The sequence below is a fragment of the Flavobacterium aquidurense genome (assembly GCF_002217195.1).
GTDB lineage: Bacteria > Bacteroidota > Bacteroidia > Flavobacteriales > Flavobacteriaceae > Flavobacterium > Flavobacterium frigidimaris.
The window spans coordinates 1-57,671 of the sequence record NZ_MUGR01000016.1 but is presented as its reverse complement, the minus strand read 5'-3'; the positions used below and the strand labels follow the sequence as shown (position 1 = coordinate 57,671).

The window sequence follows — 57,671 nt, the reverse complement described above, 5'->3', positions numbered from 1 at the left end:
TGTGGTAATCAGGATCACACCATTTGCCCCTCTCGAGCCATATATTGCGGCAGAGGATGCATCTTTAAGAATCTCCATTGATTCGATGTCATTAGAACTGATGTCGTTTAAGTTGCTGTTGACCAACGGAAAACCATCTACAACAATCAAAGGATCATTACCCGCACTGACAGAACCATTACCACGGATTCTTATTTTTGGAGAAGCGCCTGGCGAAGAATCGTTGTTAAGAACCGCAACCCCGGCGGCTCTGCCCTGAACAGCTTCAAGAGGATTCGAACTTGTGACAGTGTTCAGTACATCGCCTTTAATTTGAGTTATAGAACCCGTCAGGTCACTCTTTTTCATCGTTCCGTAACCAACGACGACAACTTCCTTAAGTTCTGAAATTTCGTCAGCCAGAATGATATCAATAGTAGAAGATTGAGCAACGGTTTTCTCGATAGTCTGTGAACCTGTAGAACTAAAAATTAAAATGCTTCCCGTATTGGCACTTATGGAATATTTTCCATCAAAATCTGAGATCGTACTTACTTGGGATCCCTTAATGATGATATTTGCTCCCGGAATTGGAACTCCGTTTGAATCGGTTATTGATCCCGTTACCATTTTGTTTTGCGCAAGACCAGTCCAGTGCATTAAAATGGAAAAGATCAAAATAATCAAATGATTAATTTTGGTTTTCATAAATATAATTTTGGTTAGTTATAGTGAACTAACTTATTTATATCCTGATCCCTTTGTATCCTGTTCTATCCTGCTAATTATGAAGTGTATAGCCGTTTTTTAGTGAGATTAAGCCAATAATTTTCTTTGAATGGTTGATTTACTGCTTTTTAAGTTCGTTATCGTTTACTCCTATTTTTTATAAAAAAAATGAGTAATTTGTATAAAAATGAGTTTTTATTATCAATATTAAATTTATTTAATACGCATTTAAAGTAGTTTTGTTTTGTAATTATAGTATATAAAGTATTAATATTTTGATTAATTTGTTGTAGGCCTGCTTTAAAATAGAGAAATATGATACTATAACTCATAAAAAAGGAGCCTGACTAGCTCCCTTTTTTTATAATTGATTCATGAATTTAATCATATTGTTCTAAGAAATATTTCAAAACATCTGTTGTCGTTACAATACCTTTAAGTTCTCCATTATCAACTACCGGAAGCGCATGAAATTCTTCTTTCGCAAAAATTTCTGCAAGGTCCCTTATAATCGTATCAGAGGATACTGTTTTTGGTTTCGATGTCATTACCTGAGCAATGGTCAACATGTCGAGAATAGCTTCATCAGCTCCTTCCTGGCCTTCGAATAAAGCACCAAAAGTCAATCTGTTGATATCAGATCTGCTAATAATACCAACGACATCTTTACCCCGAACAATTGGAATGTGGCGAATGGTGTGTTTCTTCAACGTTTCGACTACTTTTCTTAAGTCGTCATTTTCATTTACAGTAACAACACCTTTAGTCATTATATGACTGATTGGTTCTCTTTTTTTCATAATAGATCAGGTTTTAAAGTTTAATCAAATATGTAAAATATTTCTCATAAAAAACATGATTTTTGTCATGTTGCGGATAGTGTTTGCTTCAGCTGTAAAAACCTTATTTTTTATGTTTTTACCCAAATAAAGTCTCAAAATTGTAACTTTATAAAAGATAAAACAGATAAGAATATAAAAATCATTCTATTGTTCATTTGAAATTGTATCGATTGAAATTTAAAATAGTATTTTTGCAGTATGGAAACAAATAGACAGAAAAAAATAGGCGGTGTCATCCAGAAAGATTTGGTTGATATTTTGCAAGGTGAAGTGAGAAAAAATGGAATTAGTAATTTGGTAATTTCAGTATCCAAAGTTAGTGTTACTTCAGATTTATCTGTGGCAACAGTTTATTTAAGCATTTTTCCTCAGGACAAAGCCAAAGAAACTTTAGAAGGTATAAAATCAAATTCAACTCTAATTAAACACGATTTGTCACAACGTGTTCGTTTGCAATTGCGTCGTGTACCTAATTTGGTATTCTTTATCGACGACTCTTTAGATTATATCGAAAAAATTGATAATGCTTTATCAAACAGAGAAAACCCAATTGAAAACCGTGATCTTTTAGAAAAAAGAAGAAAATCATAAGTTGAATTTCCCCCTTTACATAGCCAAACGTTATATTTTTAGCAGAAGTAAAAACAACGCTATCAATATTATTAATCGCATTGCCAGCATTGGAATTATTGTTGGCACAATGGCTTTGTTTGTGGTTTTGTCGGTTTTTAGCGGACTAAAAGTATTTAGTCTTTCGTTTACAAACGAAATAGATCCCGATCTGAAAATTACCAGTACTTACGGAAAATCATTTTTGATTACGCCAGAGCAGGAAAATCAGATTAAAAAAATTGAAGGAGTTGTTTTATACACTAAAGTTATCGAAGAACGTGTTTTATTCGTCTTCAAAGACAAACAACAGGTAACCTACTTAAAAGGTGTTGACAAAAATTATCCGGTAGTTAATGATATAAAGAAAAGGCTTTTTAACGGAGATTGGCTGAAACCGGATACGTATCAGGTGGTTATTGGTTATGGAATTTCAAGAGATTTTTCTTTAGGGATATTAGATTTCGAAAATCCTTTACAGGTATTTGCGCCTAAACCCGGAAAAGGAGCAATCGAAAATCCCGAAGAAGCTTTTAATAAAACAGACGTTTTACCAGTTGGAACCTATTCGATCAGCGAAGATTTAGATTCAAAATTTGTGTTTGCAGATTTGGGTCTGGCGCAGGAATTACTGATGTACAAGCACAATCAAATCTCAGGACTTGAGTTTGATCTGAAAAATAACGCAGATGAAAATGCAATAGGTGCTAAACTAAAAACAATTTTCAATAATAAGATCACAATAAAAAACAGGGCACAACTTAATGAGTCCTTGTACAAAATGCTTAACACTGAAAATATAGTGGTTTACCTGATCTTTACTTTGGTCATTATTGTAGCCCTTTTTAATTTGGTTGGTGCTCTGATTATGATGATTCTGGAAAAGAAAGGAAACTTAAAAACTCTTTTTAATCTTGGAACTGAAATCAATAGTTTGCGAAAAATATTCCTGCTTCAGGGAACGATACTAAGTGTTTTTGGAGGTATAACAGGTCTTGTTCTCGGGATTATTCTAGTGCTGTTACAACAGCATTATGAATTTATTATGCTGACCCCAACCTTAGCATATCCCGTAGTTTTTACTCTTGAAAACGTAGTTATTGTTATGGGAACCATTGTATCACTTGGTTTTATGGCTTCTTTAATTGCCAGTAGCCGTGTTAGTAAAAAGTTGCTGGATTAATATTTTCTCTTAAAAAATATTACTTATATTTATCCTCTTAAAAAACTACAGTTTATGATTGTTTCTGCCTAATCCTATTTTATTTTTTTGAATAATTAGGATACTTACGTTTATTTTCTTGAGTCCAGATCTTTGCATCCGGACTAATTTTATCATTTATCCTAATACATCATGACAGAAACAACTATACAGAAAGGTTTATTTTCTAAAATTTTCACCACACTAAAACAAGCGATCAAAGGAGATGAATCTTTTGATTATACGGCAGGCAGTATCAAAAAAGCAGTTATTCTATTAGCCATTCCGATGGTTTTAGAAATGATGATGGAATCTGTTTTTGCGTTGGTTGATTTGTATTTCGTCGGGCATTTAGAGCACAGTAGTTTTGCGATCCAAACAGTTGGTTTGACAGAATCTGTATTAGCCATTATATATTCAGTTGCCATTGGAATGAGTATGGCTGCGACAGCAGTTGTAGCAAGGCGTATTGGCGAAAAAGATCCTGTAGCTGCTGCAAAGGCAGGAATGCAGGCTATCATTATCGCATTTCTCATTATAAGCATAATTAGTATTTTGGGCGTTATTTATGCCAAAGAAATCCTGATTCTAATGGGAGCATCTGTAGCAGCCGCAGAACATGGATATATCTTTACACAGATTATGATTGGTTCTAGTTTGTGTATCATGCTTTTATTTTTGATCAACGGAATATTTCGTGGAGCCGGAAATGCAGCAATTGCTATGAAAAGTCTTTGGCTGGCAAATATCTGTAATATCATTTTATGTCCGGTATTAATCAACGGATTTGGACCAATTCCGGCTTTTGGATTAACCGGTGCTGCAATTGCGACTACTTTAGGAAGAAGCATTGGAGTATTATATCAGGTGTATCATTTGTTTTTTGGAAATGGTGTTTTGAAAATTAAAATTTCCTATTTCGTTCCCGATTTTGATCAGATAAAAGCATTAGTAAAAATTGCTGCTCCGGGGATTTTACAATTTGTAATCGCTTCCTGCAGCTGGATTTTTCTGGCGCAGCTAGTAGCAACAACCGGAGGCGATCACGGTTCTGCGGGTTATCAGACAGCACTTAGAATTATGATGTTTTTTATTCTTCCGGCTTGGGGATTAAGTAATGCAGCAGCAACTTTGGTAGGACAAAATCTGGGAGCCAAACAAATTGATCGTGCCGAAAAATCAGTGTATACCACTGCGAGATACAACGTCATTTTTATGGCCACCATTATGATAATCACATTATGTTTTGGTCAGTACATCATCTCGTTTTTTACTAATGATGAATTGGTAAAAACAATCGCGGTCGAAGCTTTACAAATCATGAGTATCGGATTCATCTTTTACGGAATCGGAATGGTTTTGATCAATACTTTTAATGGAGCAGGAGATACCTGGACACCAACCGGAATTAATTTCTTTGGTTTTTGGCTGTTCCAAATTCCGTTAGCGTATGTATTGGCGAAACATTTTAATATGGGACCAACGGGTGTTTTCATAGCAATTCCTGTTGCTGAAACAGCGATTACTCTGGCAGGTATTTTCTTTTACAAAAGAGGAAAATGGAAACGTATTGAAGTATAGTTTATAATAAAAATAAAGACCTTCAAAATTGAAGGTCTTTATTGTATCTCCTTGAGAAGCTCGACAAAGATTGGGGTTATTTTGTTTAAAACTAAAGATTCTTATATTCTAAACAAATTCATATCCTGCATAAACCTGTTCAATTTCTTTCATAATGGCAAACAAATTTTCAGGTTCATCAGTCGTAACCAGTTTTTGTTTGTATTCTTTAAACGAATGGATCCCTTTAAAATAATTGGTATAATGACGGCGCATTTCAACAATTCCCAAGCGTTCACCTTTCCATTCCATCGACCACATTAAATGGTTTCTCGCAGCTTCTACACGATCAGCAACTGTTGGAGCAGGCAAGTGTTCTCCGGTTTTAAAATAATGTTTGATTTCGTCAAAAATCCACGGATAACCAATTGCGGCACGACCAATCATGATACCGTCGATACCGTATTCGTTTTTATATTTTAATGCTTTTTCCGGACTGTCGATATCGCCATTTCCAAAAATAGGCATTGTGATTCTTGGATTGTTCTTTACACGTGCAATGTGCGACCAGTCGGCGTGGCCTTTGTACATTTGTGCGCGGGTTCTGGCGTGAATTGTCAAAGCCTGAACACCAATATCCTGAAGCCTTTCAGCCACTTCATCAATGTTGATTGAGTTATCATCCCAGCCCAAACGCGTTTTTACAGTAACCGGTAAATCTGTACTTCTGATAACCGCTTTTGTCAAACGTACCATCAAATCTACATCTTTCAAAACTCCGGCTCCGGCACCTTTACAAACTACTTTTTTTACCGGACAACCAAAATTAATATCCACTAAATCAGGTTTTACAGTAGAAACAATTTTAGACGAAAGCGCCATTGCCTCTTCATCACCACCAAAAATCTGAATTCCAACCGGACGTTCGTAATCAAAAATATCCAGCTTCATTCTGCTTTTGATCGCATCACGAATCAATCCTTCAGATGAAATAAATTCAGAATACATCATGTCAGCACCGTGCGTTTTGCATAATCTGCGAAACGGCGGATCGCTCACATCTTCCATTGGTGCGAGTAATAAAGGAAATTCGGGTAATTCTATGTTGCCAATCTTGACCATCTTCAATATTTTGTGCAAAATTACAACATTTAGTTTAATTTGCGCCAAATTGAGGTTCAAAGGTTCAAAGGGACAAAGCTGCAAAGGTTTTTAAACGATATAAGTTCATTTAATAAAGTGCGCGATTAATACCAACTTTAATATGAACTTATATCACTTATATGGTGAAAAAAAATATTATATAGTTGTTTTTCGGTAGTCAAAAAATCGAATTGGTTTTCGGCTCATTGGGTTAAAAACTAATGGATTCAACGTTTCTTTTGAGGCGAATTCAATCTTTGGCGTTACTCTTAATTTGGCTCTGAAGTGATCTTTGATTTCCTGTAAAAATTCAGCCGATTGATTTTTTGCGGCGATTTTTATCAGGATTTCATCCGTTCCCAAATCGTTGGTGGAAATCTCAATAATATGATTTTCGATATTATCAAAACCACTCAAAACATCGTTCATTGCTGGCGGATAAAGCGTTGTGCCTTTGTATTTGATCATTTGTTTTTTACGTCCCACAACAGGGCCAACACGCAGCGTATTTCTTCCGCAGGCGCAGGGACTGTTGTGTAACTGAACAATATCTCCGGTTTTGAAACGCAATAAAGGCATCGCTTCAATCCCCAAAGTGGTAAAAGTCAATTCGCCAATTTCTCCGTCCTTTACAGGAATATTATTTTCGTCCAGCACTTCAACAATAATCAATTCCGGATGATGATGACCGCCAACTCCATGTTCACATTCTGTAAAAGCAGTGCTCATTTCGGTAGAAGCATAAGTCGAATACAACTTAATATTCCATTTTTCAGTGATTTTATTGGATAAGATATTCATCGAAAAATCCTGATTTCTTAACGATTCCCCAATGCATATTGCACCTTTTATGCTTGAATTATTGTAATCAATTCCGTGTGCTTCAGCATATTCAATTAACTTTAACAAAAATGAAGGAACGGTAATTAAATAAGAAGGTTTGTATTTTAAAATAGAATCCCATTGCAATTCCGGAATTCCGGCTCCAACGCGAATTACGCCTACTTTTAGTTTTCTTAATCCCAGAAAATAAGCCAGTCCGGCCATGAATTTTCTGTCGATTGTAGTCATTAATTGCACTACATCGCCTTCTGCAATTCCGGCGCAGGCAAACGAAATAGCTTCATTATAAGCCAGTCGGTCCAGATCAGAATCCGTTAAGCCAAAAGTTACAGGATCGCCTAAAGTCCCTGAAGTAGAAGCATAGTCGATGATTTTGTTTTGCGGAACACATAAAAAATCATCGTTGTATTCTTGTAAATCTTCCTTCGTTGTTACCGGCAAATATTGTAAATCTTCGAGTGTTTTAATTTTCGAAATATCAATATTCTGTCCTGCAAAAAGACGTTTATAAAAAGGGGAGTTCTGACTGATGTATTGTAAAAGTTCCGCTAATTTCTGCTCTTGAAAATTTTTAATTTGTTCTAAAGAATCTTTTTCTATTAATGGAATCATTGTAATTTTCTTTTGATTTTTTTTAAATACTTTTCAATGGCTGTTTTATCAGGAACAGTTGTGATTTCTTTGGTTAATGCTTTCTCAAAATTAGCCTGAGAAAGCAGGTATTCTTTTTTTTGATAAAAGTACAACCCTGCTTTGTAATACACAACCCAATAATCAGGGTTTAAGGATTGATAGTGTTGAATAAATTCAGGACTAATAACGTCTTTATTTTTTAAATGCGAATCGATTTTATCATCTTCAATCCTAAATTTCTGATAGTTTTTATATTGTATGGTTTCCAGAAAAGGATCTTTGGCAATATTTAAATTTTCCTGTTGGAAAGAAACAATTGATTTCGCTTTCCTTTCTTTAAAAATAGCATCTAAATTATAGCAGACAAATTCGCCTAATTGATACGGATTTGCCGATACCCAAACTAGTTTTTCTTTGGGTTTAAAAATAACTCCGTGATGTGCCATCAATTGGTTCAATGCTTTTTCGTTGCCGTAACCCAGTGCCTTATTTTGTAAACCGTCTTTGTTTCTTAGAATTTCTGAGGCAATTTTAGGATTGATTTTCGGGTTTTCGGCAAAAAGTTCCTGCATTCTTTCAAAGCGATATTCAGAATGACTATTGGTGATTTGCGATTGATTTCGTTTTTCATTTTTTAAATCTTCTCCCTGAAAATGATTCGAACAAAATAACTCATCGCTATTGGGTACTTCATAAACGTCCATTTTTTTAGGGGAAACTTCGATCAGAATGGCCTTGTTATCGTTAGCGCTTCCAACCATAATAGATTCTGAAACAAAGACTTCACTTTTTTTTGCAATGGCAATCGCTTCATCAATGTTTTTAGCGTGTTGTAAAATTTCACGTGTCAGGATCGAAATAGGTGTTTTGGCGATCAACGGAATTTTAGATTTAGAAGCATTAATCGTAACCGTTAAACCTTCTTCATTCATACCGGAAACGGCACCAATCATTCCGGGCCAGGTAACCATCATAAATTGATGACCTTTTTTTGGATTTATAAACGCCACGATTTTATTTTCCGCGAAAGCGTCATTGACATAAAAATCAAAATTACGTCCGAGGATTAAATTTCCGTCTTCAGATTTTTGTCCCCAGGCAGCAAAAGAGGAGCAGCCAACCAAAGCCAGATCTTGCAAAGCATGACCAATATCGTGTGCGCCATGCAAGTATAAACTGCGCTGATATTGCGGTGCAATGTTGTCAAAATCGTGCGACGTATATTGCGAAACGCCAAAAATTTCAGATTGATATTCTTCCGGAACATTCAGGTATAATTTCCGATTGTACCATTTCAGAAAATTCCGAAGCAGCTTCTGTTGAAATTTAGAAGGAACGATATCCTTTATTTTAGAGAAAAAAATATGTTCCTGATTTTTCAAAAGAGAATCCGACAAAGCGCCGGAGTTGAGGCCAATTTCGAGAGGATCCCCTTCAACATACAATTCCCAAATACCTTGTTTGTTTTTTAAAAGTGAATTTTTTCCTGAAACAAAAACACTGTCAGATTGTTTTGTAACAACTGGTTTTGTTGCATTATATTGAGAAATCTCAGGCAGATGACGCATGGATTTTGATGTTCCGCAGGAGGCCAGCATCAATAAAAAACTAAAGAAAGATATTAATTTAATTAGGTTTTTCATATCTATACCTATCCAAGAATAATGGATTCATTCATTGTTATCTTTCTCATAACCTTCATAGTAGTATGACTGTTCGATTCCTTTAAAAATAACTTCTCTATTGTTAACTTCGTCAGTTAGATTTTCCTTTAATAAAGTTCTTAATTCCAAATCGTTAATAGGACTTCTTTCCATTGACTGCAAATAAAGAGTTTTGTCAACGAATTGCCAGTTGACAACTTTATTGAGTTGGTTTTTTAGAATCATATCCAGCCATATTCTCATAGATCTGCCATTACCTTCCATAAAAGGATGAGCAATATTCATCTCAACATATTTAGCGATAATTTCTTCAAAACTGTTTTCTGGCATTTGCTCAATCTTCACTAGAATTTCATTAAGATATAATGCATTTGCAAATCTAAAACCACCTTTTGAAATATTGAGTTTTCTTATTTCTCCGGCAAAATCATATAAAGGATGAAATAGATAATGGTGAATTGCCTTAAGACCTTTGGTTGTGCCAATTTCTATTTTGTCTATATCATTCGATTCAAATAATCGATATGCATTTTCTAAACTGTTCTTGTCAATATTTTTCATAGAGATTTTGTACCAAATTTAAGTCGAAATCAAAATTACAATTTAATTCCTAAAATTGGGAATTTAATGTTTTCGTTTCGGAGTCATGCTCTGATGAATTACATATCAGATGCTTTGTTGATTTTAGTCACTAAATATTCTTTTCCAACAATTTCTGAGCAGGTTACTACCGCTCCAATAGTTACACCCAAAACGCCGTGCATATTAATACTTTGTCCGGTAAGATATAAATTATCCAGTTTGGTCTTAGAAGGAATTAATGTTTTCATCGGATTATTAGAATCCTTAACATAACCATACATATTCCCGTTGTCTCCGCCAATATAATCACGATAGGAGAGTGGTGTCGAGGTATGAACAGATTTTATACAGTTTTTGATACCGGGAAATTTGATCTCAATTTCTTCTAAAAATTTCGCAGCTTTTCGCGATTTAAATTGTTCGTAGCTTTCTCCACGATCGTTTTCTTCAACAGTTGTATTAAAGGTGTCCATCCAGGGAGTAACATCATCATATTTCATGTAAGTTATAAAAGTCATTCCTTCTGCCCATTCTTCCTGTTTTTTTGAGGCATTCATTGACGCCATAAAAGCTTTTGGCCAGGAATTCTCGTCATAGTCGTGAGCGCTCCAGACTTCGCTGCTTTTCTTGAAATGATAATGATTATGATTGATGTATTTGAAAGTCTCCGGTTTGAAAACAACATATAAGCTAAAAGCCGAAATAACACCTTCGAGACTTTGGACCCTGCTGTAAAAGGATTTTCTGAAGTTTTCTTCCCCAGCCATTTTCAGCGTAGTTTTCGGTTCTATATTAGAGATAAAATAAGAACCGGAAACCTTTGTTCCGTCTTTCATATCAACCGAAGTTACTTTTTTGTTTTCAACATTAAAACGGATTACTTCCTTGTATTTATAAAATTCTCCACCGTGTTTTTTGAGCTGTTTCAACAGTTGTTTCGTAATCTGACTTCCGCCATTAATACATCGCCAGGAACTTTGAATATAAGAGTTTACAGAAAGCGCATGCACATAAAACGGTGATTTATCAGCAATACCGGCATACAAAAAATTAGAACCGGCCAATACTGCTTTCAACTTTTCATTCTCAGTGCATTCCTCAATTGTCTGTTTTGCATTGAGTGCCAGAATTTCGTTATCGTATTTTCCTTCCCATTCTAAATTATAGAGCGGAAAAGATTCACAAATTGTTTTTATTTTTTTGCAGTATTCCTCAATATTTGCTTTTTCATCCGGAAAAAAGTTGACTAACTGATTGGCAAAATTATCATAACCCTGTGCATGGGGATATTTGTTTTCATCGTCTTCAAAAGAGATAATATCGAAACCATTTTCATCTAATTTTTTCAGATTAAGATGGTCCATAATGCCCAGATATTTAAAATATTTGTATAAATTCTGCCCTTCTCCTAATCCTCCGATGTAATGAATTCCTGTATCAAAAATGGTTTTATCGCGCACAAAAGTTTGCAGATTCCCGCCATATTGATTGTTTTTTTCGAGCACACAAACGCTGTAGCCTTCTTTGGCCAGAATAATTGCCGAGACTAAACCGCCTAAACCGCTGCCTGTAATTACTACATCGTATTGCTCTTTCATGCTAATTTTTTTTTAATACGATTATAGAATTATCCTCTGAAACAGATTCAAAACCAAGGTTAATTATAGTGTTTTTTAAACCCGGACTATTTATTAAAATAACACAGAAAGTCATCGCAATAATTTTCTCAGGAGCATCTTTATAATTTTCATCAGAAATTAAAACAGCATCATATTGATTTTCTAACGTCAGTTCGAGATTATCCAGATAAGATATTTTTCTCTTTTTAAGGAAATAATTCGTTTTAGCGACTTCACGTTTTTCTTCATCAGAATTGTATGAAACTATTTTTCGCTGTGGTTCCTGCAAGGTCAATAAAACGTCTAATTGCCCGTAATCATTTGACAAGTGCATTATTTTAGCTTTTGCCGAAATATGCTTATTTAGCTGATAATAAGTTTCTAAGTTATGTTGCAAATCATTTTTGACACTATTAATAATCTCAATTTCTTTGTAATCGTAACTATGAATCAGCATTTTTTTGAAATATTCCGGGCCTTCTAATTCCTGACGCACTTTCTGGAATTCGGCTTTGAAATACGTACTTAACAGTTTTGTTCTTTCGGCATAATTTTTTCCGTAAGAAAGATTGTCCGGAGCAATTCTTTCTAAAATAGAAAGCGTAAGGTAACTGTGATGAATGACAAAATCGCCTTTCGGGATTGCTTCTGAAGCACCGTGAATCAAAACAGGAACAATGTCCAGATTAAATTCTTCCGCCAGATAAAAAGCACCTTTATGAAAACGCTTGATCTGATTACTCTCTGATCGTGTTCCTTCCGGAAAAATCATCAGCGAATAGCCTTCTTTTACTTTTTGGCGTAAATGTTCAACACCGCCTTCGATTCCTTCAGAAACCGGATAAAAACCAGCTTTTCTAACCGTACCGCCAAAAATAGGAGAGTTGTACACCCAGTCATTTACTAAAAATATAATTTTAGGACTCAACATTCCCATCGCCAGAATATCGATAAAGGAAGAATGATTGGCAATAATTATCGCAGGTTTTTCGAAATGTTCGTTAAAGTTATTGATGACTTTTTTATGAATAAACGGATTCGAATACAATACTGATTTCATGAATTTTGAAATGCAATAACGGAATGCTTTCATCTTTGTTTTCTCCTTTATCGGAAGAATGGGCATGATGGTGATGCTGAAAAGTGACATCAAAATACCGCCAAGTCCGTAATAGGTAAACGAAATAATACCGTGAATAAAAGTGCGCAGTACAAACGGCGCATTTCCTTTTTTAGCACGATTCGATATAAATAATTTAAACAGAATAGGGTAGAAGATAAACGTAATAATCAGCGCAGCAAAAACCCCAATTAGGGAAACAGAAGAAATAGATCTCAAGGCCGGATGACGTGCAAAAATCATGGCACCAATTCCTAAAATAGTCGTAATAACTGCCAGGATTATAGAAGTTCTGTAAATCGCGATTTCGTTTTTACCGGTGGTATATTCTTTTTGAAGTGCACTTGTCATGAAGATACTAAAATCGACACCATGACCAAAAATCAGTGTACAGACAATCATGCTGAAAATATTCATCTGAATGCCAAAAATCCCCATAATTCCAGCCGTTACAATTCCGGTTAGCGCAATTGGGATACAACTTACGATGACCAGTTCTAATCTTCTGAAAAAGAAAAATAAAATCAGAATTACAGCAACAAAAGAATAATTAACAAGCGAGTTAAAGTCGGTTTTCAGCGTACTGAAAAACGTTTCATTCATTTGCTGACGGTCAATTGCAATAACATTATTTTTTGCTGAAGCCGATTTGACAAAAGCATCTCTTTGTTCCGGTGTAACTTTTACCAAAGTTGAAATGGTGAAGAAACCATTTTTTTCGGTTACAAATTCTTTCAGTTGCAAAGCCTGAACTTTTAGAAAATCTTCTGCCGCAATAGGCTTGAATTTATAATCTAAATGATCATAGAAAGCCGAATATGTTGTGGGTTTAAATCCGAGTTTTGAACCTTCGGAAATTAATTCAGATTCTAAAAGTTGTTTTTTATTGGTGTCCCAAAACGAATTCCATTTGTCGATTTTTTGTTGTTGCTGTTTCTGCGAAAGCATAATTCCGCCAACAGAACTGAAATGTACTATTTTGTTCGTTTGTTTTTCTTTTGATAGATCAGCAAAAAGTTGAGAATTGTTTTGTAAAACTTCCTCCATACTTTTTCCGTATGACGCCACGTAAATGGTTTTCTCCGTGAGACTGGTGCTTTCTTCGAGATCTTTTTCGGCCGCTTTGATTTCCTTTGGAACAAAATTCAATTGCGATAAATCATTATTGAAGCCCACATTATTATAAGTAAAACAACAAATGATGGTGATTAAAACACAAAATCCAATCAGGAATTTATTGTTGTGAAACGAGAAATGAGCGAGTTTATCGATCCAGTTTTTCTTGTGATCAAAATTATTTTCTTTCGGTTTATACAAATGCGGTACAATCAAAAGAGAGAAAAATGCCGAAGCCATAACAATTACAGCGGCAAAAATTCCTAAGTCGTTCAATGCATCAGATTTTACAAAAAGCAGACATAAAAAGGCTACGGCAGTTGTTGAACTACTCATGATTACAGGCATTGTAATGTCTTTGTACAACGTTTTTACGTCGCTGTTGTGTTTGTAATGCGTGAGAATATGTATCGAATAATCGATTGTGATTCCTAATAAAATAGAACCAATTCCGAGAGAAATAGCAGAAATTTGCTCTTTGACAAAATATAAAAAGGCCACGGCAAATAAAGCGCCAAAAACCGTTGGAAGGAAAATGATTAACGGAATAAATATCTTTCGATAGAATAAAATCAAAATCAACATCAGCGTAATCATCGCAATTGTCGTGGTTAAGATAATGTCGCTTTTGATTTGACTCGCATTGGCAACCGCAATCAAAGCCGAACCAAAATAACTAATCGAGGTTTTGCCTTTGAATTTTGTATTTAAATTATCCTGAATCGATTTTAGATTATTGGCAAAAATGGTATTTTTCTCCGTTTCGCTAGAAGGAAGATTTGACGTAATAAAAAGCAACAGTTTCTTTTTGTCTTTGGTCATGACAAAACCATTGTTGAGCGTAAAATCGTCACCAATATTTAATTGCTGTAATTTTTTTAAAGCGATAAAAGAAATCCCTAACGGATCTTGCAGAATAAAATCTTTGGTTACAAATCCCGATGGAGAAATTATCGATTTGTAATTTCCCTGAACCGTTGCCGCAATACTGTCTTTTTGAAGCTTGTTCTGAATCGCAGCATAATCTTTATTCTCCAGAAAAAGCGGTAAATTATTGTAGACAAAATCTATGGTTTCCTGAATGTTTTCTTCATCAATTTTTCCCTGAATTCCGGTAACGTAAGGTTTACAGGATTTGGCCACACTGTCTGAAAAAATAGTGGCCATTTCTTTTAAATCTTCTTCCGTTCCGTTTTTATCCAATTTGAAAATAACGGTGATTTTATCAGCAAAGTTGAGCTGTTTCAACACTTTTGCCGTAACATCTGCCTTATCGTTTGTTGGAATCAATTTGGTAATGTCTTCCTCAAACTTAATTTGTGAAGCAAAATATCCAAAAGCGAATAGCATCAAAATAGCCAATACCACCGATAATTTTTTTCGTCGGTTTACAAACAAGTGAATGGCGTAGAAGTATTGATGCATGGTTATTTTTTAATTTTTGTTGCCACTCCCAATAGCTATCGGGATAAAGGATTAAAATGATTTTTTTTTAGCCACAAATTTCACAAATTAATTCGTGAAAATTTGTGAAATTCGTGGCGAACTGACTCAGGATTTAAAATCAGTTTAATCGTTTAATCTGTGGCAAACTTTTACGTAATTTTTTTATTATTGTTAGAACTAAAAGCGGTTAAAAGTAAATAACTTATTAAGCCAAAAGTCAGTGCCAAAACGGATGCTAAAATAAGACTTCCCACGATATATTGTGTAGCATTTTTTTGAATATCATTAAGCGTTACCGAACTGTCTAAAATTAGAGGCGCATCATTGGAAACAAAGTAACTTCCCATTTTTAAAGAACCGTAAATAACAAAAGGAATAAAAGGGGGAAAACTTACATTCGAGGCCAGATAAGCAATGACTTTATTGAGCCTAAACAAAGCTGCGAAAGTAAAAAGCAAAACAGTTTGAAATCCCCAAAACGGAGAAATTCCGATGAAAATACCCAAAGCAATTGCGGCTGATTTTTTAAAATTAGAATCAGAACTTTCTAAGATATCTTCAAGAAAGAATTTTTTAAAGCCTTTTTTTTTTGCTCTTCTAAAAAAATCTCTGGGTTTGATGTACAACAATGCATTGATAACCAAAACGGTGTTGAGAATGCTGATTCGGGTAAAATCCTTAAACGGTCGGAAATGCGAAACGCGTTCTGCAGGATCATAGAGAATCTGAATCGGAATGTTTTTTACCACAATTCCTTTCCAGGCAGAACGGACAATAACTTCAATTTCGAATTCAAATTTATTGGTATAAAACTGCTTCGGAATCAATTGTAAAGGATACAATCGAAATCCGGATTGGGTATCGTCCAGCTTAATTCCGGTTTCAAACTTAAACCAGAAATTCGAAAATTTATTCCCAAAACTACTTTTCTTAGGTATATTTTCCTGTGTCATATTCCGACTTCCAATCAATAAAGAATTGGGTTCTTTTTGAATCTCAGCAATAAAATTGGGAATATCATCAGCAAAATGCTGACCATCAGAATCGATCGTGATGGCATATTCAAAGTTCATTTCAATTGCTTTTCTAAAACCATTTCGGAGCGCCCTTCCTTTTCCTAAATTTGCAGGATGATGAATTTGGGTAAGCTCCGAATATTGCTTTAAAATTTCATTGGTTGTATCTGTTGAACCATCATTGACAATAATGATATTGTGAGTAAAGTCTAAAATAGAATCCAGCACTTTTTTCAACGTTTTGTGATTGTTGTACGTTGGTACAATAACACAAAAATGAGTTGAATTAAGTAATTCCTGCTGAGATAAAGTTGGTTGCATTTGGGATTTTTTTCTTGACCTACTTTACAAATTGTTTCTCTTTTTCAGAGAAGCTTTTCGATTGTAAAACAAAGTCTTTCAGGTATTCTTTTAAAACACCACTTTGTTCAGCGTAATGATCAGTAATAAACTTCTTGTCTTCTTTGATGTTCTTTTTATAACCGGTAATTCCGGGAACATCTTCCTGAATACTCAATCGAATCATTCTGATTTCAATATTTTTAGGATCACTTTTTAACGTCGCTTCAAGAAGTTTAGCACCTTCTTTAAAACGCGAAATTTTGCTTCCTATCAGGTTTTCAAATTTAGAATCTACCAAAATGGAAGCTGCTTTATAAGCCACTAAAATTTTCTCATCGTTGTTTGAAATTCCGGAAAGTTTCTCTGTAAACTCTTTGGCATTTGATTCTGATTTTGCAACATCAGGATAGATTTTTCGGATCGTAGCCAAATCTGGTGTGTTGGCAAAATTTATCCATAGAAATAATGATAATAGTAATTTCATAGTTATAGTTTTTTATACACATTGCTTAATTTTAAAGCAACGGTGTCGTTAAAATATGTGGTGTTTTTCACCTTTACCAAATCATCTTCTGTGGTTGTTATGTCAAGTTCTAAACGCAATTCCGGATTTGTTTCCGGATTAATCAATGCCATGAATTTTACATTTGTAAGCGTTTGAATCATCAGCGTACTTTTAGTAATTGATTCTGTAAGTTCTTTGATAATCTGAATCATGCAAACACCCGGCATGATTGGGTTTCCTGGAAAATGACCTTTAAAAACCTCATGATTGGCATTAACTAATATACGAATATTATATTTAGCATCTCCTGTTTTTTCTTCTGAAAGTACTTTATAAAAGTCTTTTAAAACCATATTTGTATTTTTTTATTTCGTTTCAAAAGAGTAAGAAATCCCTATTTGAAAATTGATATTAGTATTATAATCACCAAACAAGTAATGACTATTAGAATTATTATGATAGTAATCGCTGTCTAAAACATCTAAAAAACCTTTTTTAAATCTAAATTCAATTGCAAGACCTGAAGGCATTCGATAAGCAATACCTGTTGTCCGTTAGCAATAATTTGTTTTAGGATTTCAGGATGCGCTTCAATATTTTTTCCGATGCAAAAGAAAGTCGCTTTTACGTCGTGTTTTTTTAATAATTCTAAAACTTCTAAAGTAAAAACAGTTGGTCCGTCATCGAAAGTGATAGCGATTTTTTTCTCCGTTTCCAACGGATTATTACAAAATGCTTTGACATGATAATCAGAAGATATTCGGGAAGAACCAACAGCGTTTATTCCCAGCCAAATCAAAACAATTGCGATATACCATGCCCAGCTAATTGCTGTATAAAAGTTCAGAAGAACCAGTAAAAGCAATAAAAAGAGAAAGAATAACGAAATGTTTTTATGCGTTATCATTTTGTGATCAAAGTAAAACTATGATTTTTTCCATTCAATTGATTGTACAATAAAATGGTATTATAAGTTGGTTTTTCAACCGAATTTACTTTTATGATTTCGGGAAGTTCCTGTGTTTTAATAATTTTTGCTGCCATCCATAAAGCAAAAGCAGAAGCAGTATCGTACTCACCGCTCAAATGTTTGTAATACAATTGAGGTGTTGCTGCAAAAGCATTTTCAGCAAGATTTTTATAATAGTTTTCGAAATCTATATTTCCGTCAAAACCTAAAACTAAAGCATCAACATCGGAAATCTCTAAATTATTTGATTTCAGAAATGATTTAATTTCGGCTTCAATTTCGTTTTCTTCGAGGGTATTTATAATGGCAATATCCAGAACTTCGGCATAAGTTGTGTCTTTTCTTTCATTTTCTAAAACAAAAAAACTGGCTCCTTCGCCATAAACAGCACCGCTTGTAGTAGAAGTCAAAACATCATAAGGCGCTTTATCGTCTTCTTTTATACGACCGGAAAGTTTAAAAAGTGCGGTTGTATAATCACCATTTTCGTCAACTCCACCAATTAAAACTGATTGGGCTTCTTCTTCCTCGATTTGCATTTTAGCATCTAAAAGTGCCGATTCAAAAGAAACAGCGCCATTTACATACGTAAAATTATAACCTTTGCATTGCTGCAACAAGGCGATTTGCGCACCAACGGTATTGTGAGTCGACTGAATAAAAGAAGTTGGTGTTAAAAACTCTTCGTTATTATCCAGGATACTTTTCAGGAATTTTTCAGAATCTTCGATGCATCCTAAACCGGTTCCGGTAATGATAGCATCTACTTTTTCGACATTGGCATCTTTCATGGCTAAAGCCGAAGCAACGATTCCGTTTTTTACGCCTTTCGCCATTCTTCTGCTGGCGGCTGGTGAAATGTATTCTTTGTAAACGGGCGGAACGATTGCCAGTACATTTTGATCATGATTGACAATAGCTTCTTCTAAAAAAACAGTATCAAATGTTTTTTGAGTCGAAATACAGCCTACTCCATTTATATATGTTTTTTTCATGCGAAGATTAAATTTGTTGTTTTAAAGGAACATGGAATCGTCATTATTAATTTATTTTTTATTGGAATCATGACGATTTCATTAGCTTTTTGAAAATATAAGGGTGGAACAATTTCCTCCAAAACCAAAAGAGTTGGATAAAACGTGTTCGATATTTTTATTTTTTAACGAAGTCTGAGGCTGCAAATCAAATTCTTCCATTTGATTTTCGAAATTCAAATTCGGATACACCACATTATTCTGAATCGCCAAAACGCTGTAAACCGCTTCAATTGCTGCTGCCGCGGCCAAAGTATGTCCGGTAAAGGGTTTTGTAGAACTAAAATCAGGCACTTTTTCGTCCTGATAGATTCTCTTTAAAGCTCTTCCTTCAGATAAATCGTTGTTGGGAGTTGCTGTTCCGTGTACGTTGATATAATCGATTTCAGAAGGTTTTAAACCCGAAACTTCAAATGCTTTTTTCATTGCCAAATAAGCACCATCTCCATTTTCTGAAGAAGCAGTCTGGTGAAAAGCGTCATTTGCATTTCCGTAACCCGAAACTCTTGCCAGCACTTTTTTGTTTTGTTTTGCCACAACTTCATCTGATTCTAAAACCAAATATGCTGCAGCTTCGCCCAGGTTTAAGCCTTTTCGTTCATTGTCAAAAGGTTTGTTGTAATCGTCTGATAAAATCATCAAAGTCTTGAATCCGTTAATCGTAAATTTTGCCAAACCATCGGCTCCGCCCACAATAACACGATCTAATTTTCCGGTTTTTATCAGTCTTGCACCCAGCATAATCGCGTTTGCTGCAGACGAACAAGCCGTACTAATAGTCGTAACGATTCCTTTTAGTCCCAGTTCTTCTGCAATTTTCTCCGCCACATCACCGCCATCATGGCAAGTAATGTATTTAACCAATTCAGGATGTGTGAAATAATCGTAATAATGTCTTTCAGTCATGTCCATTCCGCCCACGCTTGTAGCCGAAATAAGTCCGGTTCTGAATTCGTTTATCGATGTAATTCCGGCATTTTCAACAGCTTGTTTTGCTGCCAAAGTACCGATCATTGCTGTTCTCGAAAAGTTATTATCTTCAGTAAGGTTCAATTCTTTAACTAATTCTTCATTGGTTTTTTTGATTTCTCCCACCTTAATAACATCCGCATGAACTGTCGAAATATTTGTGATACGGGAAATGCCAATTTTATTTTCGATCAACGAAATATAATTTTCTTCGACTGAATTTCCAATCGAAGAGATAATTCCCATTCCGGTTATTGCAACACCTTTCATTGTAGACTTGCTTAGATTATTAGATTTTTAGACTTGCTTAGATTATTAGATAGTAGACTTCTTAGATTTTGTAATTTCCAGATTTAGACATTTTTGTCTAAGTTGTCTAAAAATCTAAGCAAGTCTAAGCAGTCTTATTTTGTTCTGTTAGCGCTAATATAAGCAGCCATCGTTTCAATCGACTGGAAAATTGTTTTTCCTTCTTTTGGGTCAACCAATTTAATTCCGTAATCTTTATCTAAAATCACAATTAATTCAAGCGCATCAATGGAGTCTAAACCTAAACCATCTCCAAACAAAGGATCGTTATCAGCAATATCTTCAATTGCGATATCTTCAAGATTTAATGTAGTAATGATTTTATTTTTTAATTCTTCTTTTAATGCTTCCATGATTATTTATTATATAATGTATTGATATTTTCGTTTGTATATTTTGTGCTTTCTTCTTTACTAATCGTGCAAAGAAACGCTTTGTAATCGTTATTAAAAAATTCTACCCATCCACAAAGAACCTTATCTGCCTTATTCGTATTCAACAGAATATCCGAGTAGTTCGACATAAATTCAGTGTTAAAGGCGTCAAATATAAAGAAAGAATTTTCACTTTTCAGCTGATGACGTATACTTATTTCGCCCAAACAAATATTTGGCAGCGTATAAACGAAAACTGCAGGGCTTGGAAAGTAGTTTTCTTTGTCTGAAATCGATTTCTGGTATTTAACATCAGTATCCAAACTCGACGATTTATTGGCAAAAACCAAAGCAATATTGTTTTCCTGATCTGCCGAAGTTATCGGACTCAAAAGCAATTCAGATCCTAAAAAAGCCAGCTTGCTCAAAGCATCCATTTTGAAAAACTTTGGATATTGAATGTCAAAGTTACGGTACGCTTGTTTAGAAAAATCACCAAAATCGGTTGGTTCTATTTTGAATACAGAAGTTCCGTTCAAAACAATTTCGTTGTTTTGGATGGTGATGTAGGATTGTATGTGAGTTTTTTGAGTCATTATTTTTTGTAACTTTGTCAAGTTATGAAATTCTACGAAAAATATCCACAGTTAAAACAGAAAAGCTTTTTGTCAAAAGTACTTACGGATACTGTATTTTCTACAATGTCTTTAGAAGACCAACAGGTTTCGAAGAGTAAAGTTGTTAAAATTGTCGATGCCATTTTAAAAGAGAAAGAATTAAAAGGAAACCAGTTCTTCACTAATTAATTGGGTTATTAATTTATAATCTCCATTTTCCAGCCCAATCGTAAAGTTGTTCAAATGCAATTTTATGAATTTCCAATACAAGCGATGTTGAAATCTCAACATCAGTTTCTAATTCAAAAGTATAAAGCTCAGCTTTTGCAATTCCGGACGCTTCAAACTCATTGATTTGATTTTTATCTGTTAAGCCAAGTAAATTATCGTCTGCGAACGGTGTCCAATTAGTTTGATTTTCCATTTCATTTTTTTAAAATCACCGGTGTATTACAAGTCTCACTTATGCCATTTTCATCAAAACCTGTTAAGAAAGACTTGCTTGTTTTCATTTTTTCTTTCCTATTTTTTTAATTTCCTTATCAAAATCTGAAATTATTTTTTGAGTTTTATTAAACTCATCATATTCTTTAATGGCTTTTTTATCAGCTTGAATTTTTGATATTTTGCCTTTTCCTTCTAAAATTTTATATTCATTGAATGAAAGAAATTTATTTACACTTGTAGCTAATTGCTCCATTGTAAAAGTATTTTCACGTTCGATCAAACCTTCAATATAATCAAAGTAACCTGTAACGGTTCTTTCAAGTTGACTTATTTCTTTTTCTTGTAAATAATTTTTAGCAACAATTACATCCGATTTTAATATTCTTCCGTCGGGAGCATTTTTCCAACTGCTAAGTCCCATGTTATCTTTCTTTTTATCTGCATTTTTATGGATAATTTCTGCAGCAGTATTTCCAGTTATAGCAAAGTGAAATTTATTTTGAACCATAGCATAAAAATTCTTCGTTACTTCTGAATTTTTATCATAATCGATACTACATTCTGCAAAAATGTCACTTACTTGCTGATAAATTCTACGTTCGCTGGCGCGGATAGAACGAACTCTGCGTAATAATTCTTTAAAGTAATCTTTGCCGAAAACAGTTTTTCCTTGTTTTAATCGTTCATCATCTAGAACAAACCCTTTTATAATATATTCTTTTAAGGTTTGGGTTGCCCATATTCTAAATTGCGTTGCTTTTGCAGAATTTACACGATAACCGACAGAAATTATGACATCAAGATTGTAATATTCAAGATCTCTATTAACTAATCTTTCACCTTCTTGTTGAACTGTTCGGAAATTCCGAACAGTTGCCTCTTTTTGTAGTTCGTTAGATTCGAATGTATTAGCTATATGCTCGCTAATTGTTGATTTTACTGCGCCAAAAAGCTCACTCATAGCTTTCTGTGTAAGCCAAATTGTTTCGTCTTGCACAAAAACATCTACTCTTACTTTTCCATTAGGATTGTCGTAAATTAGAAATTTAGTTTCGTTATTCTCCATTTCATTTCACTTTTTCAAAAACCACAGCCGTATTACAACCTCCAAATCCGGAAGCCGTCTTCAAAAAATACTCAATAGTTGTCTCTTCGTTTTTCTCAATAATATTTATCGATTCACTTACCCCCATTTCATCAAAACCTTTCGATTCAAAAAGCATATTTTGGTTTACAGATTCTATCGCGATTACGGTTTCTAATAATCCCGAAGCGCCTAAGGTATGACCGTAAAAACCTTTTAAACTATTTATAGAAACGTTTTGCAAACCCAAACGATTTAAGGCAATGGCTTCCATTTCGTCATTAAACGGAGTTGCTGTTCCGTGAGCTGAAATATAGTCGATTTTGTCCACTTCAATTTGGGCTTCTTTCAAAGCATTCTGAATACTTCTAAACAAACCTTCACCCGTTCTTGACGGACCCGAAATATGGTTGGCATCGTTTATCGAACTGTCTCCAATCACTTTTATTTTTGCGGTTGCCGGATTCGCCGAAATTAAAACAGCAGCCGTTGCTTCGCCTAAACTTACTCCGGTTCTGTTTTTAGAATACGGTTTACAAGGCAATTCGCTCATCGCCTGAAAAGAATTAAAACCGGACAAAACAAATTCTGAAACTTCATCTCCGGCTACAACAAAAACATTATCGTACAACTCAGACTGAATCATTCTTTTAGCAACCGAAACCGCTAAAATTCCGGAAACACAAGCATTCGAAACTACAATTGGTTGTGTTTGGAAGTTGAAGAAATCAGCAACATTTTTTGCCAAAATATCTAAATGTGCACTATTAAAACTTTCCTCTGAATTGTTTTTCAATGCTGTAACATTTCCTTTTGTGGTCGAAAGTATAAAAGCTGTTTTCGAATTTAATTCGATTCCGGATTTTTTGATAATCGGCTCTAAAGCCAAAATCATCATTTTTTCTAAGCGGGAATATTTGGTGTCAGTACTGATTTTCTCAAAAGCACTGTTTATTTTTTCATTACTAATAATCGAAGCATAAAACGGAATTGGCATTAAAGCAATATCCTGATGCAATTGAATACCGGAATCGCCGCGAACAATCGCTTCAATGTTTGATGCAACATCAAAACCTAAAGGCGTGATACAATTCGTTTCGTTGATATATACTTCTCTTATCATTTTATCTTAATTTCTGGCTGCTAAATGGGCCACAGATTGTACGGATTAAACGGATTAACGCGGATTTTTATTAATTTTAATTCGTGAAAATTAGTGTAATTCGTGTTTGTCTTTTATTTTAATAATCCCACTTTTCGTTTCCATTCTTCATAGAAAGGAGGATTTGTCAGCATTAGATTTCCGTCGCCGTCTAAAAATACCTGAACGGTTTCTCCAGTACAGGCCACTTCGCCTTTTGCATCTAATATTCTAAAACGATAGATCATTTTGGCAGCAGGAGTATCGACAACCGTTGTTTCTATGGTTACGACATCACCGTAGCGTAAAGACAATTTATGTTCGCATTTTGATTTTACGATTGGAGTCGTATAACCGGTATTGCCAATATCCAAATAGGTAAGTCCGTGTTGGCGGCCAAACGCTTCTCGTCCATCTTCAAAATAGGTAATATAATTGCCATGCCAAACGATTCCAAGCGGATCAGTTTCGTTAAAACGAATTCTGATTTCGTGAGAAACGGTTAGTTCAGTGGCTTCGTTATACTGTTCTTTTCTTTTTGTCATAAAATAAGGCTATAGATGTTGTGATAATAAAGAACAAAAATAACAAACTTATTTTTGGGATGATTTCGAGGAAAGAAACGTTGCGCAATAAAACATCGTAGAAAGCTTCTAATCCCCAATTCATAGGTGATGATTTAGCGATATATTGCATAATAGTTGGCATGGCAAAAACAGGCACCCAAACACCACCAACGGCAGCGAGAATAAGGACACTTGTCGCGCCAAACGGAGCTGATTGTTCTTGTGTATTGGCTACGGTTCCTAATAAAATACCGAAACCAATGGCAGCAAAACCGGAGAATAAAGCCACGACACTCATTAAAAATAAATGACCTTCAATATTTAAGGAAGGCAAACCAATATGCGGAAATAAAAAAACCGCCACAGCCACCATCATATAAAACTGAATCATACAAATGGCTGAATAGGTAATGGTTTTACCAATTATCACCACTAAATTAGAAACCGGATTGGTCAATAACCGAACAAAGGTTCCTTGTGATTTTTCTTTTACAATATTAATAGATAACGGAATCACGATAAAAAATATCGCAAAAAGTGTCCAGGCCGGAACGTTATGCTGTACCGAGTTTGGTCGAACTTCTTTGTTGTTTATTTTCGGAATTATTTCTTTGAAAGTAATGAAACTCTTTTGATCGAATTCAACAGTTCCTTCTCCCAATTGATTTTGGAACGTGGTGTAAATGGATTTGGTTTCGATTTGAGAAATCATCTTGTCAATCGAACTCATCACGGCATTTTTGAAACTCATCTGAACCGCCGGATCAAAATACAATTTTACTTCCTTTTCCCTGATTACTTTAGGTTTTTCTGTTTGTGCTGTAGAATCGGTTTCTGTTAAGCCCATTTTACTGATAATGTTCTCAACATTCTGATCGATTTTGGTTTGTAAGTCGATACTTAAATCTTTGGGAATCACAATCGCCAATTGGAATTTTCCTTTGTAAACGGCCTCTTTTGCCACTTCTTCGGTAATGGTTTTATTGTCGATTTGCGTGATAACACTAAACAAATTGCTTTTTTCAAGATTATCAAAAACGGTTTTAGACACAGAACCGTTGTCATTATCAACCAATAAAATTGGAATTTTATTGTCGCTAATGGTTTTAAAAGTACTGTCCTGAATTAAAGTTACCGTGATTACCAGTACCAACGGCATGATAAACAGAATAATCAATCCGCCTAAATCTCGTTTCAGTAAAAGGAATTCTTTTACGACTGACATCCAAATTTTATTGACCATCTCTAAAATCTTTACCGGTTAATGAAATAAAAACTTCTTCAAGATTGCGTGCTTCATCTGTCGAATCAATTAGACTTGATGGTGTTCCCTGCGCATAAATTCTGCCTCGGTCCAGAATGGCGATATTGGTACAAAAATCTTCGGCTTCAGCCAAATGATGCGACGTATATATAATCGTAGTTCCATTTTGATTGAGAACTTTCAAATAATCGATAATGGCATTTTTAGACTGAACATCAACACCAACAGTTGGTTCATCTAAAAACAGGACTTTAGGATTGTGCAAAATTCCGGCAATCAGATTCACTCTTCGTTTCATTCCGCCTGAGAAAGTTTCGATGCGTTTGTCGGCGAATTTTAACAGACCTAAAAGATCTAAAGTTTCAACGACTTTATCTTTAAGGTAGGAACCTTTTAAGCCGTACATACTTCCAAAATAATGGAGATTTTCTCTTGCTGTCAAAGTAGGATAGAGCGCATATTCCTGAGGAACAACTCCAATAATTTTTTTAATTTTAGAGGAATGATTCGTGTAGTTCAGGTTATCAATGGTAAAATGTCCGGAAGTGGGTTTGATCAATCCGCAAAGCATGGAGATTAAAGTGGTTTTCCCGGCACCATTTGGGCCAAGTAAACCAAAGATCTGTCCTTCGTTGATATCCAGAGAAACATCGTTCAAAGAATACTGGTCTGCATCTTTGTACTTTTTCGAAAGGGATTCTATTTTTATAATGGGTTTCAAAATATATCTAGCTAATCGCTTTTTTTAGTTTCTTGAAAAAGATTTCTTCTCTGTTGGCAATGCTCAAAAGTTCATCGGCAATGGCATTGTAAGCATCTTCTTTGGCACTTCTGTTTTTGTAAATTCTCGAAGCTTCTACAGCAAAATCTCGCCATGAATCTCCAATTAAGGTCATTTCTTTAGAAAGTACCTTTAATTCTTCATTGTTTAAAATAACGGAAGCTTCTTGTAAAAACGCAGCATAAATAAATCGAAAACCTCCGCCTCCGGTTCCAATTTCTTCCTGCATACGCACCATTTGTGCCAGGTAATGATTGGCTTTTTTGGTTCCGTGTTTTACGGGCCATTTACGGATTTGTTTTGATACGAATTTAATTCCGCGTACACCAACAATTGGCATTGGCGCCAACATATCACGACAAGTATTTTTGATTCCTTTGATGATGGCACTTTTTAGATCAACATTTGCGGGAATCTGAATCGGGTAATACATTTGTCCTCTTGGGGCAAAAGCGCCTTTGGCAAAACGTACTTTGTCTAGTTCGTCATGTGTCAGAGTGGTAACGGTTTCCATAACAGGATCGCTCACTAAATAATCAGTTTCAGTTTTTCCGTAAACGACTAAATTGTGTGCGTTGAAATGAAAGCGATATTCATCCGGAAAATAACTCAAATGATACACTCCAACTTGTAATCCGGTTGGGATATTGTTTTTTAAATTTTCATCCAAAGCTTTATTTGCATTTGCAGGAGAAGAAAATTTTTGTCTTTTTATTTTTAAATTTAAACGGCTGGCCAGTTTATTAAAAATTTGTCCCGGCAAAGTTCTGTAACTGATTGCAGGTGCATGATTTACTTTTAGAAAAGGCAAATACACAAAGAAAAGTCCGGAACCAATACCAAAAACCATAGGTTCGCTGATGTTGAGTCCGCTGTTTTTTAACAAATTCGAAGCAACTCCATTCTCACAATGTGCGGCTTGATGATGTGTAAAATTAGTTTGCATTAATCTGTTTTAATATTTTTTAATTCAGCTACCGAAATTTCGAAAGCATCGGCATATTTTTGTAAAATGGTATCGCTTAGTTTAGCAAAAACGGTTGGCTTAAAATGTCTTTTTACGCGCCATTTCCACATTCCAACATAACTTGCCAGAATAGTAAGATCCATTTTAGAGCGTTCCATATAATAGCAAATTGGGCTTACTTCGCCAATTTGAACTTGTAATTTTGCTTCGGCAATTCGTTCGTTTATTTCGTCTATTGAATTGGATAGTGCAATAGATTTAGGTTCCCAACCTGTACTTAGAGTAGTGGTATAATCGCCATTTTCATCGGTAGCATATAAAAGCTCTTTAACGTTGTTCGCGGTTAAGTTGCTTTTGTCTTGTGGTACTTTTTCTTTTTCCATTTCATTATTAATTTATCAGATACATAAGGCGAATGCGATACATACACTAATTATTAAAAACCCCAGATTTGCGAAAGCTAAATTTTGTTTTTTCTTCACAAATAAATAAATCATCTCTATCAGCATTCCCACGCAAAACGCCTGGATTGCCATAAGTTCTATAATAAAGAACCCTAAACCAGTATCAAAATGTTTGTGATCATCTCCATGACAATGTGAATGCCGATCAACGGTAAGATACCAAAGTAAAAAAAACGATCCAATTAATAATACTAAAATTCCAATCCGGATTAATAAATGCAGAATGATTTTTTTAGCATTCATTTACACCGAAACGATCTTTTGAATGAACAAATTAATTTCACATTCTAAAAGTAATTTATGTCCCCATATACTTTCGCAGCGCATGGTGCACAATGTATAATCGTCGCCTTCGAATTTTGAAACCAGGGTTGCTTTGGTAATAATTGTATCACCCACTTTTGGGAGTAAATGTATTTTAAGGTTTTTTATCGCACTGATAAAACCCAATACATTTACGTTTTCATTTTCTGTTCCGTCTTCGTCAAAAAAATACTTTTTGCCTACAATAGACGAACAGGTTTGTGCTGTATTTTCGATTAAACCGGCTTCGATAAAAATGTTATTGTCAATAAAAATATTGTCTTCTTTTATCAGGAAGATGGTCTCTACAAAATTAGAATCTATATCCAAAATTAAATCCACCATAAGCATTGGCGCTCGGTGCGGTAAGTAATTTTGTATATCAACTCCGGTTTTCATTGTTGCTGTCATTTCGCTAAAACAGTTTTCATTTGTCCGTTAGCAATTTCTTCATTATTCAGATATGTTACAATATCAACCAGTGTAATTCCGGCAAATTCCTGTAAAATTGTTACCGTTGATTGAATGGTATCATTAATTTTCGGCAATTTTTTAATCGCAATTTCTTTAATAGAACCAATATATCCCGTTGGGGCTATTTCGTTTTTTAAGAAAAATTGATATCCTGTATGCAAAGCTACAGATTGCGCCATATGTTCTATTAAACCTGCTTCCAGAAAAGTATCATTGTCAAAGAAAATATTATCATTTTGAATCTTAAACCCGGAAACCAATGAAGTTTCGGTATACGAATACATTTGATCGACCATAACAAAAGGGAATTTTTGCGGCAATAAATTTTCGACAGCCTCTTTTTCTAAAAGTAAAGTTGTTTCCATTAGCAAACTGTTAAATACGCATAAGCAAAAGAGAATCTTCCACTTTCAGGAACTGATAAAAGGATACGATCTCCTTTTTTTAAATTTCCTGAATTCATCAGTTCTTCTACAGCCAAATAGATAGAGGCAGAGCCTACATTTCCTACTCTCGAAAGGTTCATGAACCATTTTTCATCAGCCATTCCGATTCCTTTTTCAGTTAATCCTTTCTTTAAACCTTCAACAAAAAAGTTAGAAGAAACGTGTGGAATAAAATAATCGACCTGATCTGCTGTAATATTATTTTTAGACATGGCATCGCTCATACTTTCAGCTCCTTTAGAAAGTATAAATTCATCCAGTAATTTTACATCTTGTTTAATGGCAAAAACCGATTGGTTTAACCATTGCTCGGGAGGATAATCACTCCACGCTTTAATTTCGCCATTTTCTAATTTATCTCCTCCGGCATACATACAGGTTTCTAATTCGTACGCATACGAAAAAGCTTCCATCCATTCGATTTTTAGAGAAATAGGGCCACTTGGTTTATTTTCTAATAAAAAAGCACCGGCACCGTCAGATAACATCCAACGTAAAAAATCTTTTTTGAAGGCAATTATAGGCTGCTCTTCAAGACTTTTTAGATTGGCTGCTTCATGATTGTACATTTGAGCATTCAGCCAGGTTGAAACTCTTTCTGAGCCTGTGCAAATTGCATTTTTAGAGTTTCCTGATCTTACAGAAAGGAAACCAAATTTTAAAGAATTCATTCCGGCACAACAAACACCAGTTGACGAATTTAATTCTACCGATTTGTTTTTTAATAAACCATGAACCATCGCAGCGTGCGAAGGCAGGAAAATATCAGGTGTTGAGGTTCCGCATGAAAGCACTTCAAGATCTTGTGCTGTAAAATTTTCATCAAATAATTGTACAACAGCATTTCGGGTTAATTCAGCATTGTTATGTGTGCTTTTTCCCGTTTTATCTATGGCGTAATAACGACTTGTAATTTTATTATTGCGCAAAATAATGCGTCTTGCTTTAGAGGCAGCATCATTAATGAGTCCTAAATAATCTTCCATTTCTTCATTAGAAACAGGCTCATTTGGCAAATACTTTGCGGCTTTGGTAATATATACTTCAAACATAATCTAATTTCGTCTTCTAAACTCCTTGATAATATTGAGTTTCTTTTTTTATGGTTTTTAACTTAAAAGGGTAGGTAATAAGGTGCAATATATATACTATTGGTGAGATTAACCATATTGCGAGGAATAAATAAACATTAAATACTTTAAGAAGCTGTTTTCTGTTTTTTTGGTGCTTATATATCAGATTAGACCATTTATTGAAAATTTTATTCGCGGTTTTATCCACCGTAACTAAATACGGGCTAATTTTTACTGCGTCAATGGCTAATAATTTTGGCTGTAAATCTTCTAATTTACCTTCGTTTAATGCGGAAACAATGACATTTCCAAATTTATCCGACTCCTGAATGTCTTTGTCTGAAACTCCCGGTAACGGAAGAATTCCCAAATATTTTTTCTTTACTCCGGAGAACATCCATTCTACTATTGTGATAACGCTGATTAAATTTCCAACGCGATCTACCAAAGCAATATTCCCTACTAATTGAGCATTGGCTTCTTTTAGTAAAGTTTTGATTTTTTCCTGTGCCATAATCCACATATTACGAGAACCGCTTATGGTGACAACAGGCGTATTGTTCAGGATTTTTTTTGCATCGTCGCTTTTTAAAAATGAATTGACAGGAATCGAAGGCGACAAATACCACACCTGATAATGGAAAAGTATTAAGTCGAATTTCGCGTTTAAAATCTCTTCAGGAACAGGTTTTAATGCTGTAGGTATTTGAAGAAATGATTCAGGAAAGGCGTCAAAAAAAGAACTCTTATCCCATGGAAAGGGAAAAGGTTTCTGTAATTGTATTTCATGAAACGTTACATTTATTGCTTCTGAATTCAGGATAGGTTTTGCGATATTTCGCGCAATCTCTTCTAATTGTCCGGATTGAGAATAATAAATAACAAGAACATTTTTCATTTGGTTTGATGGCTTTGGTGGTTGCGCAAAAATAAGTATTTTTTTTAAACGAATTTCCTTATTTTATCTGTTCGTTTGGTATGTACCCAATCCGGCCATGTCGAAACATCTTCGGCATCGTAAATTCGGATTTTCTGGTTGTTATCTTCTATTAATAAATCATCAGATGTGCATCCCAAAATGGCCGCCGCAGCTGCCACGCCTGAGTATGTCGCGCCAGCAACACCATGAGACAGCGTACAGGCACCGCAAAGGAATAGGTTTTCGATTTCGGTTTTGTTTTTATACGAGAAAGGGCCTACCTGATTCAATGTTTTTTCGGTTCCGTAAACATTGCCTTTGGTTGAGTTAATATAGAATTCATTGGTTTTAGGAGTTCCTAATTCTGCCTGAATAATATGTTGTTTTGCGTTTGGAATTATTTTTTCGACATTATTCATCAGTTTATTGATGATTTTTTCTTTGAAAATTTTATACTCTTCAGTGTGATAATCGTCTAAACCATTAAAATCTTTTAAGTGATCATAATTCACATACGTTACAATTTCAAAATTATGATAACGTCCGTTGAAGCTTGCCGGATCTTTGAGTGTGGTGCAACTGATAAATACCGAAGGAAATGAATCTCCGGAATCAATGGTGTTGCTCATTAAATGTTCAAAGTTGGCATCGTCATTTTCATCTTTCATCATCCAAAAATTTCCGGAATCTATATTATATAAGGTAACATCAATGTCAAGTGTAAGGAATAAAATCAAAGAAGTAACCGAATATTTTGTCTTGTCGAGTTTTTTAAGAAGTGATTTACTGAGGTGTTCTTTGTCAATTAAATTGAGATAAGTAATAGAAGGATCTGCGTTTGAAACAATGTTTTTAGCTCTTATTTCTTCGCCATTTTTAAGCTGGATACCAATTGCTTTTTTATTTTCGATGATGATTTTACGAACGTTTTGTTTTACGCGAATTTCTCCGTGATGTCTTTTTACACCATTTGTCATGGCTTTTACAATTCCGCCTCCGCCACCCATTGGATAAAAACCGCCATCAAAATAATGACTCATTACAGAACAATGTACCGGAAAGCAAGCCCGGCTTGGTGGAAGTCCGTGATCGCCACATTGAATATTCAGTACCGCTTTTAGTTTCGGATCCTTGACGTGCCAGCCAATTACTTTTTTTAAAGGAAACAAAGCAAATTTCCCAAAATGTTTGGTGCGAAACGGAACGGTAATGTTTTGCCAGAAACCTTTCAGTTTTGGAATTAACTGCAATTCATAACTCACTTTTTCAACCAATGAAAGATATTCTTTGATGTTTTTTTCTTCGTGTGGAAAATGTGCAGAGAGTTTTTCTTTTAGATTTTCGACTCCTGCAGGAAGATCGAAAGTTTCCTCTCCAATCAGACAATGTTCGTAAGCATTGGTGTTCATTCGAAAAAAAACCATGTCGTTGGCAATTCCCAAACCTCTGTACAATTCATTGGTAGACTGTCCTTCTTCTAATTGTCCTACGTAATGTACACCCGGACTAAAACGTTGTCCTTTTAAAGTAAAACTATGACTCCAGCCACCGGGAACATAATGTTGTTCGAGTACCAAAACTTTTTGTCCGGCTCTTGCAAGACAAATTGCCGTTGATAATCCGCCAACTCCGGAACCAATAATAATGGTGTCAAATTCCTGCATACTTTACTTTAAGAATTGAAAAGTATAAAAGAACGATTTTTAATTAAATAATTTTTACGCTTTGACGGAATTTGTAAAAAAACTTAAAAGTATATTCTTTGTTAATTTTTTTTCACGCAGATTTTAAAAGATTTGAGCAGATTTCTATTTTTTATTGGAGTGTTTTTGATTTACAATAAATAGATTTGGAACAGTATAATTTATTCGTAAGACTATGTGATAAAATCTTGATTTTTTAGAACTATCTCAAACGGAGCATACAATCTATGTTTCTATGTGCTAAATTTTTTTTTCACGCAGATTTTAAAAGATTTGAGCAGATTTCTATTTTTTATTGGAGTGTTTTTGATTTGCAATAAATAGATTTAGAACAATATAGCTTATTCGTAAGACTATGTGATAAAATCTTGATTTTTTAGAACTACCTCAAACGCAGCATACAATCTATGTTTCTATGTGTTAATTTTTTTTTTTACGCAGATTTTTATTGGAGTGGTTTTAATTAAAAACACAAAAACACACATAGATTTAGAGAACACAAAGAGAGATTTTATTTTAACTTATTCCAAAAATCAAAGTAATTGAACCATTGCAGCGGGTATTTTGCCAGCATCGATTCTACGCTTTCGATATAGGCTTTTAGTAAACCTTTTTCGTCACGATGTTTGACTATAGCTTCTCTTGCATACAAGTGATAATGCAGGTTGGGCTCTTTCATTACGTAAACAAAAACGACTGGAACTTTTAATCTTGAAGCGATTAAAAACGGACCTGCAGGAAAGTTAGCTTCCTCTCCTAGGATTTTTTCAGAAAGTGATTTGGTGCCTTCAAAATAGCGATCTCCGGTAAAACAAACCAGTTCGTTTTTAGAAAGCGCGGCATTGATCTCAAAAATATGAGACAAGTCATCTCTGATAATGATAAACTTAACGGTAGGTTTTTGGGTGACGCTTTCGAGATAATTCTTAATAGCAGAATGTTCGAGATCTGTAGTCACCAGATTAATCTGAAAATCAATGTCGATATCGCCCAGAAAATGTTCGGCGATTTCAAAATTTCCAATATGGGCACTGATCAAAACACCTCCTTTTTTCTCTGCCAAAAGATTTTTCAGGATTTCGATCCCGTCAAACTCATAGGTGAATTTATTCCGCATTCCTGCCGAAATGGAAATTTTATCAATGATGGTCTGTCCAAAAGTGTAGTAACTTTTGAAAACCATTTTTTTAGATTTGAAACCTGAGTACCTGAGCCTTTCTCTGAAATAGTAAGAAATGGCTTTGTTGCTTTTTTTTAGAAATAAAAAATAGTAAGAAGCGACAAAGTAAAGTAAAACATAAGCAGCTTTAACACCCGCTTTTTTTATAAGAAAAACGAATATTCTATACCCTAAAACAGTTCCTTTTGATTTGCCATCCCATTCGCTCATTAAGCAGTTTTGGCTTTTAATTTGTTTTCAATAAGATCATAAAAACTTTGAAAAGAATCAATTCCTACGAAATCTACTTCTACCAGCTTTACACCAAAGTTAGCTTCTATCGAAACTACTAAATCAACATAGTCTAAACTATCTAACCCAAGTGTGTCTTTTAAATTAGCATCTGGTTCAATATCCTCATTATCTACTTCAAATTCATCAACTAAAAAACCATTTATTCTTGCTATAATCTCTTCTTTATTCATCGTTCAATTTAAACTTTTTAACCACCAACGCAGAGTTGGTTCCTCCGAACCCGAAGGAATTGGACAAAAATATGTCAAATTTTTTGTTTAAAGTAGTTTTGACTAAATTTAATTTAGCGGCATCTTCATCAGGATTGTCCAAATTGATGTTTGGCGCAATGAAATCGTGCTGCATCATTAAGATTGAATAAATTACTTCGCTGGCTCCTGCCATCCAGCATTCATGACCGGTCATTGATTTTGTAGAACTTACGTACGGATTTTTCTCACCAAAAACTTCAAAAATAGCTTTGGCTTCATTGCCGTCTCCAACCGGAGTTGAGGTGGCATGTGCATTTATATAATCAATGTCTGTTGCTTTTAATTGGGCATCATCAAGCGCTCGTTGCATGGCTATAGACGGGCCTTCGACATTTGGGGTCGAGATGTGTCCGCCGTTCGAAGAGAATCCGTAACCTGCGACTTCGGCAATAATGGTGGCACCTCTTGCAACGGCAGATTCGTAGCTTTCGAGTATTAAAGTAGCGCCGCCGCCACTCGGAATTAATCCGTCGCGATCAGCATCAAAAGGGCGGGAAGCTTTTTGAGGTTCATTTTCTCTATTCGAAAATACACCCAAACCATCAAAACTGCTCATGGCATATTTGTTGATTTCCTGAGCTCCTCCGGTGATGATGATATCCTGGAAACCGCTTTTTATTAGAAAATAAGCCAATCCAATAGAATGAGAACCACTTGCACAAGCGGCACTTATGGTAAGATTGATGCCACGGAGTTTAAAAATAGTAGATAAATTCATTGTTACCGTAGAATTCATCGATTTAAAAATGGCCCCGGAACCTATTAGTGCGGTGTCTTTTTTCTCTCTCACAATATCTGTTGCGTCAATAATTGCTTTTGATACGCTATCATTTCCGTACATAATTCCTACTTCGCGATTGTCAAAAAAAGCGTCGTCGATATTCGCATTTTTCAATGCTTCGATGGTGGCCATATAAGCATATTCGGTTTCTTCACCAATACTCATACGTTGTCTTCGGGTCAATAAGTTTTTCAGATCAGCTTTTGGAACCATTCCCGTAAGGGCAGATTGAAAACCAAATTCTTTTCTTTCGGAATCAAACTGAATACCGGATTTTCCGTTGTATAACGATTCCTTTACTTCTTCTAAAGAAGTTCCGATACAAGAATAAATTCCCATTCCAGTAATTACAACTCTCTTATTCATCGTCTTTTAAAGTAATTTATTTAAAGTGTAATTTTTTTAATCTCGCAAAGGCGCAGAGTCGCAAAGTTCTTCTTTTTAAATCTTTTTTTAATAAAACATTGTGAATCTGCGTCTTTGCTAACAATTTTAAAAAACTTAAAATAGTCTCGTAAACTTAGGAACTATTAAGAATATATTCCTCCGTTTATATTGATAATTTCTCCTGTAATGTAGCTCGATTTTTTAGAAATCAAAAAGCTTACCAAATCTGCTACTTCTTCGGCTTCGCCAAAACGATTTACCGGAATTAGTTTTAGTAATTCTTTTTCATCTAACTGACTTGTCATATCGGTTTTTATAAAACCCGGTGCAACAGCATTTACAGTAATATTTCGTTTCGCAACTTCCTGTGCTAATGCTTTTGTAGCAGCAACAATTGCGCCTTTTGCTGCGGAATAGTTGGTTTGTCCTGCGGTTCCTTTTACACCAGAAACCGAAACCATGTTTACGATTCGGCCATATTTATTGCGCAGCATTTTTTGAATGAAAAATTGCGTCACATTGAAAAAACCGTTCAGACTTGTATTCACAACACCGTTCCAGTCTTCGGGAGTCATCCACATAAAAAGACCATCTTTTGTAATTCCGGCGTTGTTTACAATTGCTTCTACAATCGCTTCAGGATTTGCTTCCTGCCATTGTGTTAATGTTTTTTGTACTTCTTCGAAATTAGAAACATCAAAACCTAAGATTTCTCCGGTTGCTCCTAATTTTTGAATTTCCTGAAGTGTTGCTTCGGCAGCTGTTTTATTGGAGTGATAGTTTATCAGAATGTGATAATTGGCATCAACGGCTAATTTTTTACAGATAGCACTTCCAATTCCTCTTGAACCGCCTGTTACTAATACACATTTCATATATGTTGTAGAATTTATTTTTTTTAATGTTACTTCTTCTTTTTAGCTGCTGATTTTACTGCTGGCTTAGCTGTAGGTTTTGTTGCAGTCTTTGTTTCTGTTTTTTGTTTATCAGAAACGGTTTCAGTTGTAACCTTTTTTTCTATTGCTTTTTCAGTTGATTTCGAAAACAGTTCAGCGTTTTCAAACCATTCATTAGCCAATACAGTTCCGTCCGGTTTAAGAAATCCCCATTTGCCTTCGTTTTTTACTCTTGCAAGACCATCAATAAAACCTTTGTCTTGTTGTACAAAAAGTGCAATGACGAATCCGTTTGCAGTGATGGTGTATTGAGTCGGGATAACTAATTTTCCGGATTCATTGATAAAACCCCAGTTTTTTTCTTTTACAGGAGCCAGTCCGTTTGAGCTAAAAACTTCTGCATCGCTATAGGTTGGCGGAATAATAAATTCTGCTTTTGGATTGATATACCCCCATTTAGATCCTACACAGACCGGAGCCAAATTTTTCGAGAATGCTTTTGCTTTGTCATATATAGGTAGAATCGCCCAGTTTCCTTTTAAGTCAATGAATCCAATTTTGCCGTTCTTTTTGGCATAAGTCAGATCCTGAGTTTCAAAATCCCAGATTTTTTCAGCACCATCTACCGGAATAAATTTTCCTGCACTAACGATTCCAAAAGTTTTGTCTTTTCTTGCCCAGGCTGTGTTTTTAGAGTAGTTTCCTATTTCGGCATAAGAAGGTTCTATCACTTCTTTTCCTTCAGTATTGATGATTCCCCAATTTTTGTTCAGTTCAACTCTTGCAAAACCATTTTCAAAAGATTTAATCTGATCGTATTTTGGTTCCAGGACAACGGCCATTTTTGAATTGATTAATCCAACTTTGGTATTTTGTCTGATAAAAGCAACCCCATTATTAAAATCAAATAATTTATCAGAGAAAGGTGCTTTCTGAATTTCTCCTTTAGTATCAATATAAACCCAGTCCTTATCTTTTTTTACAATTGCAATTCCGCTGTTAAAATCTTTCGCGTCACTAAACGTTGCCGGAATTACCCAGGTTCCTTTAGTATCTATAAAACCCCATTTTCCTCCGTTTTCTACGGCAGCTAAACCATCAGAAAAACTTTTGGCTAATTTGTATTGAGGTTCAATCTTAAAGTTTCCATCTTTAGAAATATATCCAATTTTGCCATTTTTTTTAACCAAAGCCAGTTCCTGACTATTAACAAATTGAATAAATAATACGAATAAAAAAATAAGTGGTTTTTTCATGATTTTAAGGTTCAATATTAATAATGTGAAAAAAGGTATTTCTTAACTGTTGATCAGATAATCTTTTACTTTTTGAACAAACGGATACATGACCTGATCTTCTGTAAATACAGGAATGATATTTCTAACGTCGTCATACCATTTTTTAGTAACGGATGAAATTTTATCTTTTTGTTCTAAATAATCAATTGCCTGAACGATTGTAATCAATTCGATTGCCAAAACTTCAAAAGAATTTTCGATAACTTTTGATGTGATAACGGCTGCATTTGTTCCCATACTTACAATGTCCTGATTGTCGTTGTTGTTTGGGATACTATGTACATACATCGGGTTAGATAACATCTGACTTTCGGCAGTTGTTGAGGTGGCTACAAACTGAACACCCTGCATTCCGAAATTAAATCCTAATGTTCCTAAGTTTACAAATGGAGGAAGGATTTCGTTGATTTTTGAATTCAGTAAATAATTCAGCTGGCGTTCTGCCAACATCGTTAATTTGGTAATAACAATTTTCAGCTTATCCATTTCAAGCGAGATATAATCGCCGTGAAAGTTTCCTCCGTGATAAACGTGTTTGTTTTTTACATCTATTATAGGATTGTCGTTTGCTGAGTTGAATTCGTCTTCAAGAATAGAAGCAACGTTATTGATTGTTTCTAAAACCGGACCTAAAATTTGAGGTACACAACGTAACGAATAATATTCCTGAACTTTTTCCTTGAAAATTTCTTCGGTGTTTTCACCAGAATATAAATGGTCTTCTCTTTTACGGATCAAAGTACTGTCAGAAAGATTTTGTCTCATTCTTAACGCCACTTCCTGTTGTCCTTTATGACGTTTGGTTTGGTTTAATTCTTCAGAGAAATGATCGTCATACGCCTGAACCAATTCGTTTATGGCGCAAGAAGCTTTTAATGACCAGTCTAATAATTTGTTAGCGTGGTGCACATTTACAACTCCAATTCCGGTCATTACAGAAGTTCCGTTGATTAGCGCCAGACCTTCTCTGATTTCTACCTGAATAGGTTTTAAGCCTTCGATCTCAAAAACTTCCTGAGTTGGTCTTCTGTCTCCTTTATAAAAAACTTCGCCTTCGCCAATTAAAACTAAAGCCAAGTGTGATAATTGTACTAAATCTCCGCTGGCACCAACACCACCGTGTTCAAAAATAAGAGGCGTAATATCTCTGTTGATCAATTCTGCCATCAGATGAATTACAGAAGGATGAACTCCTGAGTTGCCTAATGATAAAGTATTTAATCGCGCCAGAATTGCCGCTTTTGCACAAACAGGGCTCAATGGTTTTCCTGTTCCGGAAGAGTGGCTTCTGATTAAATTGTATTGTAACTGAATTTGGTCAGATTCTTTAATTCTATATTGAGCCATTGGTCCAAAGCCTGTATTTACTCCATATATTACTTTGTTTCCGGAGAATTCTTTCAGGAAATTGAAGCTTTCATTTACTCGGTTTAAAACAGCATCGCTGATAGAAACTTTGTTATTTCCAAAAATGATAGACTCGAATTCTGCTAAACTTAAATATTCATTAATTGTATTCATTAAACTGGTTTTGATTGTGCTAATTTAATTTTATTTATCAAAATAAATGTAGTTATTTTGATGATGGCAAATGTAGGTTAATAATTGATAATATTTTTAATATGATAAAGGAGTTTGTTGATGTTTTAGTGATTGGTGCGGGACCTTCAGGATGTGTGTCAGCATCTTATCTTCACAAAAACAATGTTAAGGTAAAAGTGGTCGAAAAAACAAAGTTTCCCAGACTGGTGGTTGGCGAAAGTCTTATACCCCGGGTAATGGATCATTTTGCTGAGGCTGAGCTTTTTGAAAGTCTTGACGCAATGAATTTTGAAAAAAAATTAGGCGCCCGATTTATCAGGGGAGAAGAGATATGTGTTTTTGATTTCAGTAAAAAATTTGGTGAAGGCTGGGATTGGACCTGGCAAGTGCCAAGAGCTGATTTTGACAATACAATGGCACAGGAAGTGATTCGAAAAGGGATTGATCTGGAATTTGAATCTGAGGTTTTGGAGGTTTCTTTTGAAGGTAAAAAATCAAAAACAATCGTAAAAGATAAGGACGGAAATCTTAAAGAAATCCATGCTAATTTTATTATAGATTCCAGCGGATACGGACGTGTTCTGCCAAGACTTTTAGATCTTGATACGCCATCGCAACTAGATCCCCATTCTTCGATTTTTACCCATGTAAAAGATATTAACAGAACCGAAGGCGAGGAAGGAACTCAGATTTCGTTTGATATTCTCGAAACCGAGGTTTGGTTGTGGGTAATTCCGTTTTCTAACGGCAACACCAGTTTGGGAGTTGTAGGGCCAACGGATTTTATCAATTCATTATCTGAAAATAAAAACAATGCCGAGGCTTTGCGCAATGCGATTCAAAAATCAGATTATTATATCAAAAGATTTAAAGGAACGGAGTTTTTATTCGAACCCGTAAAACTCGAGAATTATTCAAGAGCGGTAAAAAGAATGTACGGAGACGGTTTTGCCCTTACAGGAAACAGTTCTGAATTTTTAGATCCTGTTTTCTCTTCAGGAGTTGCCTTTGCGACAGAATCCGGAATGTTAGCTGCAAAATTATACCTTAAAGAATCACAAGGAATTGAAGTAGACTGGGAAGTTGAATTTACAGAATACATGAAAAAAGGAATTGCGGTTTTTACCACTTACGTGAAAGAATGGTATACCGGAAACCTTCAGACTTTATTCTTTCACCAACCGGAAAATCCGGAAGTAAAAGAAAAGATATGTGCAGTTCTGGCGGGTTATGTCTGGAACGAAGAAAATTCGTTTGTAAAAAAACACGATCATGTAATTAAGAATATGGCCTATTTACTGAATATGCAGAAAGAAGAAAAAGAAAATCAAGGTTCTTAATTAGCAAAATAAAAAAACGCAAATATCTTTTTAGATTTTGCGTTTTTTATAAAAATTATCTTCGTCTAAAGAATATTATTTTTCTTTTAGCATTTTTTCTAAAAATTCATTTTTCTCTTTTTCAACCTGAACCAAACGTTCGTAAAGTTCCACAACTTTATCAAGAGGATTGAAAGTACAATTATTATTAGTGTTATTTAAATAACCATTATTAGCACTATTATCGTAAAAGTTATTAAAGAAATTAAAAACAGATTCTTCTGTAAAATTTTCAATAGCTTCAATCGTAACGCCAAGTGCTTTTGCAATTTGTACCAATTTTTCGAAATCGACAGTTTCGCTGGTTTCAATACTGGAAACAGTTTGTTGACTTAAGCCAATTGCTTCTGCAAGTGCTTCTTGTTTCATACCGCGAAGTTCTCTGATTCGGCTGATATTTCTGCCAATGTGTTTTGGTTTAGTTGCTGTACTCATAATTCAAAGGTATTTAAAATTCTTTTACAAAATAGAAATTGGTAAAAAACAAGGTTTTTTGGTGAAATACCATTTTGTAAATAAAAGTGATTTTCGGTATAAATGTAAGTAAAATCTTTTTAAATAAAAAAGAGGATGCTGTTATAGCATCCTCTTTTAATCTTCAAAAAATAATATAGTAAAAAAATTATACTACCAGAATTTAACATACAAAGCCACAATAATCAATAATGTAATTACGATTAAGACTGTAGTTTGTGGTTTTACTTTAAACATTTCAGAGTCTATTTCAAACGCTTTTGAATTTACTTTTGGTCCTGCAAAACTGATTGCAATCATTGCCAGCATAGTAAAGAAGAATGATAATCCCATACAAATATGGAACGGGATTTCGAATGCACCTTTTCCGTTAGGATATGCTGTGTACAATAAAGTTTCGTTTCCGAATAAAGCCGGTGCATATTCGTTGAACACTACAGAAAGAACGAATCCTAAAATTACACCCACAATGGCTGCAGTTCCGGTTGTTCTTTTCCAGAACATACCAAGGAAGAACATGGCGAAAACTCCGGGGCTAATAAATCCGGTGTATTTTTGGATGTAAGTGAACCCACCAACTCCGCCAATTCCTAAAATATCATTCCACGTAAACAATACAGCTAAAAGCATTGCGGCAAAAACGGCAATTCTACCAATGTTTACCTGTTGTTTTTCGCCAGCATCTTTCTGGATGTATTTTTTATGAATATCTAATGTGTAAATTGTCGAGATACTGTTTACTTTTCCGGCCAATGAAGCCACAATTGCAGCAGTCAGGGCTGCTACAGAAAGTCCTTTTAATCCTGTTGGCAAGAAAGTCAATACAGCAGAGTATGCTCCGTCTTTTCCTCCAACCAATTGAGGTAAATGACCATTCGTATATAAAACATAAGCAGCAATACCCGGTAACATTACGATCAATGGCATTAATAATTTTAGCATACCTGCAAATAAAATACCGGTACGGGCTGTTTGCAAATCTGCTCCAAGTGCTCTTTGAGTAATGTATTGATTACAGCCCCAGTAGTTTAAGTTAATGATCCAGATACCGGCAAGGTAAGACATCAAACCAGGGAAAGTCAAATATTTATCGATATCAAGCTGAGACGATGTTGCAGTTGGTTTTGGGATGATCATTTTAAAATGCTCCGGAGCCTCTCTCATTAAAACTTTAAAACCTTCAATGGCATTTGCGCCCACTCCAAAATATTGTCCAACAGTTGTAAGAGCGATATAAGAAGTTACTAAACCTCCAATGATCAAAACAGCCACCTGAATAACATCAGTATAAGCGACTACTTTCATACCTCCTAAAGAGATAAATAAAGCGAATACCGCCAAACCTATCATGATAACGTGCAGGTATTCTCCTCCGGCCAAACCATTGATAGCAACAGCTCCTAAATATAAAATCGAAGTTAAGTTTACAAATACATATAAAAACAACCAGAAAACCGCCATGATTAACGCAGTAGATTCATTGTAACGTGTTTTTAAGAATTGTGGCATCGTATAAATCTTATTTTTAAGATATACCGGAATGAACCAAACTGCTACGATAATCAAAGCAATAGCGGCCAGCCACTCATAAGCAGCCACAGCGATTCCTAAAAAGAAACCTTCACCACTCATTCCGATGAATTGTTCAGCGGAGATGTTTGATGCGATTAATGAAGCTCCAATGGCCCACCAGGTTAAGTTTCCTTCAGCCAAAAAGTAAGCCTTAGCATCTTGTTCGTCTTGTTTACGCTTGCGGTAAACCGTGTAACCGTAGGCAGAAACTACGATAAAATAAATAATAAAAACCGCATAATCTGCGAAAGCGAGGTTCTGGTTCATTGTTAGTAGTATTTTAAAAATTAGTATAGATGATTGTTTGTTTAATTTGGTTTTTTTAAAATCAGTAGTTTAGGATATTTTTCAAACTAAGATTTTATTATTTGTATTCCTTTAAAAATAAGATATGTGTTTTTATTCTGTTATTTTTTTATGAAAATAAGAGCGAAAGCCAAAAGTAAAATAAAAAATTATAAATACACCCTTCACAAATGTGTTTTTTACATTTATAAATAAATTATTATGTTAAATTTTAAATTGGCTTTCTGTAAAAAGACTTTCGTTGGTTATTTCTTAGTCGATTTATAATGCACATCTGCTTGTTGTCTTAAAATCTCTGCACTTTTTTCAGGTGTGATATCGCGTTGTGATTCACCCAACATCTCATATCCAACCATGAATTTCTTAACCGTTGCTGAACGCAATAATGGCGGATAAAAATGCATGTGAAAATGCCATTCCGGATGGTCTAAACCATCTGTTGGTGCCTGGTGAATCCCTGATGAATAAGGAAATGAAGTGCTGAACAAGTTATCGTACTTGATCGTTAATTGTTTTAAAATTACGGCAAAAGCATTGGTTTCCTCAGCGGTAAAATCTGTAATTTTATTAACAGCCCTTTTGCTGATAATCATAGTTTCGTATGGCCAGATTGCCCAAAACGGAACTAATGCTACAAAGTGATCATTTTCGATCACAACACGATCTCCGGTTTTTAATTCAGCTTGCAGGTAATCTTCAAGAAGCGTTCTGTTATTTTTATCAAAATAAGCTTTTAAGCTGTTTTGTGTTTTCTCGACCTGAGTTGGTAATGACGACTGCGCCCAGATTTGCCCATGCGGATGCGGGTTGCTGCAGCCCATAACGCTTCCTTTATTTTCGAAAATCTGAACGTGATTGATATACTTGATATTTCCTAAATCAGTATATTCTTTTTGCCAGGTTCTGATAATATTTTCAATTCCGTCAATTTCCATTTCCGGTAAAGTAAGATCGTGTCTTGGTGAAAAACAAACTACTCTCGAAATTCCCTGTTCCGGTTGTGCTTTAAAAAAAGTATGTTTAATATCTTCTTCAAAAATAATTTCGTCCTGCTTCATGGCAGCAAAATCATTTTCGAATACAAAACTGCTTTCGTAATTCGGATTATTTACTCCGTTCGCACGAACATTTCCCGGACACAAATAACAAGTTGGGTCGTATTTTGGTAATGTTTCAGTTGCAATTGTTTCGTTTTGTCCTTGCCACGGGCGTTTTGCACGATGAGGTGATACTAAAACCCATTCATTGATTAAGGGATTGAAACGTCTGTGAGGATCTTCGTTAATGTCAAAATTTTTCATTGTAATTTCTGTGGTATTAAAGTAGTATAGTTCCGTTTGAGATTTTTACATCATAGAATTTTAATTCAATCCCAAATGTATCTAAATAAAGATTTGAAAACTTACTTTTCACCTCATTTTCATGACCTTTTTTAATCAAATTGATGGTACAGCCGCCAAAACCGCCTCCCATTAGCCTGGAACCTATAATTGCATCATCAGATTTTGCAGTATCTACCAGCATATCCAACTCTGCACAACTTACTTCATATTCTTGTGATAAACCATAATGAGTTTCAAAAAGTAATTGTCCTAGAAGTTCTATATTTCCGTTGTCCAAAGCCTCACAAGCCTTTATAACACGATTAATTTCCTTTACAACATAATGTACCCTTTTAAAAACGGTAGGATTTATTTTGTCCTGAATGCTTAAAAGCTGCTCTTCGGTACAATCCCTGAAACTTTTTACTTCAGCAAAATTAGCTGCAATAATGGCCAATCCTTGTTCACACTCAATTCTTCGGGTATTGTATTCAGATGTAAAAAGAGAATGTTTTACATTACTGTCAAATAAAACCAAAGAGTAATCTTTGAAATCAGCATTGTGATATTCAAAATCCAATGTATTGCAATCCAGTTTTATCACTTTATTTTCAAGACCGTGTACGCTCGAAAACTGGTCCATAATACCACAATTGATACCCACCCAGTGTTCTGCTTTTTGTCCTAATAAAGAAATATCGATTTTTTCAATCTTTAAATCAAAAAGTTTGGCAATGCCATAAATCATGCCGCATTCTAAAGCTGCCGAAGATGATAATCCCGAACCAACCGGAATATTACTGCTAAAAACACAATTAAAACCTTCAAAAGAAAATCCGTTATCCTGCAATTGTTTGATAACGCCGCGAATATAATTCGTCCAGACAACATCACTCAATTTAATTTCCTCAGTCAGATCAGCTTCGAATTCTTCGTTTAAATCGATCGCGATTATTTTAGATTTTTTGGTGTTGTTTTTCTCAAAAGCAAAACAAATTACTTTGTCAATTGCTGCAGGTAAAACATAGCCGTCATTATAATCTATATGTTCCCCAATGATGTTGATTCTTCCCGGAGAAAGTACCACTTTTTGAGGAGCTGATCCAAAAGATTTCTCAAAAAAAGCAGTAGTGTTCTGTATTAAAATGTCATTCATTATTTTGTAATTGAAAGGGTAATATCTTGTGTTTTTTGAACTTGCGTTAAATGGTTATTTGTTTGTATTTTCAAATTTATAGACTGTTTTCTGATGGTATGCCTCACCTTTTCTCAAAACCGAATTCGGAAAATGACTGTGATTGGGTGCGTCAGGAAAATTCTGAGTTTCAAAACAAATTCCGCTTGCCGCATGATACGTTATATTTTCTTTTCCTTTTAAAGTATCAGTACATTTTCCGCCTACATATATATGTACACTCGGCTGATCTGTGTAAACGCTCATTTGCAGATTGTGTTTTGAACTGTATAATTGCGCGACAACATCATTTGTAGCTTCTATTACAAATGAATTGTCAATAGACGCGGGACAATTTTTAGCAGTTGTAAAGTCAAAATCATGACCGGAAAGATCAGTAAAATTTCCTGTTGGGATATTGTGTGAGTCTAATTCTAGTATTTGATCAGAAGCAATAAACAATTTTTGATCTAAAACAGAAGCATCATGACCGTCAAGATTAAAATAACTGTGATGCGTTAAGTTTATAACCGTGTCTTCGGTAGTTGTTGCTTTGTACTCCAGTTTTAATTCGTTCTCTTCTGATAAAGTATAGGTTAAGTCAACCTGTAATTCTCCCGGAAAATTTTCGTCTAAATCCGCACTCAAAAGACGGAACGTAATCGAAGGATTATCACCCGAAGTTATATTGGTAACATTCCATATTCTAGCTCCAAAACCTATATTTCCGCCATGCAATGTATTTTCGTTATTGTTGATGTTCAGCTGAAAGGTCTTGTCATTAAGGGTAAACGTACCTTTGTTAATTCTTCCGGCATAACGTCCAACTGTCGTACCAAAATAAGGCGCACCTGATAATTGATAAGAGGCTAAATAAGATGCCGCATTATCAAAACCTAAAACAACATCGATAAGACGACCATTTGAAACCGGAATTTGCAAAGAAGTCACAGCAGCACCATAATTAATGATCTGAACCTTCATTCCGTTTTTATTTGATAACTCAAAAGCAAGAATTTCTTCGTTTTCCGGTGTTAAACCAAATAATTTAGATAGAGATGCATCTTGAAAATGCGATATATGTTTTATTTCCATATTATTTTTACCAAAAGTGAAATCCAAAAATAGAAACATTTCTTTATCTTTCCATACCAGTACCTACCAGTTTTTTGTATATTGCGCAAAAATCCTTCTTTTTATGAATATCATTTCAATTCAGAATAACATTGGTCTGCCAAAATATAAGCAGATAATTCTTTCAATAGAAAAAGCAATTGAAGAAGAAAAATTGGTAAAAGGTGATCGGCTTCCGTCTGTCAATAAAGTTTGTCTGGCTTTTTCCTTATCCCGTGATACCGTTTTGTTAGGATATGATGAACTTAAAAAAAGAGGTATTATTTATGCCATTCCTGGCAAAGGATATTATGTAAAAAGCATTGAAGTCACTATAAAACAGAAGGTTTTCTTATTATTTGATGAATTAAACAGTTTTAAGGAAGACATCTATAATTCGTTTTTGCAGCATATTGGTAAAAATGTACAAGTCGATATTTTCTTTCATCATTTTAATCCGCAGGTTTTTCAAAAGCTGATTAATGACAGCAGCGGAAATTATACAAAATACATCATCATGCCAACCAACTTAACGGATGTGGCTAAATTTATAAAAACCCTACCAGTAAGCGAAGTTATCATACTGGATCAAACCAATCCGGACCTGAAATTATACCCGGCAATTTATCAAAATCATGAAAAAGATATTTTTGAAGGTTTGTTTAAAGGGAAATCGAGATTAGGAAAATATGAAAAGCTAATTTTGATATTTCCCGGTTTCAGGGAACCACTCGGAATGAAAATTGGTTTTGAAGCTTTTTGTGCCGAATATAATTTTGATTATGAAATCATCACAGAGTTTACGGATCGCGAGATTACTTTGGGAGATTTATACATTATTCCTAACGATCGGGATTTAGTGCGCGTAATCGAAAAAGCCAGAGACCAGAACCTGAAATTAGGAATTGATCTGGGGATTATATCGTATAATGAAACGCCATTAAAAAAGATTGTAGCCAATGGAATTACAACTATTTCGACCCATTTTGAAACCATGGGAAAAATTCTGGCAGGCATGGTTCTTAAAGGAAAGAAAGAACAAATAGAAAATAAATCCTCGCTGACGATGCGAAACTCTCTTTGATGTTCTAAAAAAATATTTTGTCTAAGTAAATGGTTATATCACAACCATGGAGATTGCTATTCGCTAAATCGTTAAATTTTTGCTTAAAAAAATAAGGAAACAATTTTTTTGTTTTTGTGGAATTATTTTACATACATTTGTAAATGTATATTTCACACTTATTATTTGTCTGAAATAAATAAAAAATGGCTCACGGATATTGGACTGGCTATTTTTCGGGCAGATTACAAAAAGGAAATAGTAAAAGTAAATTTTTTGGCCCACGGATTTAATGGATAAAAAGGCTGTCACACATTTAATTTTTTTTTTAAAAGGGATAGCAAAATTTAAATTTATCAGTAAGATTTGATACGTATAAAACCCGTGACAATCAGTTTTTAATCCGCTTAATCCGTGGCTAATTATAAAGAGAATAATTTGTTTAGTTTTTTTAGTAGTTTTATTTGAAGAAAAAACCCTGATAGTTTGTGGCTTTCAGGGTTTTGTTTTTTTTATAATGTCCCGGATTGTGCGGTGATGCAGATTGACACGGGTTTTTTTATTCTTAATCTGATTTATGTGCTACAAAAGCGATACGACAGGAGAAGTAAATCTGCCATAACCCGTTTACTCCGTAAAATCAGTGCGCTGACTTTTATAAATTCAATACAAAATCGTTAAGTAATTTCTCTTCATATTTTTCTTTATTGAAAGTATATAAATACGATCCTTTTCTGGAAGACTGCATGTCTTTTTCATCCAGTTTGTTCAGGATTTCCAAGGAATTAATTTTACTTATGAAATTTCGTTTGTCTAATTCTTTACTCAAAATAGCTTCGTATAACTCTAACAACTGACGCATGGTGAATTTTTCCGGCAACAATTCAAATCCAATTGGTTTTATCGAAGTTCTGTAGCGAAGTCTTCTTATGGCTTGCTCCACCATTTCGTTATGGTCAAAAATTAAATTTGGTGCATCAGCAATACTAAACCATTGAGCATGATAATTTTTAATCAGTTCTGCATTATGATTTTCGATATTAATCAGAGCATAATAGGAAACAGAGATGGTTCTTTCGACAGGATCACGATCGATTTCGCTGTAAGCATATAATTGCTCCATATAAATATCGTTTAGACCTGTATAGGTATTTAAGATTCTGATTGCAGCATCATCTAAAACTTCATCGCGCTTTAGAAAACCTCCAATCAAAGACCATTTTCCCTTTTCCGGTTCAAAATCTCTCTTGATTAATAGAATTTTCAACCCCTCATGGTCGAATCCAAAAATGATACAATCTACTGCTAATAAGACTTTATCCGCAGAGCTATAACTGTTTAGCATATTCAATTTTTTATTGGTAAATATATAAACTTCCTAATACGTTTCATAATTTATTAATGTTGATTTTACACTTATAAATAAAAACTTATTTAATAATAATTAAGTTAATGATTGTTATAAAAATACACACAAAAGTAATGGTTTTTTTTTGCTAAAAAGTGCCTTGAAACGTCATTCCTTAGTAAAAGTTATACTTACTTAATAGAATTAATAAGTATAATCGATACTCAATACTGTATTCAACAGGCAAAACATCTGTTTTTAGCTGAATTTTTACATTTAAATTGAGGAATGTATTTTTATTTCATGTTTTTAATATTATTAATTTGTTTTTAAGGCTTTATTTTAGTTAATTTTACAAATGTATAAAAAACACTTAACGTTAATGTAAACCAAACCAAAAAAGGCTGGAAAGCTTTGTATTATATTCTAAACCAGATACGTTATGAAAAAAACACTTTTGCTGGCATTTCTTGTTTCGATTTGCGCTGATATTAGTTTTGCTCAAAATCAAATTACAGCAATTACTCTAGTCAGTAAGACAGATGCTCCTGTAATAAATAAAAATATTTACGGACATTTTGCGGAACATTTAGGGCGATCTATTTATGGCGGTTTTTTTGTTGGTGATACTTCGAAAATTCCAAATACAAACGGAGTTAGAAACGATATTGTAAAAGCTTTGAAAGAATTGAAAATTCCCAATTTGAGATGGCCCGGCGGCTGTTTTGCAGATACATATCATTGGAAAGATGGTATTGGGCCAAAAGAGAACAGGCCAACAATCGTAAATCAATGGTGGGGAGGTGTAACAGAAGATAATAGTTTTGGGACGCATGATTTTTTAAACATGTGTGAATTACTTGGAGCAGAACCGTATCTATCCGGAAATGTTGGCAGTGGTACAGTTCAGGAACTTTCAGAGTGGGTACAATATGCAAATTATAAAGGCAAAAGTCCAATGAGTGATCTGCGAAAGAAAAACGGTAGGGCAGAACCCTGGAAAGTAAATTTTTGGGGAATAGGAAATGAAGCCTGGGGTTGTGGAGGAAATATGACGGCAGATTATTATGCAAACGAATATCGGAAATATGCCACTTTCATGCCAAATGATATCGTTAGAATAGCATCTGGAGCAAATAGTGATAATTATAACTGGACAGAAACTTTGATGAAAAATATTCCTGCTAATATGTTAGGAGGTCTGGCACTTCATCATTATTCTGTAATTGATTGGAATAAAAAAGGGGATGGGGTTGATTTTACCGAAGACCAATATTTTGCCACAATGAAAGAAGCTTTAAAAATGGAAGAATTGGTTACTAAACATTCAGCCATTATGGATAAATACGATCCTAATAAAAAAATTGATTTAGTTGTAGATGAATGGGGCGGTTGGTATGATGTTGAAAAAGGAACAAATCCGGGATTTTTATACCAGCAAAATACAATGCGTGATGCAGTTTTAGCAGGATCAACATTAAATATTTTTAACAATCATGCTGATAGAGTTCGTATGGCCAATTTGGCACAATGCGTAAATGTTTTGCAAGCCGTTATCTTGACAGATAAAGCAAAGATGATTACTACGCCAACCTATCATGTAATGAAAATGTACAATGTGCATCAGGGAGCTACATTATTGCCTGTGAATTTTAATTCACCCAGGTATACTTATAAAGGAGAAATGCTTCCTGCCGTTTCGGTATCAGCTTCAAAAGACCAAAATAGGGTGGTTCATATTTCGCTGGTAAATATCGATTCGAAGAATAAAAATAAAATTGAGATCGATGTGAAAGGGCTGGGAGTAAAAAACTTTACGGGAACCATCTTAACATCGGCAAAATTACAAGACTACAATTCGTTTGAAGTTCCAAATAAAATTGTTCCGGCAGTTTTTAAAAATTTCGAAAATAAGAGTGGAAAACTGGAAATCACTGTTCCGCCTTTTTCGGTAGTAGTTTTAGAAGGAAAATAGAAAGTAAGCACTATTTAGCATTGTTATTTTTGAACGATTCTTTTAATCTTATAAAAGAATCCTGATAAGTCAGTTCTAAATTAAAATCAGGTAATTTTTTTTACAATTTTCAAACGAACGTTTTTCGCGCTTTTGAAAGTTAAGATGAACTAATCTCATAATAATAAATGTAAAACTGACGTTTATTTTTTGTTTTAAGCTTAAAAGGTTGTTTTTATGCATTATTTGTAAAAATTACAGTCTCTGTTTTTGTTAAGTGTTTTTTGTACACTTATAAAATATTTATTTTTATATTTGTCGTTATTATAAAATGTATTTGAATGAAAAATTACGTTATAGGATTGGACTACGGAACAGATTCTGTTCGCGCGATGCTAATTGATACTGAAAATGGGCAAGAACTGGCATCAAATGTTTCTCATTACAAAAGATGGAAGAACAAGCAATATTGTGATGCAGCTGCAAATCAGTTTCGTCAACATCCTTTAGACCATATTGAAGGATTGGAGATTACAATTCAAACTGTTATAAAAGAGAGTAAAGTTGATCCTTCGCTGGTACGCGGAATTTGTATTGATACAACAGGATCTTCTCCTGTGCCTGTTACTAAAGACGGAATTCCATTGGCTTTGACAAAAGGTTTTGAGGAAAACCCAAATGCCATGATGGTATTGTGGAAAGATCATACTTCGATAAATGAAGCAAACGAAATCAATGAACTGGCAGTAAGCTGGGGCGGTGAAAACGTAACCAAATATGTAGGCGGAATTTATTCATCAGAATGGTTCTGGGCAAAAATCCTGCACATCGCCAGAGAAGATGAAGCCGTAAGAAATGCAGCGCACACTTGGATGGAACACTGCGATTTAATGACCTATTTATTAATAGAAGATAAAGATTTAAAAACGTTCAAAAGAAGCCGTTGCGCTGCAGGACATAAAGCGATGTGGCATGAAGACTGGAACGGACTTCCTCCGGTTGAATTCTTAGAAAAATTACATCCGTATTTAGCGCAGCTTCGTGGTAATTTATATGATGAAACCTATACATCAGATGTAGTTGCCGGAAATTTAAGCAAAGAATGGGCAGATCGTTTAGGGCTTTCTACAGATACTGTTGTAGCTGTGGGAACTTTTGATGCACATTCCGGGGCTGTTGGAGCTAAAATTGGAGAAAATACTTTAGTTCGCGTAATGGGAACTTCAACTTGTGATATTCTCGTAGGTTCAAAAGAAGAAGTAGGAACCAAAACCGTTCGCGGAATCTGCGGTCAGGTTGATGGTTCAGTAATTCCAGGTTATATTGGTTTAGAAGCGGGACAATCTGCTTTTGGAGATTTACTGGCCTGGTACAAAGAATTATTGCTTTGGCCAACAGATCATTTATTAACGGCTTCGACTGTTCTAAATGACGAGCAAAAAGAGCAATTAAGAGAAGAATTCAGTGATAAATTAATTATAGAATTAACAAAAGAAGCGGAGAAAATTCCGGTTTCAGAAAGTCTTCCAATTGCTTTAGACTGGATCAACGGAAGAAGAACTCCGGATGCCAATCAGGAATTAAAAAGTGCAATTTCGAATCTTTCTTTAGGAATAAAAGCACCACATATTTTCAAGGCTTTAGTAAATGCCATTTGTTTTGGAGCGAAGAAAATTGTAGATCGTTTTGAAGAAGAAGGTGTAAAGATTGACAGCGTAATCGGGATTGGAGGCGTTGCCAGAAAATCACCTTTTATCATGCAGACTTTGGCCAATGTTTTAAACAAGCCAATTAAAATTGCAGCTTCAGATCAGACTCCTGCTTTGGGAGCCGCAATTTATGCTGCCGTTGCAGCCGGGATTTATTCAAACGTAATCGAGGCAAGTCAAAAAATTGGAAGTGATTTCGACGGAGAATATTTCCCTCAATTAGATAAAGTAGCGGCTTATAACAAATTGCTAATTGCTTACGACCGATTAAGCGCTTACGAAGATCCAACTATTAAAATAGCACAACATGAGTTCTCTTTATAAAGATTTAAAACAGGAATGTTATGAGGCCAATATGCAATTGAATGCATTGAACCTGGTCGTATATACTTTTGGGAATGTAAGTGCAGTGGACAGAAAAAATGGTGTTTTTGCCATTAAACCAAGCGGCGTTCCGTATGAAGATTTAAAACCGGAAGATATTGTAATTGTCGATTTTGATAACAATATTATCGAAGGTTCCATGCGTCCGTCATCTGATACAAAAACGCATGCTTATTTATATAAAAACTGGCCAAATATTGGCGGAGTGGCACATACACACGCCACCTATTCTGTTGCCTGGGCACAATCACAGCGTGATATTCCGATTTTCGGAACTACACATGCCGATCATTTAACAGCTGATATTCCGTGCGCGCCGCCAATGGCAGATTCGCTTATCGAAGGAAACTATGAACACAATACCGGAATTCAGATTTTGGATTGTTTCAAAGAAAAAAATCTTTCGTACGAAGAAGTAGAAATGGTTTTAATCGGAAATCACGGTCCATTCGCCTGGGGGAAAAACGCAGCAAAAGCAGTATACAACAGCAAGGTTTTAGAAGTCGTTGCCGAAATGGCGTACCTGACTTTACAAATAAATCCAAACGCACCAAGATTAAAAGATTCTCTAATAAAGAAACACTATAATCGTAAACACGGAAAAGATTCGTATTACGGACAATAAAGGTTTGTTTCAGGTTTCAGGTTTTTTTTTGTTTCAAGTTGTTGGAACGTGAAGCTTGAAACGTGAAACAAAGAAAACTTGAAACAAAATTAAAAATTAACAATTCGAATTTCACGTTCCAATAACCTGAAACCTGAAACTTGAAACAAAAATAACAAATAAAGAAATGATAGATATCTCTCAAAAAGAAGTTTGGTTTGTAGTAGGAAGCCAGGAATTATATGGTGAAGAAACACTACGAAAAGTTGCAGAACATTCGCAATTAATTGCAAAAGGATTAGATGCATCCTCTAGTATACCGGTAAAAGTGGTTTATAAAGATGTGGTAAAATCTCCTTCTCAAATATTAGACGTTTGTTTAGCAGCCAACACGGCTAAAAACTGTATCGGAATCATTGCGTGGATGCACACTTTTTCTCCGGCAAAAATGTGGATTGGCGGTTTGAGTATTTTAAAGAAACCATTGTGCCATTTACATACACAATACAACGCTGAAATTCCGTGGGGATCTATCGACATGGATTTCATGAACCTGAATCAATCTGCACACGGAGATCGTGAGTTTGGTTTTATCATGTCAAGAATGCGTAAAAAACGTAAAGTTGTGGTGGGACATTGGGAAGATCCTCGCGTTTTGAACAAACTGGGTGTTTGGACAAGAGTGGCTTTGGGTTGGGACGAACTTCAAAACTTAAAAGTAGCCCGTATTGGAGATAATATGCGTGAAGTTGCTGTTACAGAAGGCGATAAAGTCGAGGCTCAGATTCGTTTCGGAATGTCGGTAAACGGATATGATTCATCTGATGTGACTAAACATATCGAGAAAGTTACGGAACAGCAATTGAATGATTTATTAGCAGTTTATGAATCTTCTTATTCTCTAACCGACTCTTTAAAAGAAGGCGGAGCGCAAAGAAGTTCATTAGTAGAAGCAGCAAAAATTGAATTAGGTTTAAGAGCTTTCCTTGAAGAAGGAGGTTTTGGAGCTTTTACAGATACGTTTGAAAACCTTGGAGTTTGGAAACAACTTCCGGGAATTGCAACACAAAGATTAATGGCAGATGGTTATGGTTTTGGTGGAGAAGGAGATTGGAAAACTGCTGCAATGGTTCGTGCTTTAAAAGTAATGAACGTGGGTCTTGAAGGCGGAACTTCTTTCATGGAAGATTATACGTATCATTTCACTCCACAAAAATCATATGTTTTAGGATCACACATGTTAGAAATTTGTCCATCGATTGCAGAGGCAAAACCATCATGCGAAGTGCATCCGTTAGGAATTGGAGGAAAAGAAGATCCTGCACGTTTGGTATTTAATTCACCTGCAGGAGCTGCAATCAACGTTTCTTTGGTTGATATGGGGAACCGTTTCCGTTTGATCGTAAACGAAGTGGAAGCCATTAAGCCATTGGCAGATTTACCAAAATTACCTGTAGCGAGAGTTTTATGGGATTGTAAGCCAAACCTTGATATTGCTGCAACTGCCTGGATTCTTGCCGGAGGCGCGCATCATACCGTTTACAGCCAGGCAATCACAACAGAATACATGGAAGATTTTGCTGATATCGCCGGAATCGAATTATTGGTTATTGACGAAAAAACAACCGTAAGAGACTTTAAAGACAAGATCAATGCGAACGAAGCTTACTTTCATTTGTTTCAACACGGCCTTTAATGCAGTAAAATGTAATTTGTAAGATGTAAAATGTGAAAAAACTTAAAAAGGTAATTTTTACATTTTTAAAATGATTAAATTTCACGTCTAACATTTTACTTCTAACATTTAACTTTTTACGAACCAAAAAATTACCATTTATGAATGTATTAAAACGATGTGTTTTTGGAATCAGCTTATTAAGTCTGGCCGCAATTTCAGTTCAATGCAAAAACGATAAAAAAATGGATGCTACAACAGTTTCTTCAGATGAAAAAGCGACAGTTACGATCGAAAAATCTTCTTACGGAACAACTTCAAAAGGAGAAAAAGTCGATAGTTACAAATTGAAAAACCAAAATGGGATGGAAGTTGACATCATCACTTTTGGCGGAAGAATTACAGATTTGAAAGTGCCTAATAAAGAAGGAGTTTCTGAAAATGTCGTAATCGGATTTAATTCTTTGGCACAATATGAAAAGGAAAATCCATTCTTTGGCGCTTTGATCGGAAGATACGGAAACCGAATTGCAAAAGGGAAATTTACTTTAGACGGAAAAGAATATCAATTGGCAATCAATAATGCGCCAAATGCTTTACACGGTGGTCCGCAAGGATATTTTAATGTTGTTTGGAAAGCCGATGAGGTAAAATCAGGAACAGCAGCTACATTGAAATTATCGTATTTAAGTAAAGATATGGAAGAAGGATATCCTGGAAATCTTCAGGTTTTTGTAACCTATACATTGACAAATGATAATCAGTTGGAAGTTTTATACGAAGCAACAACAGACAAGAAAACGGTGGTGAATCTGACGCAGCATTCTTATTTCAATCTATCGGGAGATTTTACAAAAACAATCTTAGATCACGAATTGACTTTAAATGCTGATAAGATTGTTCCGGTTGATGCAACTCTTATTCCAACAGGAAAATTAGAAGATGTTGCCAATACACCTTTCGATTTCAGAACTCCAAAATTAATTGGAAAAGACATCGAAGTAAAAAACGAACAATTAGAAAGAGGAAAAGGATACGATCATTGCTGGGTACTGAACAATCCTGAAAAGGGAAAAAAAATCATTGCAAAAGTATACCACGCAGCAAGCGGAAGAGTGCTGGAAATGACAACAGACGAGCCTGGAATTCAGTTTTACTCCGGAAATTTCCTTGACGGAACTTTACCAACACCGAAAGGCGGTACTTTCGGACATAGAAGCGGACTTTGTTTGGAAACAGAACATTATCCGGATTCTCCAAATCAGAAAAACTTCCCGACTACGGTTCTAAACCCGGGAGAAAATTATAAAACTAAAACTACTTTTAAGTTTTCAGTGCAAAAATAATTTTTTAGAATTTGTTAATTAGTTCAATTCTCTAGAAAACCTCGAAAGTGATACTTTCGGGGTTTTTTTATGGGAAAACTGAAGAGAAATTGCACGCAAAGTCGCGAAGGCGCAAAGCTTTTTAGGTTTGTTTGTAAACTTTGCGTCTTCGCTCCTGGTAGTTATCGGGATTAATTCACGGGCATCTTTAAAAATCATAACTTAGCAATAGCAAAAAAACGATAATGAAACATCTATTCAAAGCAGAAGCAAAATGGACTTCCAAACAAAATCAAGAAGATTCAACGAAAAGGTTTTACAGTAAAAGTCATCAAATTAAAATCGAAGGGAAACCTGTTTTAGATATCTCGGCAGCCAAAGCATTCAAAGGCGATCCGGAATTATACAATCCCGAAGATTTGTTGCTAAGCAGTTTAGTTTCCTGTCACATGATGTCCTATTTATATGTCTGCTCTCAAAACGCAATAGAAGTTCTGGAATATTCAGATAACGCCGAAGCCACGCTCGAAGTTTCTGCAGATGGGAGCGGTCGTTTTACAGAAGTGAGATTAAAACCTAAAGTAAAGATTTCAAATCCTGATAAAATAGCGTTGGCAATAGAATTGCATACAAAGGCGAACCAATTGTGTTTTATTGCTAATTCATGCAATTTTTCTGTTTTGCACGAGGGGAGTTGTGAGTTTTCTGCCATATAAGTTATGTAAGTAAATATAACATTGTGTTGTAAAATGCCACCTGTTAAATGAAGGATCAAACGCAAAGCTT

The 57,671-nt window shown here is 34.9% G+C and carries 53 protein-coding genes and 1 pseudogene (1 of these 54 running past the window's edge); 12 read left to right on the top strand and 42 right to left on the bottom strand.

Going from position 1 to position 57,671, the window contains the following annotated elements:
- Together B0A67_RS08895 and B0A67_RS08890 are read right to left on the bottom strand one after the other, a co-directional pair.
- Window positions 1-687, bottom strand: partial view of a SusC/RagA family TonB-linked outer membrane protein gene (locus tag B0A67_RS08895; protein WP_072957742.1) — the beginning only. 2,304 nt of this gene lie to the left of the window's left edge; 687 of the gene's 2,991 nt are visible here — the first part of the coding sequence; its start codon is at window positions 685-687; its stop codon lies off the left edge, out of view.
- Window positions 688-1,088: 401 nt separating this feature from the next.
- Entirely contained in the window at window positions 1,089-1,508 is a 420-nt protein-coding gene (locus B0A67_RS08890) for a CBS domain-containing protein (RefSeq protein WP_072957745.1), read from the bottom strand.
- 240 nt (window positions 1,509-1,748) lie between these two features.
- Between B0A67_RS08890 and rbfA the strand changes: the two genes are divergently transcribed.
- The 3 genes from rbfA to B0A67_RS08875 all read left to right on the top strand — a co-directional run bounded on the left by rbfA (window position 1,749) and on the right by B0A67_RS08875 (window position 4,941).
- Complete coding sequence (gene rbfA, locus B0A67_RS08885; RefSeq protein ID WP_055097718.1) at window positions 1,749-2,141, top strand: 30S ribosome-binding factor RbfA; 393 nt, start codon at window positions 1,749-1,751, stop codon at window positions 2,139-2,141.
- 1 nt (window position 2,142) lies between these two features.
- Window positions 2,143-3,342 carry an ABC transporter permease gene (locus B0A67_RS08880; RefSeq protein WP_072957747.1) on the top strand — a complete coding sequence of 400 codons (1,200 nt, stop codon included), beginning with the start codon at window positions 2,143-2,145 and terminating at the stop codon, window positions 3,340-3,342.
- 171 nt (window positions 3,343-3,513) lie between these two features.
- Window positions 3,514-4,941: an MATE family efflux transporter gene (locus B0A67_RS08875; RefSeq protein ID WP_072957751.1), complete on the top strand. Its 1,428-nt coding sequence runs from the start codon at window positions 3,514-3,516 to the stop codon at window positions 4,939-4,941.
- Window positions 4,942-5,049: 108 nt separating this feature from the next.
- Here B0A67_RS08875 and dusB read toward each other — a convergent pair whose 3' ends face one another.
- The 15 genes and pseudogenes from dusB to B0A67_RS08800 all read right to left on the bottom strand — a co-directional run bounded on the left by dusB (window position 5,050) and on the right by B0A67_RS08800 (window position 21,201).
- Complete coding sequence (gene dusB / locus B0A67_RS08870; protein WP_072957755.1) at window positions 5,050-6,042, bottom strand: tRNA dihydrouridine synthase DusB; 993 nt, start codon at window positions 6,040-6,042, stop codon at window positions 5,050-5,052.
- Between the two features lie 177 nt (window positions 6,043-6,219).
- Entirely contained in the window at window positions 6,220-7,518 is a 1,299-nt protein-coding gene (locus B0A67_RS08865) for a phenylacetate--CoA ligase family protein (RefSeq protein WP_072957758.1), read from the bottom strand.
- Window positions 7,515-9,182, bottom strand: coding sequence for a C45 family autoproteolytic acyltransferase/hydolase (locus tag B0A67_RS08860; protein WP_072957760.1), 1,668 nt, complete (start codon window positions 9,180-9,182; stop codon window positions 7,515-7,517). The genes B0A67_RS08865 and B0A67_RS08860 overlap by 4 nt, the downstream gene beginning before the upstream one ends.
- Window positions 9,183-9,209: 27 nt before the next feature.
- Window positions 9,210-9,764: a protein adenylyltransferase Fic gene (fic, locus tag B0A67_RS08855; RefSeq protein WP_072957763.1), complete on the bottom strand. Its 555-nt coding sequence runs from the start codon at window positions 9,762-9,764 to the stop codon at window positions 9,210-9,212.
- Window positions 9,765-9,862: 98 nt separating this feature from the next.
- Window positions 9,863-11,383, bottom strand: coding sequence for a phytoene desaturase family protein (locus B0A67_RS08850; RefSeq protein ID WP_072957766.1), 1,521 nt, complete (start codon window positions 11,381-11,383; stop codon window positions 9,863-9,865).
- A gap of 1 nt (window position 11,384) precedes the next feature.
- The gene (locus B0A67_RS08845) at window positions 11,385-15,065 is read right to left on the bottom strand and encodes a 1-acyl-sn-glycerol-3-phosphate acyltransferase (RefSeq protein ID WP_072957770.1); all 3,681 of its coding nucleotides are present in this window, start codon (window positions 15,063-15,065) and stop codon (window positions 11,385-11,387) included.
- 170 nt (window positions 15,066-15,235) lie between these two features.
- Entirely contained in the window at window positions 15,236-16,423 is a 1,188-nt protein-coding gene (locus tag B0A67_RS08840; RefSeq protein ID WP_072957773.1) for a DUF2062 domain-containing protein, read from the bottom strand.
- Between the two features lie 19 nt (window positions 16,424-16,442).
- On the bottom strand, window positions 16,443-16,928 hold the full coding sequence (locus tag B0A67_RS08835) for a hypothetical protein (RefSeq protein ID WP_072957776.1): 486 nt from the start codon (window positions 16,926-16,928) through the stop codon (window positions 16,443-16,445).
- Window positions 16,929-16,930: 2 nt separating this feature from the next.
- Window positions 16,931-17,302 carry a hotdog family protein gene (locus B0A67_RS08830; RefSeq protein WP_072957778.1) on the bottom strand — a complete coding sequence of 124 codons (372 nt, stop codon included), beginning with the start codon at window positions 17,300-17,302 and terminating at the stop codon, window positions 16,931-16,933.
- 12 nt (window positions 17,303-17,314) lie between these two features.
- Window positions 17,315-17,494: pseudogene (locus tag B0A67_RS25465) on the bottom strand (outer membrane beta-barrel protein); the annotation flags it as partial.
- The gene (locus tag B0A67_RS08820) at window positions 17,431-17,856 is read right to left on the bottom strand and encodes a polysaccharide deacetylase family protein (protein ID WP_084074497.1); all 426 of its coding nucleotides are present in this window, start codon (window positions 17,854-17,856) and stop codon (window positions 17,431-17,433) included. The pseudogene B0A67_RS25465 and the gene B0A67_RS08820, both read right to left, overlap by 64 nt.
- Window positions 17,853-18,914 (bottom strand): beta-ketoacyl synthase N-terminal-like domain-containing protein, encoded by a 1,062-nt coding sequence (locus B0A67_RS08815; RefSeq protein ID WP_072957781.1) that lies wholly within the window; start codon window positions 18,912-18,914, stop codon window positions 17,853-17,855. The genes B0A67_RS08820 and B0A67_RS08815 overlap by 4 nt, the downstream gene beginning before the upstream one ends.
- A gap of 81 nt (window positions 18,915-18,995) precedes the next feature.
- Complete coding sequence (locus tag B0A67_RS08810; RefSeq protein ID WP_072957784.1) at window positions 18,996-20,192, bottom strand: beta-ketoacyl-[acyl-carrier-protein] synthase family protein; 1,197 nt, start codon at window positions 20,190-20,192, stop codon at window positions 18,996-18,998.
- Window positions 20,193-20,326: 134 nt separating this feature from the next.
- Window positions 20,327-20,584, bottom strand: coding sequence for a phosphopantetheine-binding protein (locus B0A67_RS08805; protein WP_017496902.1), 258 nt, complete (start codon window positions 20,582-20,584; stop codon window positions 20,327-20,329).
- A 2-nt stretch (window positions 20,585-20,586) separates the two neighbouring features.
- On the bottom strand, window positions 20,587-21,201 hold the full coding sequence (locus tag B0A67_RS08800; RefSeq protein WP_072957787.1) for a 3-oxoacyl-ACP synthase: 615 nt from the start codon (window positions 21,199-21,201) through the stop codon (window positions 20,587-20,589).
- Window positions 21,202-21,270: 69 nt separating this feature from the next.
- Here B0A67_RS08800 and B0A67_RS24955 point away from each other — a divergent pair, with 69 nt between their 5' ends.
- Window positions 21,271-21,411 (top strand): hypothetical protein, encoded by a 141-nt coding sequence (locus B0A67_RS24955; protein WP_165606704.1) that lies wholly within the window; start codon window positions 21,271-21,273, stop codon window positions 21,409-21,411.
- A gap of 13 nt (window positions 21,412-21,424) precedes the next feature.
- Here the strand turns inward: B0A67_RS24955 and B0A67_RS08790 are convergent, their stop codons facing one another.
- From B0A67_RS08790 to B0A67_RS08695, 19 genes are all read right to left on the bottom strand, one after another.
- A complete protein-coding gene (locus B0A67_RS08790; RefSeq protein ID WP_072957790.1) occupies window positions 21,425-21,646 on the bottom strand; it encodes a hypothetical protein in 222 nt (73 codons plus the stop codon).
- Between the two features lie 84 nt (window positions 21,647-21,730).
- Window positions 21,731-22,735: a RhuM family protein gene (gene rhuM / locus B0A67_RS08785; RefSeq protein ID WP_072957794.1), complete on the bottom strand. Its 1,005-nt coding sequence runs from the start codon at window positions 22,733-22,735 to the stop codon at window positions 21,731-21,733.
- A 1-nt stretch (window position 22,736) separates the two neighbouring features.
- On the bottom strand, window positions 22,737-23,876 hold the full coding sequence (locus tag B0A67_RS08780; protein WP_072957797.1) for a beta-ketoacyl synthase N-terminal-like domain-containing protein: 1,140 nt from the start codon (window positions 23,874-23,876) through the stop codon (window positions 22,737-22,739).
- Window positions 23,877-23,989: 113 nt separating this feature from the next.
- Window positions 23,990-24,439: an acyl-CoA thioesterase gene (locus B0A67_RS08775; RefSeq protein ID WP_072957799.1), complete on the bottom strand. Its 450-nt coding sequence runs from the start codon at window positions 24,437-24,439 to the stop codon at window positions 23,990-23,992.
- Window positions 24,414-25,703: an ABC transporter permease gene (locus B0A67_RS08770; RefSeq protein ID WP_072957802.1), complete on the bottom strand. Its 1,290-nt coding sequence runs from the start codon at window positions 25,701-25,703 to the stop codon at window positions 24,414-24,416. The genes B0A67_RS08775 and B0A67_RS08770 overlap by 26 nt, the downstream gene beginning before the upstream one ends.
- Window positions 25,693-26,445 carry an ABC transporter ATP-binding protein gene (locus B0A67_RS08765; RefSeq protein WP_072957805.1) on the bottom strand — a complete coding sequence of 251 codons (753 nt, stop codon included), beginning with the start codon at window positions 26,443-26,445 and terminating at the stop codon, window positions 25,693-25,695. Before B0A67_RS08765 ends, B0A67_RS08770 begins: the two co-directional genes overlap by 11 nt.
- Window positions 26,446-26,452: 7 nt before the next feature.
- Window positions 26,453-27,451, bottom strand: a complete 999-nt coding sequence (locus tag B0A67_RS08760; RefSeq protein WP_072957809.1) for a BtrH N-terminal domain-containing protein — start codon at window positions 27,449-27,451, stop codon at window positions 26,453-26,455.
- The gene (locus B0A67_RS08755) at window positions 27,451-27,855 is read right to left on the bottom strand and encodes a hypothetical protein (RefSeq protein ID WP_072957813.1); all 405 of its coding nucleotides are present in this window, start codon (window positions 27,853-27,855) and stop codon (window positions 27,451-27,453) included. Before B0A67_RS08755 ends, B0A67_RS08760 begins: the two co-directional genes overlap by 1 nt.
- A gap of 324 nt (window positions 27,856-28,179) precedes the next feature.
- Window positions 28,180-28,638, bottom strand: a complete 459-nt coding sequence (locus B0A67_RS08745; protein ID WP_084074505.1) for an ABC transporter permease — start codon at window positions 28,636-28,638, stop codon at window positions 28,180-28,182.
- Between the two features lie 8 nt (window positions 28,639-28,646).
- Window positions 28,647-29,078, bottom strand: coding sequence for a hypothetical protein (locus B0A67_RS08740; protein WP_072957822.1), 432 nt, complete (start codon window positions 29,076-29,078; stop codon window positions 28,647-28,649).
- Entirely contained in the window at window positions 29,078-30,211 is a 1,134-nt protein-coding gene (locus B0A67_RS08735) for a beta-ketoacyl-ACP synthase III (protein WP_072957825.1), read from the bottom strand. Before B0A67_RS08735 ends, B0A67_RS08740 begins: the two co-directional genes overlap by 1 nt.
- Window positions 30,212-30,227: 16 nt before the next feature.
- Window positions 30,228-31,130 (bottom strand): NADPH-dependent FMN reductase family protein, encoded by a 903-nt coding sequence (locus tag B0A67_RS08730; protein ID WP_072957829.1) that lies wholly within the window; start codon window positions 31,128-31,130, stop codon window positions 30,228-30,230.
- Window positions 31,131-31,174: 44 nt separating this feature from the next.
- Entirely contained in the window at window positions 31,175-32,815 is a 1,641-nt protein-coding gene (locus tag B0A67_RS08725; protein WP_072957832.1) for a phytoene desaturase family protein, read from the bottom strand.
- Between the two features lie 550 nt (window positions 32,816-33,365).
- Window positions 33,366-34,244, bottom strand: coding sequence for an LpxL/LpxP family acyltransferase (locus B0A67_RS08720; RefSeq protein ID WP_072957834.1), 879 nt, complete (start codon window positions 34,242-34,244; stop codon window positions 33,366-33,368).
- Window positions 34,244-34,498, bottom strand: a complete 255-nt coding sequence (locus B0A67_RS08715) for an acyl carrier protein (protein ID WP_072957837.1) — start codon at window positions 34,496-34,498, stop codon at window positions 34,244-34,246. Before B0A67_RS08715 ends, B0A67_RS08720 begins: the two co-directional genes overlap by 1 nt.
- Complete coding sequence (locus B0A67_RS08710) at window positions 34,491-35,726, bottom strand: beta-ketoacyl-[acyl-carrier-protein] synthase family protein (protein WP_072957841.1); 1,236 nt, start codon at window positions 35,724-35,726, stop codon at window positions 34,491-34,493. The genes B0A67_RS08715 and B0A67_RS08710 overlap by 8 nt, the downstream gene beginning before the upstream one ends.
- Before the next feature lie 164 nt (window positions 35,727-35,890).
- Complete coding sequence (gene fabG, locus B0A67_RS08705) at window positions 35,891-36,622, bottom strand: 3-oxoacyl-ACP reductase FabG (RefSeq protein ID WP_072957844.1); 732 nt, start codon at window positions 36,620-36,622, stop codon at window positions 35,891-35,893.
- Between the two features lie 29 nt (window positions 36,623-36,651).
- The gene (locus B0A67_RS08700; RefSeq protein ID WP_072957847.1) at window positions 36,652-37,899 is read right to left on the bottom strand and encodes a WG repeat-containing protein; all 1,248 of its coding nucleotides are present in this window, start codon (window positions 37,897-37,899) and stop codon (window positions 36,652-36,654) included.
- Between the two features lie 42 nt (window positions 37,900-37,941).
- A complete protein-coding gene (locus B0A67_RS08695; RefSeq protein WP_072957850.1) occupies window positions 37,942-39,462 on the bottom strand; it encodes an HAL/PAL/TAL family ammonia-lyase in 1,521 nt (506 codons plus the stop codon).
- A gap of 101 nt (window positions 39,463-39,563) precedes the next feature.
- On the opposite strand from B0A67_RS08695, the gene B0A67_RS08690 reads away from it, so the two are divergent.
- Window positions 39,564-40,823, top strand: a complete 1,260-nt coding sequence (locus B0A67_RS08690; protein ID WP_072957853.1) for an NAD(P)/FAD-dependent oxidoreductase — start codon at window positions 39,564-39,566, stop codon at window positions 40,821-40,823.
- A gap of 75 nt (window positions 40,824-40,898) precedes the next feature.
- Here B0A67_RS08690 and B0A67_RS08685 read toward each other — a convergent pair whose 3' ends face one another.
- From B0A67_RS08685 to B0A67_RS08665, 5 genes are all read right to left on the bottom strand, one after another.
- Complete coding sequence (locus B0A67_RS08685; RefSeq protein ID WP_072957857.1) at window positions 40,899-41,297, bottom strand: helix-turn-helix domain-containing protein; 399 nt, start codon at window positions 41,295-41,297, stop codon at window positions 40,899-40,901.
- Between the two features lie 192 nt (window positions 41,298-41,489).
- Window positions 41,490-43,175, bottom strand: a complete 1,686-nt coding sequence (locus B0A67_RS08680; RefSeq protein WP_072957860.1) for a sodium/sugar symporter — start codon at window positions 43,173-43,175, stop codon at window positions 41,490-41,492.
- 284 nt (window positions 43,176-43,459) lie between these two features.
- Window positions 43,460-44,515, bottom strand: coding sequence for a UDP-glucose--hexose-1-phosphate uridylyltransferase (locus B0A67_RS08675; RefSeq protein WP_072957862.1), 1,056 nt, complete (start codon window positions 44,513-44,515; stop codon window positions 43,460-43,462).
- 16 nt (window positions 44,516-44,531) lie between these two features.
- The gene (galK, locus tag B0A67_RS08670) at window positions 44,532-45,692 is read right to left on the bottom strand and encodes a galactokinase (protein WP_072957865.1); all 1,161 of its coding nucleotides are present in this window, start codon (window positions 45,690-45,692) and stop codon (window positions 44,532-44,534) included.
- Between the two features lie 54 nt (window positions 45,693-45,746).
- The gene (locus B0A67_RS08665) at window positions 45,747-46,805 is read right to left on the bottom strand and encodes an aldose epimerase family protein (RefSeq protein ID WP_072957868.1); all 1,059 of its coding nucleotides are present in this window, start codon (window positions 46,803-46,805) and stop codon (window positions 45,747-45,749) included.
- Between the two features lie 103 nt (window positions 46,806-46,908).
- Here B0A67_RS08665 and B0A67_RS08660 point away from each other — a divergent pair, with 103 nt between their 5' ends.
- Window positions 46,909-47,907: a GntR family transcriptional regulator gene (locus B0A67_RS08660; protein WP_072957871.1), complete on the top strand. Its 999-nt coding sequence runs from the start codon at window positions 46,909-46,911 to the stop codon at window positions 47,905-47,907.
- A 634-nt stretch (window positions 47,908-48,541) separates the two neighbouring features.
- On the opposite strand, the gene B0A67_RS08655 is transcribed toward B0A67_RS08660, so the two are convergent.
- A complete protein-coding gene (locus B0A67_RS08655) occupies window positions 48,542-49,231 on the bottom strand; it encodes an NUDIX hydrolase (RefSeq protein ID WP_072957874.1) in 690 nt (229 codons plus the stop codon).
- Between the two features lie 445 nt (window positions 49,232-49,676).
- Here B0A67_RS08655 and B0A67_RS08650 point away from each other — a divergent pair, with 445 nt between their 5' ends.
- The 6 genes from B0A67_RS08650 (at window position 49,677) to B0A67_RS08625 (ending at window position 57,601) form a co-directional block, all read left to right on the top strand.
- Window positions 49,677-51,209, top strand: coding sequence for an alpha-N-arabinofuranosidase (locus B0A67_RS08650; RefSeq protein WP_072957878.1), 1,533 nt, complete (start codon window positions 49,677-49,679; stop codon window positions 51,207-51,209).
- A gap of 320 nt (window positions 51,210-51,529) precedes the next feature.
- Entirely contained in the window at window positions 51,530-53,221 is a 1,692-nt protein-coding gene (locus tag B0A67_RS08645; protein ID WP_072957882.1) for a ribulokinase, read from the top strand.
- A complete protein-coding gene (locus tag B0A67_RS08640; RefSeq protein WP_072957886.1) occupies window positions 53,205-53,906 on the top strand; it encodes an L-ribulose-5-phosphate 4-epimerase in 702 nt (233 codons plus the stop codon). Before B0A67_RS08645 ends, B0A67_RS08640 begins: the two co-directional genes overlap by 17 nt.
- A gap of 166 nt (window positions 53,907-54,072) precedes the next feature.
- Window positions 54,073-55,581 (top strand): L-arabinose isomerase, encoded by a 1,509-nt coding sequence (araA, locus tag B0A67_RS08635; protein ID WP_072957889.1) that lies wholly within the window; start codon window positions 54,073-54,075, stop codon window positions 55,579-55,581.
- Window positions 55,582-55,721: 140 nt separating this feature from the next.
- A complete protein-coding gene (locus B0A67_RS08630; protein ID WP_072957893.1) occupies window positions 55,722-56,906 on the top strand; it encodes an aldose epimerase family protein in 1,185 nt (394 codons plus the stop codon).
- 224 nt (window positions 56,907-57,130) lie between these two features.
- A complete protein-coding gene (locus tag B0A67_RS08625) occupies window positions 57,131-57,601 on the top strand; it encodes an OsmC family protein (RefSeq protein ID WP_089069525.1) in 471 nt (156 codons plus the stop codon).
- Window positions 57,602-57,671 lie beyond the last annotated feature (70 nt).

Coding starts and splice junctions, on each gene's coding strand:
- B0A67_RS08890 (WP_072957745.1), bottom strand. CDS start 1,508: ATGAAAAAAAGAGAACCAATCAGTCATATAATGACTAAAGGTGTTGTT.
- rbfA (WP_055097718.1), top strand. CDS start 1,749: ATGGAAACAAATAGACAGAAAAAAATAGGCGGTGTCATCCAGAAAGAT.
- B0A67_RS08875 (WP_072957751.1), top strand. CDS start 3,514: ATGACAGAAACAACTATACAGAAAGGTTTATTTTCTAAAATTTTCACC.
- dusB (WP_072957755.1), bottom strand. CDS start 6,042: ATGGTCAAGATTGGCAACATAGAATTACCCGAATTTCCTTTATTACTC.
- B0A67_RS08865 (WP_072957758.1), bottom strand. CDS start 7,518: ATGATTCCATTAATAGAAAAAGATTCTTTAGAACAAATTAAAAATTTT.
- B0A67_RS08860 (WP_072957760.1), bottom strand. CDS start 9,182: ATGAAAAACCTAATTAAATTAATATCTTTCTTTAGTTTTTTATTGATG.
- fic (WP_072957763.1), bottom strand. CDS start 9,764: ATGAAAAATATTGACAAGAACAGTTTAGAAAATGCATATCGATTATTT.
- B0A67_RS08850 (WP_072957766.1), bottom strand. CDS start 11,383: ATGAAAGAGCAATACGATGTAGTAATTACAGGCAGCGGTTTAGGCGGT.
- B0A67_RS08845 (WP_072957770.1), bottom strand. CDS start 15,065: ATGCATCAATACTTCTACGCCATTCACTTGTTTGTAAACCGACGAAAA.
- B0A67_RS08840 (WP_072957773.1), bottom strand. CDS start 16,423: ATGCAACCAACTTTATCTCAGCAGGAATTACTTAATTCAACTCATTTT.
- B0A67_RS08835 (WP_072957776.1), bottom strand. CDS start 16,928: ATGAAATTACTATTATCATTATTTCTATGGATAAATTTTGCCAACACA.
- B0A67_RS08830 (WP_072957778.1), bottom strand. CDS start 17,302: ATGGTTTTAAAAGACTTTTATAAAGTACTTTCAGAAGAAAAAACAGGA.
- B0A67_RS08820 (WP_084074497.1), bottom strand. CDS start 17,856: ATGATAACGCATAAAAACATTTCGTTATTCTTTCTCTTTTTATTGCTT.
- B0A67_RS08815 (WP_072957781.1), bottom strand. CDS start 18,914: ATGAAAAAAACATATATAAATGGAGTAGGCTGTATTTCGACTCAAAAA.
- B0A67_RS08810 (WP_072957784.1), bottom strand. CDS start 20,192: ATGAAAGGTGTTGCAATAACCGGAATGGGAATTATCTCTTCGATTGGA.
- B0A67_RS08805 (WP_017496902.1), bottom strand. CDS start 20,584: ATGGAAGCATTAAAAGAAGAATTAAAAAATAAAATCATTACTACATTA.
- B0A67_RS08800 (WP_072957787.1), bottom strand. CDS start 21,201: ATGACTCAAAAAACTCACATACAATCCTACATCACCATCCAAAACAAC.
- B0A67_RS08790 (WP_072957790.1), bottom strand. CDS start 21,646: ATGGAAAATCAAACTAATTGGACACCGTTCGCAGACGATAATTTACTT.
- rhuM (WP_072957794.1), bottom strand. CDS start 22,735: ATGGAGAATAACGAAACTAAATTTCTAATTTACGACAATCCTAATGGA.
- B0A67_RS08780 (WP_072957797.1), bottom strand. CDS start 23,876: ATGATAAGAGAAGTATATATCAACGAAACGAATTGTATCACGCCTTTA.
- B0A67_RS08775 (WP_072957799.1), bottom strand. CDS start 24,439: ATGACAAAAAGAAAAGAACAGTATAACGAAGCCACTGAACTAACCGTT.
- B0A67_RS08770 (WP_072957802.1), bottom strand. CDS start 25,703: ATGGTCAATAAAATTTGGATGTCAGTCGTAAAAGAATTCCTTTTACTG.
- B0A67_RS08760 (WP_072957809.1), bottom strand. CDS start 27,451: ATGCAAACTAATTTTACACATCATCAAGCCGCACATTGTGAGAATGGA.
- B0A67_RS08755 (WP_072957813.1), bottom strand. CDS start 27,855: ATGGAAAAAGAAAAAGTACCACAAGACAAAAGCAACTTAACCGCGAAC.
- B0A67_RS08745 (WP_084074505.1), bottom strand. CDS start 28,638: ATGAAAACCGGAGTTGATATACAAAATTACTTACCGCACCGAGCGCCA.
- B0A67_RS08740 (WP_072957822.1), bottom strand. CDS start 29,078: ATGGAAACAACTTTACTTTTAGAAAAAGAGGCTGTCGAAAATTTATTG.
- B0A67_RS08735 (WP_072957825.1), bottom strand. CDS start 30,211: ATGTTTGAAGTATATATTACCAAAGCCGCAAAGTATTTGCCAAATGAG.
- B0A67_RS08730 (WP_072957829.1), bottom strand. CDS start 31,130: ATGAAAAATGTTCTTGTTATTTATTATTCTCAATCCGGACAATTAGAA.
- B0A67_RS08725 (WP_072957832.1), bottom strand. CDS start 32,815: ATGCAGGAATTTGACACCATTATTATTGGTTCCGGAGTTGGCGGATTA.
- B0A67_RS08720 (WP_072957834.1), bottom strand. CDS start 34,244: ATGAGCGAATGGGATGGCAAATCAAAAGGAACTGTTTTAGGGTATAGA.
- B0A67_RS08715 (WP_072957837.1), bottom strand. CDS start 34,498: ATGAATAAAGAAGAGATTATAGCAAGAATAAATGGTTTTTTAGTTGAT.
- B0A67_RS08710 (WP_072957841.1), bottom strand. CDS start 35,726: ATGAATAAGAGAGTTGTAATTACTGGAATGGGAATTTATTCTTGTATC.
- fabG (WP_072957844.1), bottom strand. CDS start 36,622: ATGAAATGTGTATTAGTAACAGGCGGTTCAAGAGGAATTGGAAGTGCT.
- B0A67_RS08700 (WP_072957847.1), bottom strand. CDS start 37,899: ATGAAAAAACCACTTATTTTTTTATTCGTATTATTTATTCAATTTGTT.
- B0A67_RS08695 (WP_072957850.1), bottom strand. CDS start 39,462: ATGAATACAATTAATGAATATTTAAGTTTAGCAGAATTCGAGTCTATC.
- B0A67_RS08690 (WP_072957853.1), top strand. CDS start 39,564: ATGATAAAGGAGTTTGTTGATGTTTTAGTGATTGGTGCGGGACCTTCA.
- B0A67_RS08685 (WP_072957857.1), bottom strand. CDS start 41,297: ATGAGTACAGCAACTAAACCAAAACACATTGGCAGAAATATCAGCCGA.
- B0A67_RS08680 (WP_072957860.1), bottom strand. CDS start 43,175: ATGAACCAGAACCTCGCTTTCGCAGATTATGCGGTTTTTATTATTTAT.
- B0A67_RS08675 (WP_072957862.1), bottom strand. CDS start 44,515: ATGAAAAATTTTGACATTAACGAAGATCCTCACAGACGTTTCAATCCC.
- galK (WP_072957865.1), bottom strand. CDS start 45,692: ATGAATGACATTTTAATACAGAACACTACTGCTTTTTTTGAGAAATCT.
- B0A67_RS08665 (WP_072957868.1), bottom strand. CDS start 46,805: ATGGAAATAAAACATATATCGCATTTTCAAGATGCATCTCTATCTAAA.
- B0A67_RS08660 (WP_072957871.1), top strand. CDS start 46,909: ATGAATATCATTTCAATTCAGAATAACATTGGTCTGCCAAAATATAAG.
- B0A67_RS08655 (WP_072957874.1), bottom strand. CDS start 49,231: ATGCTAAACAGTTATAGCTCTGCGGATAAAGTCTTATTAGCAGTAGAT.
- B0A67_RS08650 (WP_072957878.1), top strand. CDS start 49,677: ATGAAAAAAACACTTTTGCTGGCATTTCTTGTTTCGATTTGCGCTGAT.
- B0A67_RS08645 (WP_072957882.1), top strand. CDS start 51,530: ATGAAAAATTACGTTATAGGATTGGACTACGGAACAGATTCTGTTCGC.
- B0A67_RS08640 (WP_072957886.1), top strand. CDS start 53,205: ATGAGTTCTCTTTATAAAGATTTAAAACAGGAATGTTATGAGGCCAAT.
- araA (WP_072957889.1), top strand. CDS start 54,073: ATGATAGATATCTCTCAAAAAGAAGTTTGGTTTGTAGTAGGAAGCCAG.
- B0A67_RS08630 (WP_072957893.1), top strand. CDS start 55,722: ATGAATGTATTAAAACGATGTGTTTTTGGAATCAGCTTATTAAGTCTG.
- B0A67_RS08625 (WP_089069525.1), top strand. CDS start 57,131: ATGAAACATCTATTCAAAGCAGAAGCAAAATGGACTTCCAAACAAAAT.